52 protein-coding genes, 1 tRNA gene and 2 pseudogenes (1 of these 55 running past the window's edge) are annotated in these 57,671 nt (G+C 42.6%); 25 read left to right on the top strand and 30 right to left on the bottom strand.

Going from position 1 to position 57,671, the window contains the following annotated elements; genetic code table 11:
- The 7 genes and pseudogenes from V7K97_RS23710 to V7K97_RS23740 form a co-directional block, all read right to left on the bottom strand.
- A pseudogene (locus tag V7K97_RS23710) lies at positions 1-413 on the bottom strand (right-handed parallel beta-helix repeat-containing protein); the annotation flags it as partial.
- A 101-nt stretch (positions 414-514) separates the two neighbouring features.
- On the bottom strand, positions 515-1,144 hold the full coding sequence (locus tag V7K97_RS23715) for a precorrin-8X methylmutase (protein WP_334803439.1): 630 nt from the start codon (positions 1,142-1,144) through the stop codon (positions 515-517).
- A 126-nt stretch (positions 1,145-1,270) separates the two neighbouring features.
- Entirely contained in the window at positions 1,271-2,080 is an 810-nt protein-coding gene (locus tag V7K97_RS23720; RefSeq protein ID WP_334803441.1) for a TPM domain-containing protein, read from the bottom strand.
- A 291-nt stretch (positions 2,081-2,371) separates the two neighbouring features.
- Positions 2,372-2,500: a hypothetical protein gene (locus V7K97_RS23725; protein WP_334803442.1), complete on the bottom strand. Its 129-nt coding sequence runs from the start codon at positions 2,498-2,500 to the stop codon at positions 2,372-2,374.
- Positions 2,501-3,148: 648 nt separating this feature from the next.
- A complete protein-coding gene (locus V7K97_RS23730; protein ID WP_334803443.1) occupies positions 3,149-3,688 on the bottom strand; it encodes a DUF948 domain-containing protein in 540 nt (179 codons plus the stop codon).
- Positions 3,689-3,699: 11 nt separating this feature from the next.
- On the bottom strand, positions 3,700-4,050 hold the full coding sequence (locus tag V7K97_RS23735) for a YtxH domain-containing protein (RefSeq protein ID WP_334803445.1): 351 nt from the start codon (positions 4,048-4,050) through the stop codon (positions 3,700-3,702).
- A gap of 93 nt (positions 4,051-4,143) precedes the next feature.
- The gene (locus tag V7K97_RS23740; RefSeq protein ID WP_334803446.1) at positions 4,144-4,479 is read right to left on the bottom strand and encodes a hypothetical protein; all 336 of its coding nucleotides are present in this window, start codon (positions 4,477-4,479) and stop codon (positions 4,144-4,146) included.
- Positions 4,480-5,365: 886 nt separating this feature from the next.
- Here V7K97_RS23740 and V7K97_RS23745 point away from each other — a divergent pair.
- The gene (locus tag V7K97_RS23745) at positions 5,366-6,358 is read left to right on the top strand and encodes a metal ABC transporter solute-binding protein, Zn/Mn family (RefSeq protein ID WP_334803447.1); all 993 of its coding nucleotides are present in this window, start codon (positions 5,366-5,368) and stop codon (positions 6,356-6,358) included.
- A 363-nt stretch (positions 6,359-6,721) separates the two neighbouring features.
- Here V7K97_RS23745 and V7K97_RS23750 read toward each other — a convergent pair whose 3' ends face one another.
- The 4 genes from V7K97_RS23750 to V7K97_RS23765 form a co-directional block, all read right to left on the bottom strand.
- Positions 6,722-7,249 carry a GrpB family protein gene (locus V7K97_RS23750; RefSeq protein WP_334803448.1) on the bottom strand — a complete coding sequence of 176 codons (528 nt, stop codon included), beginning with the start codon at positions 7,247-7,249 and terminating at the stop codon, positions 6,722-6,724.
- A 259-nt stretch (positions 7,250-7,508) separates the two neighbouring features.
- Positions 7,509-8,006 carry a DUF427 domain-containing protein gene (locus tag V7K97_RS23755; protein ID WP_334803449.1) on the bottom strand — a complete coding sequence of 166 codons (498 nt, stop codon included), beginning with the start codon at positions 8,004-8,006 and terminating at the stop codon, positions 7,509-7,511.
- A 206-nt stretch (positions 8,007-8,212) separates the two neighbouring features.
- Entirely contained in the window at positions 8,213-9,796 is a 1,584-nt protein-coding gene (locus tag V7K97_RS23760; RefSeq protein WP_334803450.1) for an HlyD family efflux transporter periplasmic adaptor subunit, read from the bottom strand.
- 89 nt (positions 9,797-9,885) lie between these two features.
- Positions 9,886-12,888: a peptidase domain-containing ABC transporter gene (locus V7K97_RS23765; RefSeq protein ID WP_334803451.1), complete on the bottom strand. Its 3,003-nt coding sequence runs from the start codon at positions 12,886-12,888 to the stop codon at positions 9,886-9,888.
- A gap of 1,970 nt (positions 12,889-14,858) precedes the next feature.
- On the opposite strand from V7K97_RS23765, the gene V7K97_RS23770 reads away from it, so the two are divergent.
- Positions 14,859-15,221, top strand: coding sequence for a sensor histidine kinase (locus V7K97_RS23770; RefSeq protein ID WP_334803452.1), 363 nt, complete (start codon positions 14,859-14,861; stop codon positions 15,219-15,221).
- A 101-nt stretch (positions 15,222-15,322) separates the two neighbouring features.
- Here V7K97_RS23770 and V7K97_RS23775 read toward each other — a convergent pair whose 3' ends face one another.
- Both V7K97_RS23775 and psb34 read right to left on the bottom strand, forming a co-directional pair.
- Entirely contained in the window at positions 15,323-16,138 is an 816-nt protein-coding gene (locus V7K97_RS23775; protein WP_334803453.1) for a COP23 domain-containing protein, read from the bottom strand.
- 304 nt (positions 16,139-16,442) lie between these two features.
- Entirely contained in the window at positions 16,443-16,613 is a 171-nt protein-coding gene (gene psb34 / locus V7K97_RS23780; RefSeq protein ID WP_334803454.1) for a photosystem II assembly protein Psb34, read from the bottom strand.
- Positions 16,614-17,343: 730 nt separating this feature from the next.
- On the opposite strand from psb34, the gene psaI reads away from it, so the two are divergent.
- Positions 17,344-17,490: a photosystem I reaction center subunit VIII gene (gene psaI, locus V7K97_RS23785; protein ID WP_334803455.1), complete on the top strand. Its 147-nt coding sequence runs from the start codon at positions 17,344-17,346 to the stop codon at positions 17,488-17,490.
- A 198-nt stretch (positions 17,491-17,688) separates the two neighbouring features.
- Here psaI and V7K97_RS23790 read toward each other — a convergent pair whose 3' ends face one another.
- The 6 genes from V7K97_RS23790 to V7K97_RS23815 all read right to left on the bottom strand — a co-directional run bounded on the left by V7K97_RS23790 (position 17,689) and on the right by V7K97_RS23815 (position 20,135).
- The gene (locus V7K97_RS23790; RefSeq protein ID WP_012411803.1) at positions 17,689-17,808 is read right to left on the bottom strand and encodes a photosystem II reaction center protein J; all 120 of its coding nucleotides are present in this window, start codon (positions 17,806-17,808) and stop codon (positions 17,689-17,691) included.
- Positions 17,809-17,878: 70 nt separating this feature from the next.
- On the bottom strand, positions 17,879-18,001 hold the full coding sequence (locus tag V7K97_RS23795; protein WP_094332364.1) for a photosystem II reaction center protein L: 123 nt from the start codon (positions 17,999-18,001) through the stop codon (positions 17,879-17,881).
- Between the two features lie 8 nt (positions 18,002-18,009).
- Complete coding sequence (gene psbF / locus V7K97_RS23800) at positions 18,010-18,147, bottom strand: cytochrome b559 subunit beta (protein WP_012411801.1); 138 nt, start codon at positions 18,145-18,147, stop codon at positions 18,010-18,012.
- A 9-nt stretch (positions 18,148-18,156) separates the two neighbouring features.
- Positions 18,157-18,405 (bottom strand): cytochrome b559 subunit alpha, encoded by a 249-nt coding sequence (gene psbE, locus V7K97_RS23805; RefSeq protein WP_292719831.1) that lies wholly within the window; start codon positions 18,403-18,405, stop codon positions 18,157-18,159.
- Between the two features lie 289 nt (positions 18,406-18,694).
- Entirely contained in the window at positions 18,695-19,699 is a 1,005-nt protein-coding gene (locus V7K97_RS23810; RefSeq protein ID WP_334803456.1) for a photosynthesis system II assembly factor Ycf48, read from the bottom strand.
- Positions 19,700-19,799: 100 nt separating this feature from the next.
- Positions 19,800-20,135, bottom strand: coding sequence for a rubredoxin (locus tag V7K97_RS23815; RefSeq protein WP_334803457.1), 336 nt, complete (start codon positions 20,133-20,135; stop codon positions 19,800-19,802).
- Between the two features lie 369 nt (positions 20,136-20,504).
- On the opposite strand from V7K97_RS23815, the gene ndhC reads away from it, so the two are divergent.
- The 3 genes from ndhC to V7K97_RS23830 are packed head-to-tail and all read left to right on the top strand — an operon-like array spanning position 20,505 to position 22,118.
- The gene (gene ndhC, locus V7K97_RS23820) at positions 20,505-20,867 is read left to right on the top strand and encodes a photosynthetic/respiratory NAD(P)H-quinone oxidoreductase subunit C (RefSeq protein WP_334803458.1); all 363 of its coding nucleotides are present in this window, start codon (positions 20,505-20,507) and stop codon (positions 20,865-20,867) included.
- Entirely contained in the window at positions 20,858-21,595 is a 738-nt protein-coding gene (gene ndhK, locus V7K97_RS23825; RefSeq protein WP_334803459.1) for a photosynthetic/respiratory NAD(P)H-quinone oxidoreductase subunit K, read from the top strand. Before ndhC ends, ndhK begins: the two co-directional genes overlap by 10 nt.
- Complete coding sequence (locus V7K97_RS23830; protein WP_292754800.1) at positions 21,588-22,118, top strand: NAD(P)H-quinone oxidoreductase subunit J; 531 nt, start codon at positions 21,588-21,590, stop codon at positions 22,116-22,118. The genes ndhK and V7K97_RS23830 overlap by 8 nt, the downstream gene beginning before the upstream one ends.
- Positions 22,119-22,234: 116 nt before the next feature.
- Here V7K97_RS23830 and V7K97_RS23835 read toward each other — a convergent pair whose 3' ends face one another.
- On the bottom strand, positions 22,235-23,131 hold the full coding sequence (locus V7K97_RS23835; RefSeq protein ID WP_334803460.1) for an Rpn family recombination-promoting nuclease/putative transposase: 897 nt from the start codon (positions 23,129-23,131) through the stop codon (positions 22,235-22,237).
- A 330-nt stretch (positions 23,132-23,461) separates the two neighbouring features.
- Between V7K97_RS23835 and V7K97_RS23840 the strand changes: the two genes are divergently transcribed.
- The 4 genes and pseudogenes from V7K97_RS23840 to V7K97_RS23855 form a co-directional block, all read left to right on the top strand.
- On the top strand, positions 23,462-23,857 hold the full coding sequence (locus tag V7K97_RS23840) for a Pepco domain-containing protein (RefSeq protein WP_334803461.1): 396 nt from the start codon (positions 23,462-23,464) through the stop codon (positions 23,855-23,857).
- Between the two features lies 1 nt (position 23,858).
- Entirely contained in the window at positions 23,859-25,655 is a 1,797-nt protein-coding gene (locus tag V7K97_RS23845) for an SUMF1/EgtB/PvdO family nonheme iron enzyme (protein ID WP_334803462.1), read from the top strand.
- Positions 25,656-25,839: 184 nt separating this feature from the next.
- Entirely contained in the window at positions 25,840-25,962 is a 123-nt protein-coding gene (locus V7K97_RS23850; protein WP_334803521.1) for an SUMF1/EgtB/PvdO family nonheme iron enzyme, read from the top strand.
- A gap of 461 nt (positions 25,963-26,423) precedes the next feature.
- Positions 26,424-26,550 (top strand): annotated as a pseudogene (locus V7K97_RS23855) (NAD(P)H-quinone oxidoreductase subunit J); the annotation flags it as partial.
- Between the two features lie 91 nt (positions 26,551-26,641).
- On the opposite strand, the gene V7K97_RS23860 reads toward V7K97_RS23855, so the two are convergent.
- The 3 genes from V7K97_RS23860 to pdhA form a co-directional block, all read right to left on the bottom strand.
- Positions 26,642-26,713: transfer RNA gene (locus V7K97_RS23860), tRNA-Lys, on the bottom strand.
- A gap of 61 nt (positions 26,714-26,774) precedes the next feature.
- The gene (locus V7K97_RS23865) at positions 26,775-27,644 is read right to left on the bottom strand and encodes an aldose epimerase family protein (RefSeq protein WP_334803463.1); all 870 of its coding nucleotides are present in this window, start codon (positions 27,642-27,644) and stop codon (positions 26,775-26,777) included.
- 95 nt (positions 27,645-27,739) lie between these two features.
- Complete coding sequence (pdhA, locus tag V7K97_RS23870; protein WP_334803464.1) at positions 27,740-28,774, bottom strand: pyruvate dehydrogenase (acetyl-transferring) E1 component subunit alpha; 1,035 nt, start codon at positions 28,772-28,774, stop codon at positions 27,740-27,742.
- Between the two features lie 771 nt (positions 28,775-29,545).
- Between pdhA and V7K97_RS23875 the strand changes: the two genes are divergently transcribed.
- The 4 genes from V7K97_RS23875 to V7K97_RS23890 all read left to right on the top strand — a co-directional run bounded on the left by V7K97_RS23875 (position 29,546) and on the right by V7K97_RS23890 (position 33,295).
- Positions 29,546-31,852: an IMS domain-containing protein gene (locus V7K97_RS23875; protein ID WP_334803465.1), complete on the top strand. Its 2,307-nt coding sequence runs from the start codon at positions 29,546-29,548 to the stop codon at positions 31,850-31,852.
- A 138-nt stretch (positions 31,853-31,990) separates the two neighbouring features.
- Positions 31,991-32,404, top strand: a complete 414-nt coding sequence (locus tag V7K97_RS23880) for a XisH family protein (RefSeq protein ID WP_334803466.1) — start codon at positions 31,991-31,993, stop codon at positions 32,402-32,404.
- Positions 32,405-32,516: 112 nt separating this feature from the next.
- Complete coding sequence (locus V7K97_RS23885) at positions 32,517-32,756, top strand: XisI protein (protein WP_442936837.1); 240 nt, start codon at positions 32,517-32,519, stop codon at positions 32,754-32,756.
- Positions 32,757-33,067: 311 nt separating this feature from the next.
- Positions 33,068-33,295, top strand: a complete 228-nt coding sequence (locus V7K97_RS23890; protein WP_334803467.1) for a hypothetical protein — start codon at positions 33,068-33,070, stop codon at positions 33,293-33,295.
- A 330-nt stretch (positions 33,296-33,625) separates the two neighbouring features.
- Here the strand turns inward: V7K97_RS23890 and V7K97_RS23895 are convergent, their stop codons facing one another.
- The 3 genes from V7K97_RS23895 to V7K97_RS23905 form a co-directional block, all read right to left on the bottom strand.
- Positions 33,626-37,060 carry a leucine-rich repeat domain-containing protein gene (locus tag V7K97_RS23895; RefSeq protein ID WP_334803468.1) on the bottom strand — a complete coding sequence of 1,145 codons (3,435 nt, stop codon included), beginning with the start codon at positions 37,058-37,060 and terminating at the stop codon, positions 33,626-33,628.
- Between the two features lie 315 nt (positions 37,061-37,375).
- Positions 37,376-37,513: a hypothetical protein gene (locus tag V7K97_RS23900; protein WP_334803469.1), complete on the bottom strand. Its 138-nt coding sequence runs from the start codon at positions 37,511-37,513 to the stop codon at positions 37,376-37,378.
- Positions 37,513-37,635, bottom strand: a complete 123-nt coding sequence (locus V7K97_RS23905; RefSeq protein ID WP_334803470.1) for a hypothetical protein — start codon at positions 37,633-37,635, stop codon at positions 37,513-37,515. Before V7K97_RS23905 ends, V7K97_RS23900 begins: the two co-directional genes overlap by 1 nt.
- A gap of 119 nt (positions 37,636-37,754) precedes the next feature.
- On the opposite strand from V7K97_RS23905, the gene V7K97_RS23910 reads away from it, so the two are divergent.
- The 6 genes from V7K97_RS23910 to V7K97_RS23935 all read left to right on the top strand — a co-directional run bounded on the left by V7K97_RS23910 (position 37,755) and on the right by V7K97_RS23935 (position 41,650).
- Entirely contained in the window at positions 37,755-37,934 is a 180-nt protein-coding gene (locus V7K97_RS23910; protein WP_334803471.1) for a hypothetical protein, read from the top strand.
- Between the two features lie 349 nt (positions 37,935-38,283).
- Entirely contained in the window at positions 38,284-38,979 is a 696-nt protein-coding gene (locus tag V7K97_RS23915) for a DUF6920 family protein (protein WP_334803472.1), read from the top strand.
- On the top strand, positions 38,897-39,157 hold the full coding sequence (locus V7K97_RS23920; protein WP_334803473.1) for a DUF6920 family protein: 261 nt from the start codon (positions 38,897-38,899) through the stop codon (positions 39,155-39,157). Before V7K97_RS23915 ends, V7K97_RS23920 begins: the two co-directional genes overlap by 83 nt.
- 206 nt (positions 39,158-39,363) lie before the next feature.
- Entirely contained in the window at positions 39,364-40,095 is a 732-nt protein-coding gene (locus V7K97_RS23925; protein WP_334803474.1) for a ZIP family metal transporter, read from the top strand.
- A 53-nt stretch (positions 40,096-40,148) separates the two neighbouring features.
- Positions 40,149-40,541: a hypothetical protein gene (locus V7K97_RS23930; RefSeq protein ID WP_334803475.1), complete on the top strand. Its 393-nt coding sequence runs from the start codon at positions 40,149-40,151 to the stop codon at positions 40,539-40,541.
- Positions 40,542-41,293: 752 nt separating this feature from the next.
- Entirely contained in the window at positions 41,294-41,650 is a 357-nt protein-coding gene (locus V7K97_RS23935) for a hypothetical protein (protein WP_334803476.1), read from the top strand.
- Positions 41,651-42,146: 496 nt separating this feature from the next.
- On the opposite strand, the gene glgX is transcribed toward V7K97_RS23935, so the two are convergent.
- Positions 42,147-44,216 (bottom strand): glycogen debranching protein GlgX, encoded by a 2,070-nt coding sequence (glgX, locus tag V7K97_RS23940; protein WP_334803477.1) that lies wholly within the window; start codon positions 44,214-44,216, stop codon positions 42,147-42,149.
- A gap of 890 nt (positions 44,217-45,106) precedes the next feature.
- Here glgX and V7K97_RS23945 point away from each other — a divergent pair.
- The 5 genes from V7K97_RS23945 (at position 45,107) to V7K97_RS23965 (ending at position 51,744) form a co-directional block, all read left to right on the top strand.
- Entirely contained in the window at positions 45,107-47,533 is a 2,427-nt protein-coding gene (locus tag V7K97_RS23945; protein ID WP_334803478.1) for a phosphoketolase family protein, read from the top strand.
- 467 nt (positions 47,534-48,000) lie between these two features.
- A complete protein-coding gene (locus tag V7K97_RS23950; RefSeq protein WP_334803479.1) occupies positions 48,001-49,080 on the top strand; it encodes a class I fructose-bisphosphate aldolase in 1,080 nt (359 codons plus the stop codon).
- Positions 49,081-49,401: 321 nt separating this feature from the next.
- Positions 49,402-49,662 carry a hypothetical protein gene (locus tag V7K97_RS23955; protein ID WP_334803480.1) on the top strand — a complete coding sequence of 87 codons (261 nt, stop codon included), beginning with the start codon at positions 49,402-49,404 and terminating at the stop codon, positions 49,660-49,662.
- 22 nt (positions 49,663-49,684) lie between these two features.
- Positions 49,685-50,083 carry a VOC family protein gene (locus V7K97_RS23960; protein WP_334803481.1) on the top strand — a complete coding sequence of 133 codons (399 nt, stop codon included), beginning with the start codon at positions 49,685-49,687 and terminating at the stop codon, positions 50,081-50,083.
- A gap of 680 nt (positions 50,084-50,763) precedes the next feature.
- Positions 50,764-51,744 (top strand): aldo/keto reductase, encoded by a 981-nt coding sequence (locus V7K97_RS23965; protein ID WP_334803482.1) that lies wholly within the window; start codon positions 50,764-50,766, stop codon positions 51,742-51,744.
- Positions 51,745-51,830: 86 nt separating this feature from the next.
- On the opposite strand, the gene V7K97_RS23970 is transcribed toward V7K97_RS23965, so the two are convergent.
- The 3 genes from V7K97_RS23970 to V7K97_RS23980 form a co-directional block, all read right to left on the bottom strand.
- Positions 51,831-52,208, bottom strand: coding sequence for a response regulator transcription factor (locus V7K97_RS23970; RefSeq protein WP_334803483.1), 378 nt, complete (start codon positions 52,206-52,208; stop codon positions 51,831-51,833).
- Positions 52,209-52,338: 130 nt separating this feature from the next.
- Complete coding sequence (locus V7K97_RS23975; RefSeq protein ID WP_334803484.1) at positions 52,339-56,094, bottom strand: PAS domain S-box protein; 3,756 nt, start codon at positions 56,092-56,094, stop codon at positions 52,339-52,341.
- A gap of 13 nt (positions 56,095-56,107) precedes the next feature.
- Positions 56,108-57,671 carry the 3' portion of an ATP-binding protein gene (locus tag V7K97_RS23980; protein ID WP_334803485.1) on the bottom strand. 467 nt of this gene lie beyond the right edge of the window, so only the last 1,564 of its 2,031 coding nucleotides appear in the window; the start codon falls outside the window, past its right edge; it ends in the stop codon at positions 56,108-56,110.

A 57,671-nucleotide genomic window follows, 5' to 3' on the forward strand; every position in this document is an offset into this window, starting at 1 on the left:
ATTTTTGGGGAATTCCCAGGATATGCTTTATACCTAATCCATGCATTTGCAGTTCCAGAACGTTTAATACTTACTACACTCCCAGCTTTGGGTGAATTTGTGTATAATCCGTTCATAATCAATACTGTATCGCCAGGACTGGTAAGGTCTGCTGCCTTTTGAATTGTCCTAAAGGCGGATGAAGTAGAGAGTCCGCTATTATTATCGTTTCCAGTACCACTAACATAGTATGTTTTCCCAGTCACCTTAGCGCTGATTAACTCGCGGCTGGATGGGATTATTTCCTGGTTAGTAGTGGATACCTGACGGGCATTTTCAACTAAAGATACTTTTATCCTTTGTCCCTGAGCTAAAAGACTTAATACTATGGGAATTGCAAGATATGCACTTAAACTGAAACCTGGAATTACCACAAGAAAAGGCTCCTTGATCGCCACTACTTAACAAAAATATCAGGATATTCCGTAATTTTGAATACTCTTTTAGATACAAAATACATATAAAGCCAACTTTCCTAGCTCCCCCCATTTCTATCTTGTCCATAGGCTTGCCAAGCCAAGTCTACCAATCCATCAACGATCGCAGCTGCAACAACTGCATTACCTTTGCGACTGTCAATTGTAATGTGAGGCACTAGAGAGTCTTGTAAGCGCTCCTTAGCTTCATCAACATTTACAAATCCCACTGGGGTAGCAATTATTAAAGCAGGTCTAATTTCCTCAGCTTCAATTAAATCCACCAGTGCCGTCAGTGCTGTTTGCGCTTGACCAACCACAAAAATGCCCTCTGGATAACGCTTTGCTAAGGTTTCTATTCCCCAGGCGGCGCGAGTTTTTTCTTTTTGAGGGCGTGTTAGAGCTTCCATACTACAATACACCGGATTAGCAAAGGTGTTTTGAATGTCGTAAGTAATACCGACTTGTACCATTGGGACATCTACCACAATCGTAGTACGCGCCGCTAGTGCTGCTGCTCCAGCTTGCAAGGCACGCTCAGAAAAACGAATCAAAGACTTATACTCAAAGTCAGCCGTGGCGTAGATTACCCGACGCACAATCTCATATTCTGCGGGTGAAAAAACATGAACGTCAATTTCACTATCAATGATTGCTAAACTTTGAGCATCAGTTACGTGCCATTCCATTTTTGTTGAGCTTCTCAAATATTAGCTTTCAGCTTATCAGCTTCAGAGAGTTAGAAGTTAGGAGTTATAAGTTAATTAAAAACTCCTAACTCCTGTACAGACGCGATTAATCGCGTCTGTACTCACTCATAACTCATTACCAGAAGAAGACCGACTGAAAATAGGAGATAGGTAGGCAACCAAGACACCAATGAGAAACCCAGAGATATTCCGAACTATAGGTACCCAGTCGCTTGTGCGTGTCACCACTGGCCCAATGCCAAAGGCAATAAACAAGATTCCCCACAAAGGGGAAAAAATTAAAGCCCATTGCCAAGCAAAAACTTGTCCTTTCTCGCGGGGTTGAGCGGCAAATCCACAAATCACCCCACCAATAACCGAGCTAATCAAGGTGAGAATCCACTGCTCTCGTGGCAGTCCGGGGACAACATTGCAACCACCCTTGAGTAAACAACCTTTAACTGATTCTAAGGCTTGGAGAATGGCTTGGTCTTCGCCTTGTTCGCGGACAAAGTACAAATTACCGAAGCGGGTTTGCAATTCTATCCAGAAAGTCCGGGGTAAAAGTTCATAAACAGCATCGCCGACACTAAAACTGAGGATGTTACCGCCACGAGAATCGGCAACTAGTAGAATGCTTTTGTCATCCAAACCCCAATATTTTATGACTGCCCGACCTGGGGTGCGGTCATACTGGGTCAATACTCGCAGTTTCCAGCCTGTATCGGCTTCAAACTGCTCTAATTCTTTGACCAGCTTTTCTTCTTGCAGCACAGGCAGAGATTTTGCTAAATCGACAACTGGGGTAAAGATGTCAGGGAGTAGCTCAGGATTGTCATAAGCCAGCGCTGGGGGAGAATGCATAACCCAAATTGACCCAGCCAGGAAAAATACTGCAATAGATAGCAGAATTCGTCGCCAAAAACAAGATTGCATGGACGTTTTTATATAATTATCAACGGTAGAAGTGAACAAGTTGTTTTAAAAGAGTACTGTAAAAATGATAGTTCTTTACACTTGTTTACTTTACTCTAATGTACGGGATCAAAGCAAAGGGTTTTTGGGAGTAGGTAGCAGTCAATGGAGAGCAAAGATAAAGTGTATTTTGTCAATCAGTTAAAATACCCAAACTATTCTTAAGGGACTGACAACAAATAAATTCTCCAATCTTGTGGGGTGGGCAACATGAGCAGCCTTTGGCTATGGGATCTCGTGTCGCCATTGGTGTCAAGTTAACGTGAAAGCCAGCCTAGAACAAGCTTTTAGAGATGATCTCGTTCCCAGTCTCTGACTGGGAATGCCCGTTGTTGGGGCTGCCGCCTCCAGACTGGCGGCAGCAGCCCAATTGATCTGCATTTCCGGCCTCTTGCTGGAAAGGAGATTTGAAAATGGTTTTGGCTTAATTTGACACCAATGGCGAGACGCAATTGGTGTCAAGTTAAGCTCAAACTTCCTATGTCAATAAGCATTTATGCTGAAAAATTCGGTTTTAAAGGGACAAAAAACGAACTTTTCAGGGACTATTAATGCTTTGTTTATTAGCATCACTCCCAGTTCGCGTATAAAAGTCAGAAAAAAGTTCACCTTTATACTTCGTTCCTCACAAAACCTATCGTTGACAAATGGGTTTTAACCTTAATTTGACACCAATGGCGAGACCCCCACCCCACAAGAAGTAGTTGAGTATTTTTTTATTTGTTAGTCCTTAATAAAAATGATCATCGTGGCTGGGTAGAGGAGTAAGACTCAAAATTGACTAAGCCATAGTGGAATTACCCATACAATAAAAGGGGAATGATTAGAGGTGAGAGATGACTAACAAAGAATTATTAATCCAAGAAATAGAAACTTTACCGCAGGAGTTGCTAACAGAAGCACTCGATTTAATACGTTCACTTTAGATAGTGTATATAGTACAAAAATCGCTTTTTTTAAGCTGATGAAATAGCACCTTTTGACACCCGCAACAAGGAAGATAAGCAATGCTCTATGCCCTTTTTTTGATCAATCTTCGTCATCGAAATTGGTTTCCCAGCTAGCAGCGTCGTTGTAACCGTCATTAGCGCGGTATACTTCTGCTTTGATCCGGTAATTTTCTTGCCTCAGCACTTCTCGTTCTCGCAACGTTAGTGGTGGTTTTTCATTGCTTGGCAAGCGATCGCTTGTTCGCCTCGCAGGTTTTTGGCGGGTGAAGTTTCTCCAAGCGGCTTTCACGCCAACAAAAATAGTACGTGTACCTACTTGCAGATTTTGAGCCTGTTTTTTGGCACTATCAAGACTTTGGTCAACTTGTTTGACAACTTGACTAGCACTTTTTACACCTTCACTGACATCATCAGTTAAGTCAGCGATTTCCAAACCAGTGACGCGGATAGCTTCTAGAGTGGGGGGTAACTCCCGTGAGAGGGTATCAAATAGCTTTTCTGCACTGCGAGCCGCGCGTGCTAACTCCTGCAAAGCCGGTATTGCCACCACTAAAACCGCAGTCAAACTTGTGGCAACAAAAAGTAAGGAAAGTCCCAACCAAAACAGGGGTTCAATCACGGTTATATCATTTATGAGCGTTCTAATTGCTGGGGAAGCGAATCTGAGTCTTCAACAGATGTTTGTCGATTCAAGACTTGGTTTTCTTGCTGACTGGCATCTACACCTGCTGCGATCGCTTCTCGTAATCGATCTAAAGTCTCATCCCAGTTTTTTAGTGCGATCGCAGAAAGACGATCTGCTTGGATTTGCACACTCGTTGATAAATCTTCTGCCAACTCTGGGATAGCATTGGCAGATTTTTTCAAAATTTTACGCGTTTCGCGCCCTGTACGTGGAGCCACGAGCAAACCGGTTAAAGCACCGATGGTAGCTCCCAGCATCAACCCGCCAATAAATACTCCAGAACGGTTATTAGACATCTTGTTGTTTCTCTCCTTACACCCATTTTAGGTGGGTTTACTCCCCTTGCAAGACTGAACCGATTTTATCCAGTTAATCTATAGTGACATAACTCATTTTGCAACTGTTCTTTTCCCAGGTGTTAACTCTAGCTTCGGAAAATAACGCTGCCAGATTTGCCGTCCTAGCAAAAGTAGACTGATAATTTGTCGCACTTGTTGGATTTGCATTTGTAGTACTTGATTTCTTTGCCGTAAGTTATAAATATTTTGCTGGCTGAGATAAATATTTTCCGGTGCTTTCTTCAGTGCTGCATAGGTACAACTTTCATAGGCGGTTAATCTATCTGCTATGTATGCTAGCTGTTGCTTGAGTTGCCACACCCGCCAAGCCACATAGAGTAGTATCAGCGAAACGAGGGTGTTAATGAGGATAACTAAAATTACCATTGTTTATCTTCACCGAGACTAGCTTTGAGGAATTGTTCTATATACTTGATTTGGCTCTTATTTAATGATGAACAAACTAGAGGATGAAAATTATGGCATCAAGTACAGCGTGAGTTATGGTAATAAAGAGTAGTTAGATGATGCTCTGAGCGCTATTGAAAGGCTTTACTAGGTGAAAATTAGTGTAACAAAGGTTGATGCCTAAAAAATCGCCAATTTGCCAATTTTGTCACAACCATATATCCACACCTCGCAAAACCACAGCTACAATTGCCTTAGATTCACGACTCGGTTTGCGAAATCAACCCGTATGCTCAACAAGCTCCATCATTACTACATCCCACTCCTTAACCTGGTAATCTTAGTCAATTTGCGACTTTTGAGTATGTAAGCACAATGGCATAGCCCCTTCAACAGACAGTGAGAGAACTACACTACACTCCTTAGACGCTCCCCAGCATCGCCTTTATTATTGTGCTTCTACCTCTACCACTTTTCCAGCCTCTCGCGTGAAGTTAACTGATATTTTGCCTGTAAAAACCTCACTGGTGATTTACCAACCAAAAATTGCTGGGTGTGGACTCAATACGGTTCAATTAACGTTTTAATTTTTTGAAGATCCCTCAACCCCTCTTAAAAAGGCTTGCTGATAATCCTCTTTTACCCCCTTTTTAAGGAGGTCGTCGCAAGCGGGGGGATCTTAACCGAACCGTATTGGGTGTGGACTGGAGAAATGGGAGAGTCTATCAATTCTTCCGTCAACCTTTACCCTTTTCTCAACCAAAGCTTCCCCTTAAACCTTTCCTGCTGAAGGCTTCCCCCTAATATTTCACTAATACTTTACCGATAATGATTATCTTTTTTATACATCCAGTAGGAGATGAGGATGTCAAAAAAATCACCATTGAATAATTTCTTCCCAGCTATTCTTGTTGTCTTAACAATTGGATTTGTTGGGTGTGGAAATCAAGCTGCAAGAACTACATTCACTCAGACTAGCACTCAGGTAAATGAAAATCTTCCCCAAGTCGTAGCGACTACAAGCGTATTATGTGACTTAGCCAGACAGGTTGCCGGAAATACAGTTAACCTCACCTGCTTAATTTCCCCTACTGCCGATCCGCAATTTTATAGACCAAAACCGGAAGATCGTAAAGCTATTGAGCAAGCTAATCTTATTCTCTATACTGGTTACAATTTTGAACCAAATCTGATCAAATTAATTAAAGCGACTAAAAACCCTGCACCAAAAATAGCCGTCGGTCAAGTAGCAGTACCTAAGCCACAAAAATTTCAGGTAGGCGCTAAAAATCTGACTGATCCTCATCTTTGGCACAATACCAAAAATGCTATCAGAATGGTGGAGGTAATTAATAGTAACCTGAGAAAATTACAATCTAGTGATGCTGAGACTTATAGCAACAATACTAAAAGAATCACAAATGAACTCACTCAACTAGATAGCTGGATTAAGTCAAGAATTGCCAGTATTCCTGCCAAAGAACGCAAGTTAGTTACAACCTCGGATGCACTGGGTTATTACGCCAAAGCATACAGTATTTCATTGGTAGGGGGATTGCAAGATATTAGTACTGAGAAACAACTGACAGCAGTAGAAGTCAAAAATTTGGCTACAAATATTAAACGGGCTAAAGTGTCAACAATTTTTACTGAGGAGGCAATTAATCCTAATTTGATTCAATCTGTAGCCACAGAAGCTGGAGTGAAAATTTCTGAGAGGAAGCTGTATGCTGAGGGACTTGGTGAACCAGGAAGCGACGGGGACACTTATCAGAAAATGATGGTTGCCAATACACGCACAATTGTAGAAGGACTAGGAGGAACGTATTTGATGTTTGAAGCGAAAGCTGCTAGATAGCTAGAACATCATTAGATATATGAGTTAAAATGAGCTAGGCACAATTCATGAATTGTGCCTACTAATGATTTTAGTTGCAAAAAAATTGTAGGTTGGGTGGAGGCTTTGCCAAAGCCAACATCCTGATAATCAGTTGGGTTGCGCTCCGCTCCACCCAACCTACGTCTAATGCACTATTTTAGCCTAGACAGTCCACTAGGTGCATTTCAAAAATCAAATACTAGTCCTATATATGAGTTAAAATGACGTAGGCACAATTTATGAATTGTGCCTAGTAATGATTTTAGGCAACGCATAATTAATTTTTAGAGATGTCCGAATTAGTATTTTAAAGGTTAGGAGAGATGGGTAAAAAAGATTGTGTTATTCATATTTATCAGGTGTCCACCATATCAATGCTTTCCTTTGCATCTCTTTGATGAACCCATCTTTCCCATCCATATATCCGATGATATCGTTAGGATACTGCTTCGCTAACTTACGTTTTAATTCACTATATTTATGTGCGTCTTCGGGATTTGCAATCATGTAATCCCGAAATGCTAAGTGTCGTTCTACTTCCGATGATCTGGCCGTGAAGGTGTGGATATGATGCGTTCTTGTGCCTATTTCATTATCTTTACGAAAGAAACGGCGGCCTGGTATGCCAAACTCGCCCATTACTTCATAACCTAACGCTTCCATACCCAAACTACAATCATCTACTTTGGCGATGTTTTTCACTTCAACCAACAAATCAATAATGGGTTTCGCGTAGATATGTGGAATTGCTGTACTGCCAATATGATGAATAGCAACTACATTTTCACCTAGTGTCAGCGCAACACGCTTTGATTCATCGTCAAATTTGCCGCGCCATTTTGGATCAGGCGGTACGACTTCTACTTTCATCAGGATTTAGGAACAACATTCTAGAAGTGGAAGGCGTAGACGCGTCTGACTTTTCACGTTATGTGGAAAAGCTAACGATTGACCTAACCCCCTAACCCCCTTCCCTACAAGGTAAGGGGGAAAATTCAAAGTCTCTCTCCTTTTAGGAGAGAGATTTAGAGAGAGGTTTTCCAGATACCGTGAAAAGTCAGGTAGACGCGTAAGACATCGTTTCACTTACTTTGAATCCAAAATTTAAAATCCAAAATCTAAAATTGACTCACCATCCCCAAGTACCGGGAGTACCTTTGAATGGCCCAACAATATCACTGGTAATCCAACCGCCGTAGAAGTTACCTGGTTGTGGTTGCACCTCTTCACCATTTACATAGCATTTATCCATGACATGAGCGTAAAAAGCTACATATTCCTTCATCGATTCAAAGGCTGGTGTGGGGTTGGGGTAAAACCAAGCAACATTATGGACTTCTTTATCGCCAACTCTGATTGTGTAGTAACCAGCACTTCCCTTCCACTCACAAAAGCTAGATTGCGGAGTTATCTGTAGATATTCCATTTTGATATCCGCAGGGGGGATGTAGTAAGAAGGAGGATGACTAGTTTCTAAAACACGTTTGGCGTTGTGGGTATCTGCAATTATTACTCCGTTAAAGATTATTTGGATATGTTTGCTTGTGTCTTCCAAACGAGGAGGACGTGGGTAATCCCAAACTGATTCTTGTCCAGGAGCGGGTTCTATGCGTTGAGAATGCACCATCGTAAAATCTAGACGTAAGTGGCTCTGAAAGATTTACTTTTAAGCTTTATGATAAAGCGATCGCTCTATCGCATCAAGTCCTAGCTACAAGCAGCGATCAATTAGCGTCGATAGGGGCAATTTATGAATTGCCCCTACTTAAACAATTCATGAATTGCTTATACAACGTTCTGTACCTTACTCAACTGGGAATCGCTATATTGCTTTTAACGTACTTCTTTAAGAGCATCAACTTGCTTGGTAAACAACTCAGTGAATAAACTAATCACACTCCGCTCTTCGCGCACTTTTATATTGGCACTGATAGACATACCTGATTGCAATTTAACGTTTTTACCTTTAATCACTAAGGATTGTCTATCCAATGAGACTTTTGCCGGAAATCTGTAAAACTGATGGGTTTGGTCTGGTGGTAATGCGTCTGAACCTATGTCAATGACTTCTCCCTTGATATCACCAAACTCGCTGTAAGGAAAGGAGTCAATTCTGACATCTACTTTCATGCCTTTTCGCACAAACCCAATATCTTTGTTAGTGATGAAAACTTCACCTATATATTTTTCATTGGGGACAATTTGCAGCAGTTTTGTCGTCGGAGTCGCTACAAATCCAGGGTTTTTTGCTTGTAAATCGAAAACTGTTCCAGCTACAGGTGCGCGGAGTTCTTGATATCTAACGTTTAACTTTGATTGAGCTATTTTACTATTGACATCTGCCAAATGCTGCTCATTATCTAGCAAAACTTTCATGAATTGGCTATCGATTGTGGCAATACGCTGTTTGTTATCAGCGATCTTATCCAAAATATTTTTATCAGAAACAGCCACCGTATTGTTTGCCTCTTGTTGTCCTTTTTCTATATCAAACTTGAGGCGTTTATCTTCCTCACCTAGTTGCGCTACTTCCGCCGTGCGGTTTTGTACTTCTTGTTTCTGGTTGAGATACTGAAGTTGAGAAATACCCCCTTCTTCTGCTAATACCTTCAGCTTCTCTAGAATTCCCTGTTGAATAGCTAAACTTGCTTTACTATCTTCCAGCTTAAATTGATTTTGAGAAAGTTGTTTTTTGGTTTTTTCTACTTCCAACTGCGCTGCTAAAGAGCGAGAATCTAATTCTTTTTTGGCAACTTCTAGAAGTTTTTGCTCATCAATTCCTAGTCCCGACTCTTGACCGGAATTTTTTAATTGAGTTCGGAATAATTCATTTTCTGATACTAATGCTGCCCGACTTTTCAGCAGAAAAGCTGTTTCTGGTGGCAAATTGCCGCGCAAATATAACAGTTCTGCTCCTGTGGCTGTACTTGCACCCATCAATCGGCGATAAATCTGGTTTTCTTTAATTAATGCAACGCTAATTTTATTTAAAGAAGTTAATTCAGCAACAGGGGCGATGGAATCAAAAGTTAGCAACAAATCTCCTGGCTTGACTTCTTCTCCATCTTTAACATTAACCGTTTTCACTACTCCACTAACAGGAGCTTGAATATCTTTGACGGTTCCTTGTGGCTTTAATTGCCCTGTTGCTGGCACTACTTGCTCAATTTTGGCAAAATAAGCCCAACCAATTCCAAAACAGGCTAGCAGAATTAGAGTAACCATGATTGTACGCGACCAAATTGGAGATTGGCGCAAGACAATGGATTGCTCAAAGTCTTGAGTATTTGTGTTATTAAAAGACTCTTGAGCAGCTTTCTGTTGTTTTGTAACTATCGGTGAATCTTGCTTCACTCCGTTTTTATGATTACCGTTTTTATGATTACCGTTGAGGTGATTCCCATTAAGTTGAGTCATAACGATTTCGGATTTTGGATTTTGGATTTTTTGTAGGGTGGGCAATGTTGACGAATGCCGAAAATATTTGCCCCCAGTTAATGACTAAGTTACAAGTTCACATCTTGTTGCTGATACAGGTAAGAATAATGACCTTTAAGAGCCATGAGTTCTTGATGGCTGCCTTGTTCTATAACTCTGCTATTATCCATGACAACAATCATGTCTGCATTACTGACAGTGTTCAATCGGTGGGTAATAAAAAATACTGTCTCACCCTTGAATGCTTTGGCTAAATTGAGACATATTTGCCGCTCTGTGGGATAATCTAATGCACTAGTTGCTTCATCTAGAACTAATAATTTTGGTCGTTGTAAAACTGAACGAGCGATCGCAATTCTTTGTCGTTGTCCACCTGAAAGTGCAGAACCCCTTTCTCCTACCCGGGTGTTGTAACCGTTGGGTAAGCTCATGATAAACTCATGGGCGCAGGCAACCTGAGCCGCTTCGATAATTTCTTCGGTTGTCGCATCAGGATTTGTGAGGGCAATATTTTCCTGAACGTTGCCGTCAAACAATAATGTCTCTTGGGGAACTACGCCTATTTGTCGTCGTAGTGAATAAAGTTCTACTTTGGCAATATCATAACCATCAATCAAAATTCTGCCGGAGTCAATTTCGTAAAGTCTCAGCAGTAACTTCATCATTGTACTTTTACCAGATCCACTTTGTCCGACAATACCGATAAATTTACCTTGAGCAAATTCGAGGTTGACATTAGAAAGTTGCAAAGGACCAGTTGTGCCAAAACGGAAGGAAACATTTTCGTATTTCACTGATCCCTTGATCGTCGGTAAGGGTATATTGTAGCGGTCTGTTTCTCCTTCTTGTGGTGTATCAACAATATCGCCTAAACGCTCTAGAGACAAGGCAGTTTCTTGGAAGCTCTGCCAAAGTTGAGCCAAGCGCAAGATTGGGCTGGTAACATAACCTGATATAATCCTGAAGGCAATTAATTCGCCTAAAGTTAATTCTTGTTTCAGTACTAAATAAGCTCCCACCCACAGAACTAGTAAGCTGCTGAGTTTGTTAAGAAAGTTGCTGGTAGAGTTAGCGAGGGTGGAAGTCACAACTGTTTTAAAACCAGCCGCGACAAACCGGGCATAACGCTCTTGCCAGGAAAAGCGCGATCGCAATTCGATATTTTGCGCTTTTACTGTTTGAATGCCTGACATCACCTCCACTAAATAAGATTGAGTTTCGGCGTTGCGTTCGGCTTTGGCGCGTAACTGTCTGCTAATGGTGGGAGAAGCAATTAAGATGACAATGATAAACACCGGAATTGTGCTTAAGGCTACCAAGGTGAGTGGCCAACTGTAAATCAGCATCACACCGATATAGACCACCGAAAAGAGAGCATCTAACCCCACTGTTAAGGCAGTACCCGTGAGGAATTGGCGGATATTTTCTAGCTCGTTAATCCGAGTGGAAAGTTCACCTACCGGTCGGCGTTCAAAATAGCGTAGTGGTAGACGTAGTAAGTGGTCGATGATTTGCGACCCTAAACCCATATCGATCCGGTTGGTGGTATCGACAAATAAGTAGGTTCGTAAGGTAGTCAGCACTGCTTCAAATATCCCAACTACTAATAGCAAAACCCCCAAAATATGTAGGGTGCCAATACTATTTTGAGTGATAACTTTGTCGATAATTAGCTGGACGACTAGCGGATTTGCCAACGCGGCCAACTGCACGAAAAAGGAAGCAACAAAGACCTCGATCAGGACTCGCCGGTGGCGTGACAAATAGGGTATAAACCACCGTAAACTAAAGCGTTCTTGGGGTGTTTCTCTGGTCGCACTGAGGAGTAATACTCTAACTTGGGGCGGAAAGTTGGTTGGATCAACATCTAATTGTTCAAGCAATTTAGCGGGTTTGCACCGCACAATTCCTTGGGATGGGACACCTACAACTACGGTATTGGCATCTGCTTCATATAAAACGGCAAAACTATCACCATAGCGAATCAATGCCGGTGTCGGAATACGCGTGATTGAAGCGACTGGTAGCTCTACCAACTGCGCCTTCAGTCCGATTGATTCTGCCAGGTAAGCTGTAACTTGAAACGATATAGTACCCTGACGTTTGACTTGCTCAGTTAAGACGCGGCGAACCACTTCTCGACGAAAGGGCATTTCTAGGTGCTTCGCGATCATTTGGAAGCAGGCGAAGGCTGTATTTAGTTCTCCCTTACCACCAAAAAACGGGTATTTGTTTTTTACCGAATTCGTTGAGGTTTGGGGGGTTGTCTGTGGAACTAATTCGTTGGATGCGTAGGGGATATCTATTTCCTCTGCGCTATGTGATTTGGTCTCACTGACTACAAGTTCTATCTGATGATTATCTTCCAAGACCAAATCTGACGGATGTATACCAAGCACCCGTGCGGGGTTTTGGCCTGTAACCTGGATTTTGTCTCTGTCATCCTCTGATTCTAGGCGATCGCCAGGTGATAAATTCGTGACTGTACCACCGCCACTTACAAACCAGGCGCTTTGGCTATCCAGTTGGTTAAATGCAGTTTTTCCTGGAGAGAGGTATTGTACTTTCGCCTGTGGTAGGGCTTTTTCTGCTAGTTCTCTGAGATTTAAAGTAGCGATGGCTTGCTTTTGCCAATAGGAGCCGAGAATCTCGAAAACTTCGATTAAATAACTGCGGTTCTTGCGAGCTTCGGCAAAAGCTGGGTATGAAGCTAGAAAGCTAAAATACGCGGCTGCACTCAAGGTTAAACATACGACTTCGGTGGAAGCGATCGCTGTCTCACAAGCTAAATCGCGTAACAAACCAATTTCGCCGATAATTTCCCCAGGTTGCAGTAATTTTAGGGTGATTGGCATTTGCGTCTGGGGGTCGTATCCCAACAGCCGCACTTGTCCTTCATAAATTATGGTGATGTGGTCTGGGAGACTTTCTTTGCCGATGATTTTTTGACCGATGCGATAGCGCCACGCTTGCAGTTGTTCTGATAAATTAGCGATCGCACCATCTGGTAACTGATCAAACCCTTCTAGGGTGGTGAGAAATTCGGTAAAAGTGTTCTTAATATAAGTCATATCAAACAAGTCGAAGGTAAATGTGAAGAATAAAGTCGAGAATATTTAGGCAGTATCTCTTTTACTAACAGTGGCAGTGTTTTGTTTTACGCGAGCAGCACCAATACTTCTGTGGCATTCAGTGCGCCTAAATTTATCAAAGCACAGATGGCAGTTCGTCTAATTGCATACTTGTATTTACATCACCGGGTTATTACTATCATCCCTTGTACAAAACAAACATAGTCTAATCTAGATAGATCGAATCTAGATCGAAGATCAGTTATCAGTTGGTTAATTGCTACATACTTTATACAAGTTTAAAATTAATATTTAGCATTGCAAGTATGGAAGATGGATACTCATCATCAAACCAAAACACCGAAACGCGGTTGTTAAACTTAGCCTCGTTTATTTTAATTGATCTTCATGAAAATATCACAGATGCTTTCCTAAGTAAATGCCCTAGTTAAGAATTATGTAATAAAAAAAACTTTAAATTTCTGAATGATTTTTTACAAATTCTTTAATATAGGGATTGACAATATCACTTATAGCGAAAGATAGTCAGCTTTCTTCGTTAAAGATTATCCATACCCGATTATGAAAGAATTCTCCATAACTTTTTTGATAGCTTAATTTAATAAAAATTAACTAGAATAGGACTTACGCAAAACTGCACGCTGTAGGGGCAATTCATGAATTGCCCCTACCTAAAAATCAGGGTTATAGCTATTGTTTGCGTAATTCCTGTGGAAAAGTCAAGGCGAAGATTTTTGTCACCCTAGAGAAATCAACTACTAAATTTATGAAGGAAAGCCAATAACTGCCTTCAGTAAATTTACTAGTTTAATTAATGTGACGTTCATTTAATTCCGAATTATAATATTACCTCACCCCGCAACCGTGATCAGGTTGTTTAATTTCACTAACTAATTACTCGTGGTTTATATAGTAATTTTACTTGAATATTGCTCAGTATACTGATAAGAAAAGCTTTGTATGTCAAGCTTTTAGGCAGCTTAGTTGTTCAAAAATCAAATTAGGAGTCCTAATATTATGCACCATTCACACTAAAATTAACTTGCACAATTACATCGTTGTCATCTTTATCACCACCAAATCTACCAAATAAGCGATCGCTTCGCTAGCTAATCCCCCAATCAGCACCTCATTCGCACAGTATTAGCGAGTCATATCTGTGACACACTAATGATGTGCTTACCGGAAGAGATCCGACCATTGAAGTCTCCCAGCATACCAATCATCAGCTTCCCTTACCATTGCGGTCTTCCGCGCCATCAAAGCTTGGGGGTGTGGGGTGGCTGGCGAGGACATGAATTGTCTCCCGATTCACTTGAATGGGTTTTTTCTTTGCGCTTACCCTGCGGTTAGGCGTTACATATCTATGCATTAGGCAAAAACTTTTACGCGATCGCCCTGAAGTTTTCCTAAAAGTCCATCGCTTGAATCTGCGTTAAACAAATGCAAAGCCAGTATCGGTCGCCAAATTCGTCTTTAGCTTTAACCCTTAAAAAATTAAATATGGTTTTCAAACATTTACTGAATCTTCATTTTCTACAATCTTTGCTGGGGCGATCGCTTTGCGCCATCGCATTTTTAGTGACATACCTACACTGTACTGTACTCAGTACAGTGTAGGCTTCTCAGCGACTCTTCATTAAAGACATTAGACATCTCCGAAAAAGATTTAGATACCACAAATTTGCACCCAGACCTAACCCCCCTTCCCTCGTAGGGAAGGGGGGTTTTAAAGCCTCTCGACCTTTCGGGGAGAGGTTTGGAGAGGGGTCTTTTTTCTTTTCTGGAGATGTCTATTAACTGAAGCTCACTTTTGAATCCACGTCATGCCCTGCCGCAGATTTGAACAAGTACAAAAAAGTATGTTCTTGCCTTAACCGCTAGAATTTTACCCATTCACGGAGACGATACAAAAATATCTATTCTTGAATGGAACCCCATATTCTAGATTGTCTAGGTTCAGTGTACAGCCAGCATTTTCGGGCAATGCCAGTACTTACCTAATAATACAGAATGCTGTAGATGCAATGCCAAATGGTGGCACATTGTCCATCAATGCTAGAACTGTAGAAGGAGATGAGAAACTTGGGGTCGAAGTTCAAGTTTGTGATACTGGAGTAGGTATTAGACCAGAAAAATCCGACGATATTTTCCAGCTTGGGTTTACTACTAAAAGCGATCGAGGAAATACAGGTTTGGGACTGTGGTTGACCAAACGCCAAGTTGAGAGTTTGGGAGGAGTATTAAAATACGAGAGTTCACTTGGTCAGGGTTCACAGTTTACAGTTACATTGATAGCGTATATTTCTTAGGTTTTACAGACGCTGCAAAATCGCCTCTAGTAGACAGACACAATTTAGTTTGAGTCCGATTTGGTATTAACAGCGTCTTAACCCTAAAAAATAACCACCATTTAGCGGAAATTACCAGGATTTAGACGAGCATCGTTAGGTTGAGACTGACGACGAATTGCCACTCCACTCCGCAAATTATTTCCAGTACCGCCATCTTGACGATCAAGGAAAGGTTTTAGATTAATCCCACTTCTAGATGAACTAACCCGATTATTGCCACTGCCTAGAAGTGTACGTCCTAAATTATATAAGTCATTGCCTCCACTACTGCGATCGCTATAAGTGTTAACGGCTATAGTCTGTTGTCCACTATCAGCAGTAGTCAAGTTCTGAAAAATGCTATTGCGGATAACATAAGGATCTTTGCCGCGCGGTACTGTTAACACAATTCTACAGGTCGAGTTAGCTTCAGTTGTGACGCAGACAATGTTTTCGTTATTTTCTACAGCTGTCTGGAGTTCTTGTAAACCATCTGGGCGATACTGTTCCAAGCGACTGGCGATCGCTGTACAACGTTTTTGTGAGTCCCAACCACCACCCAAAGCCGCAGGCGCCGCCCAAGGAAAGAATTGTCCTGGTTGACTTTGTGGCTGATACATGACGGTGTACTGTCCATTATAAGTTTGACAGCTAAACCGAGTTGTACCGTCAGCGGAGGTTGAAGGTGGTATGCCGCCTGTCGATGTGTCTATTGGAACTGGCGCTGAGGTGCCACCTGTTGGTATTGGTGCTGATGTACCACCTGATGGGATTGTTGGTACTACTACACTGCCATCGCCAGTAGAATCAGATTGCGCCATTGCTGCGGAATTACCCAGACACAAAGATAAACCAAGACTGCCCAAAGATATCAGTCGCAGCAGTTTTGATGACATAAATCATCCTCCAGTAGAAATAAGTAGGGAATTGATAGTTTAAGTGACGAATAATTCTGGTTTTTGATTCATCAAAAAGGCTATTTTTTTCCTCTCTTGCTTTTTTCTCTTCGAGTGGCTTTTTCACCCGTGCTTGAATTTCTGAATTCGTGACCTTCGTTCCTCAACCAACAACAGTCTCACCACTCGATATAATATGCCCTTTGGGATGGGTAAAACACAAAAAACCCCGGCGAAACTAACCGAGGTAAGAGAGAAAAGTCTGAATGACGATGAGATACAGCAATATTGAAGTCTAAAAATCTTAGCTAACGCTAAAACCAACCAAAACTAAAGTAGTGACAATTAAAGTCGCAAAAAGACTCTGTAAAACGTATTTACGTTGTTGCCAAATTGCTGGGTACTCAGCGTAGTAGATTTTGGGTTCAGCTGCGTAGTTGTTGAGAATGCCGTCTTCGTTAGTGGTGGTATACATAGTTTTTTTTCTTGTTTGTTAACTTATGTAACTAAATCTAACAATTTTGTTACAAATCGTCAATATGAGTTGACAAAAAAATACTGATAGTGTGCATAAAGCTAACTTATCAACTATCTGACTTCTCACGGAATCTGGAAAACCTTGCTTCCATTCCTCTCCCCTAAAATAAATACCTTGCAAAAGTTCCCTAACACCCCACCCCCAACCCCTAAGAGCTTGCGGGGAGGGGAGACTTTGACGTAAGTCAAAGGCGGGGTGGGGTTCTTTTTTTGATTTATGCAAGAAGTCTAATAGATACCTTGCAAAAGTTCCCTAAAAGCCCGCCCCCTAAGAGGTTGTTTGAAAAGTCGTTGGCTGTAACTTTTGGCACTGATTGATCTCCCCTAACCCCCCTTTTTAAGGGGGAAGAATCAAAGTCCCCCAATTTATCGGGGAGCCACTGCGCTCTTGGGGAGCCAGTCCAGTCTTGGGGTTTCCCCAAGTGGAGGATCTGGCGTGTCTCCCCAAGTAGAGCAAGTGGCGTGGATTTAGGGGGATCTAGAACTTTTTGCTACCAATAAGAGGACTTTTCAAACATCCTCTATACGAGAACAGCGAGATATCCCCATATCCTGTTCCTTATGTCCCAATATGGGCTGTGTTAAAAATATGAAAGAATTTCAAAAATCTGGCAGAATTTGCAGTAAGCTCATTTTGAATTGTAGTGTGATTAATAGGAACCATTACTATGGCAGCTTCTTTTTTGCCTTCTGTCTTGGCTAGTACTTCGTACTTGTCTTCTATCTTCGTTCCCATAATTGGTTGGGTTTTGCCAGCTGTGACCTTCGCTTTTCTATTTTTATACATTGAAAGCGACGATATCAGTGATATTTAACTGATACTGATGTAGTCATTAGTCATTTGCAAAAGACAAATGACATAGACGCACCAGCGGGTTCCCGCAGGGTAGGACAAATGGCTATTGACCAAAATTAATACCGCCTATCTCTATGAGATAGGCGGTTTTTTTTAACGTTGATTTCTCAACAAATGCTAGAAAATTCTCACTTATAGTGTTCGGTTCAAACGAATATTAAATCGAAGAACCGAGTCCGGCGTAGGCACCATAAAAGAAAATGCCCAAGACTGTAATTATACCTAAACCTGCGATCGTAGCGACGACCCACAGGGGAATTCTCCCACTTCCAGACACAGCTTTTATCCTCCCTTAACAACAAATCAACACAGGTTCAATAAACAAAGATTAACAACAGTGCTTCTAGTTAGTTAAAGAAGTAACTAGAAAACAGAATCCCCAGAACGAAAACTAGTAGTAGTCCCAGGTATAAGGAAGTCCGGTTTAGTTCAACCGGCTGATTATTGGGATTGGGCGATCTTTCTGCCATAATTGCTCCTAACGGTGAATAAATTGCATTGCGGCGATCGCGCCTAAAAAGAATACAGTTGGTACACCTAGGGTGTGAACTGCCAGCCATCTAACGGTAAAAATTGGATAGGTAACTGGTTGATTGATGTTATTGCCGCTAGTCATGATCTCAAACTACTTTCCAATAAATTGTTCAACTTGTTTTTTAGCTTCAAAACGGTTCTTCACAATGGGCACTTCTTGCCGTGTTGGTGTGAAATACTCATTGGGGCGGGGTGTGCCAAAGGCATCATAAGCCAGCCCGGTGCTGACAAATAGCCAACCAGCAATAAACAATGCCGGGATGGTGATGCTGTGAATTACCCAGTAACGAACGCTGGTAATGATGTCCGAAAACGGACGTTCTCCAGTGGTACCTGACATTTAGATCCCTACCTTCACAAAGAATGTTATAGAGTTTATTATCCTACAAAGTTAAGAAAGAGTTACAAGTTGCAAAGTTCTTCTCAGAAATAGGTACTGGGGATTGGGCATTGGGCATTGGGCACTTGTACTGAGCGTACCCCTCCGGGGATCTTGCTACGCGTAGCGTCTCCAAGAGTTGCCGTTGGCGCAGCCTCTCGCAGAGAAGTATTGGGCATTGTTTATTAATTCATCTCCCTCATCTCCCTCATCTCCCTCATCTCCCCTACTCCCCACTCCCCACTCCCCACTAAGCGGCTTCAGGGTTTGGTAAATATTTGAGCAAAACGCCGCGATCGCCAATTATAAATCCCCGTTCTGGCTCTAAGAACACAATCTTATACAAATTGGCAGCAACTTCTTCCACTGCACGGTCTTTTTCCCAGGTTTTGCCACCGTCGCCACTCCGTAGCAAATTACCGCTACCGCCACCTATCCAAATTTCATTGGGTGTGCGATATGCCAAATCCAGTAAACCCCAACTAGTTGATAACTCTGGATATTGTGCCTTTTGCCACTCGTCAGGTTTAGTTTCATCACTAAACTGAATTTGACCTCCTCTAGCTAGCAACCACAATTGCCCATTGTTAGCAAAGCCCATGTTTTCTACCCGCCGAGAACTATTGCGGTTATGGGGTACCCAAGCATCTTGTCCTGGTTCCCAAGTCGAGTAGAAACTACCCTTGGCTGAAACCGCAACATATTTACCATCAGCAGAACGTTCCAAGTTACGCACCACACCCACTGCTGATTCAACCTGCGCCTTCCAGTTTTTGCCGCCATCTGTAGTCTTATATATGGCTCCGACATCAGTAGCCATCTCAGCTGTACTGTCTGCCACTGCCTTAATTGCGATCGGGCTACCTGGTAGCTTTTCGCTCAGGGGAATACGCGACCACGAAGCACCTTCATCGGTCGTGTGCAGCAACAGTCCAGGCTCTCCGGCAATCCAACCTTCTTTCCCGGCAAAACTTACTGAGTCAAAGCGATACTTTGGATCATCCAGTTGCAGTGTAATTGGTTTCCAGGTATTACCACCGTCATTGGTTTCCAATAAGGTGGCATTGCTACCTACCAAGTAGCCATGCTCAGAGTTATTAGTAAAAGCAATATCCAAGAGATTCGAGTCTGTTGGCACAGAAATGACTTTCCAAGGGTTATAGCTAACAGACGGGATTTTGCTACAACCTATACACATAACGACTACTATCAACAAGGCAGCTATTCGTTGCCAACTTTTCACAAATGAATGCATCAGTATTTCTTATTTGTTTCTAAATTTTTGTAGGAGTCGTCGATCAGGATGCTGGGCAATCCTGAGTTTTCATTTTGAATTTTGAATTGCTTAACAGGTGCTACTGTAAGCCGTATAGACTGATAAAAAACAAGAAGCCAAGAGCCAAAGCGCCAAAAATTAGGATATTCTTTTGAGTTGGCGTTAGGTTGTTGACACCCAAACCATAACCGAGATTTTCTTTGAAGCCGGATGCAGTACCCGCCGGTCCAATATTGGCAAAAGCGGTTTTCTTAGCACTACAAACTGGACAGCGCCAAGTTATGGGCAGTTCTGCAAAGAGTGTCCCGGAAGGAATATCATGGGTGTCGTCTCCCTTCTCAGGTTCGTAAACATAACCGCAGGCGCGACACTCGTAGCGGTCTAACACTGGAGTCTCAACAGCTGGTTCGCTCATGGCTAGGGCCTCGCAGAGGAGAAATCTTAAATATACGTTAAAAATTATGACATAATTGTTAGACTTTTCTATCACTACCAAAAACGAATCAAATACCTGAAGTGCGTCTGTTTCGCAGATTTCAGAAAAACCAAACAGATATAATGTAAAAGAAAGTAACGCAGTTGAGGGATTGGGGACTGGGGATTGGGGACTGGGGATTAAAAATAAAGAATTTGGTATTAAGGATAAGGGATTGGAGATTCAGAAGGATTACCCAGTACCCAGTACCCAGTACCCAGTACCCAGTCCCTAGTCCCTAGTCCCTAGTCCCCACTCCCCACTCCCCACTCCCCACTTCAATTACACCTTAAGCGGTAGATACTCATTGTGTTTGTCCTCAACGGTTACGAGTACCTTCTAGGCTTCTTCATCATCTGTAGCCTAGTGCCTGCCTTAGCGCTCTCAGCATCCAAGCTCCTACGACCCAGTAGTTACAGCCCAGAACGGCGCACGACTTATGAATCTGGCATGGAACCCATCGGGGGAGCCTGGATTCAGTTCAACATCCGCTACTACATGTTTGCTCTGGTCTTCGTCGTCTTTGATGTGGAGACTGTTTTCTTGTATCCTTGGGCGGTAGCTTTCCACCGTTTGGGGCTATTGGCATTTATTGAAGCGCTAGTCTTTATTGCAATTCTCGTAGTCGCTTTAGTTTACGCATGGCGTAAAGGAGCTTTGGAATGGTCTTGAATTCTAACTTAACAACTCAGGACAAAGAGCGAATCATCAACCCCATTGAGCGTACTAATGTCACTCAAGACCTTTCAGAAAACGTCATTTTGACGACGGTTGATGATCTCTACGACTGGGCGCGGCTTTCTAGTCTGTGGCCGTTGCTGTTTGGTACTGCTTGCTGTTTTATTGAGTTTGCAGCTTTAATTGGCTCCCGATTTGATTTTGACCGTTTTGGACTAATTCCCCGTTCTAGCCCCCGCCAAGCCGATTTAATTATTACGGCAGGGACTATTACGATGAAGATGGCTCCGCAACTGGTGCGTCTTTATGAACAAATGCCAGAGCCGAAGTATGTAATTGCGATGGGTGCTTGCACAATTACTGGCGGGATGTTCAGCGTTGATTCCCCTACAGCAGTGCGCGGAGTTGATAAACTGATTCCTGTGGATGTATATTTGCCTGGTTGTCCTCCCCGGCCAGAAGCAATTATCGACGCAATTATTAAGCTGCGGAAGAAAATCTCCAATGAATCGATGCAAGAGCGGTACAAAATTAAGCAAACCCACCGCTACTACAGCACGACTCATAATTTGAAGCCAGTGGAGGAAATCTTAACTGGTAAGTATTTGCAGTCAGAAACTCGCTATGCACCACCGAAGGAATTGGCGGAAGCGATTGGTATGCCAATACCACCTGCATTGCTGAAAGAATTGGCGCAAAAGGAGGAACAAACCCGTGGCTGAAGAAGAATCTAAACCAGTACCAGCAGCGAAAGAAGAGTCATTGGTACAAGCGGGTAAAGTTTCCCAGTGGTTAACGGAAAATGGCTTTGACCATGAGTTTTTGGCACCAGATAAGAATGGTGTAGAGATAATTAAGGTGGCGGCAGATTTTTTGCTTCCCACCGCTACAGCCCTTTATGCTTATGGGTTTAATTATCTCCAATTTCAAGGTGGTGTTGACCTTGGGCCAGGACAGGAATTTGTAAGTGTGTATCACTTGATTAAAGTGGGTGATAATAGCGATCGCCCCGAAGAAGTTCGAGTTAAAGTGTTCTTACCACGGGAAAATCCTGTAGTGCCTTCTGTGTACTGGATTTGGAAAACCGCAGATTGGCAAGAGCGCGAGTCTTACGATATGTATGGCATTATCTATGAAGGACACCCAAATCTCAAGCGAATTTTGATGCCGGAAGATTGGGTAGGTTGGCCTTTGCGGAAGGATTATATCTCGCCTGATTTCTACGAGTTGCAAGACGCTTATTAGATAGTGCTGAATCGAGAAGCGATGAATAGAGACGCGATGAATCGCGTCTGTACAATATAGTTTCGATAGTGATTAACCCCTTTCCGGTGGCGGAGAGGGGTTATATTTTTGGTATTTCATGTCAAGTTGGTTGACAAAACTTGCTGTAATTCATTGACTGTATTTACAGTTTTAATTGCCTGTTGAATTGCTTTTAATTTCTGCAAATCCGTAATTTGAGAGATTATCGGCATCAATTCTAAACCTTGATTGCCAAACTTAATTTCTAATGCTAATTCAATTCCTGAATATAACTCTTCCTTTCTTCCTCGTTCTTCTCCGCGTGCTTCTCCGCGTGCTTCTCCTCGTTCTTCTCCTTTGCTAAAAATTTCTTGATACCAAGGCGACTGTTCTAAGAGTGCCATATCCCACCTCATAATTTGCTGAACTATTGCACTATCTAATACAAAGGTAGCAAAAAATCCTAATACTGTTTCTAGTTGATTCAATTGTTCATCTGCACGTAATATTCGCAATGCATCCCGAATCGTAGACTCGTTATCACCTCCTTTGAGGATGGGTACAAATGGAAGTAGTGATGGTAATGGTTGTGCAAAGGCAATGTTTACATCAACTTCCCACAGGTTAATGACACGGTAATCTTGAATAGCACGTAAACCAGCAATATTTAATTCATAACTTGTCGGTATTTCAGCATCACTTGCTTTGAGGATATTAATTAGTACTGGATACGTTGGCAAATTATATTTTTCTTCTGCAAGTGCTGCATAAGCACGCATCCTGCGCGGCATTTCTGGTTGATAGCGGAGTTGTAATTCGTTAAGAACGAGAAATTTTCTGTGCTGGGGACTTTCGACACGAATTAAAACATCACTTTCTCGACTTATCCACTGAAATTCTGAGTTGAGAATTTCGCCAGCAACAATATCAGGAATTTGTGTTACCCATTTTACCCAGTTATCAGGTGCAAGGCTGATTAAGCGTTTGGTGCTGACATCGGCGGGTTTGATCATGGGGTTGTAAACGCACTTAAAGTCATCAAATAATTGTACTTTAGACTAGATTACAGATATTCAAATTTTTGATTGGACTACTTAGAGAAAGCGATCGCACCTAATCTGACATAATTTGAGTGCGATGTCTACGACGGGCTTTGCCTACGCAATTCCTGAGTAGAGAAAACTAATTGTCCTGTTCTTAACGCAGAGGGGCGCGGAGGGAAGGGCAGAGGTTCGCAAAGGAGATGTCTAAGATGCTCAGTAAGATTTCTTAGTAATCGGAATCGCTCTATCTACCGTTGTATCTATAATGTGGGAAGATTTAATGTAAATATTTAAAGTAATATGTCAGAAACACCCCAAGATGACGGCATTTGGATTATTACCGATGAAATCCCTAAAATATCCATTCCTGATGGTGCTAAAGGCGGGAGTACTAATACACGCGGTTGGGGAGAGGAAACTAACAGGGAAAGTATTGGTAGCAAAGGGGTAGGAGATGCCGTTAAAGTTAGCGCTCAAACATTAGAGCAAAATATGACTCACTTTCTCAAAGTAGTAGAAAGTTTATTTAGTCAGGCTGAACAGCAAGCAAAAGTCAACTCCAAGATGCAGCTAGATGAAATTGAGCTATCGGTAGAAATTAGTGCAGATGGGGAAGTTAAATTAATTGGTAATGGTGCCAAAGCTGGGAGTAAAGGAGCGATTAAGCTGAAGTTTAAGCGCCAAGAACCAGGGTAAGATGGCAAAAAATTGGGCGATCGCGATCGGAATTAACCAGTATGATTATCTGCAACCGCTAAACTATGCCAAGCGGGATGCACAGTTAATGCAAGAGTTTCTGGGCAATGAAGCCGGATTTGAGCAGATTTTCTTCTTCTCTGATGACTCTCCTTCTGTTGGCGGAAAATCAACTCGCCCAAATCGCGCAAATTTGCGTCAAGTCTTCCTGGAATTATTCAACAAACCCTTCATGGAAGCAGGGGATAACTTTTGGTTCTTCTTCAGTGGTCATGGGATAAGACACGCCGACCGTGATTATCTCATACCGTTGGATGGTAATCCAGCAGACATTGAAGAAACGGCAATTCCGATTAACTTCGTTGCTGAACGCCTGCGTCGCTGCGGTGCTGATAATGTTGTCTTAATTCTGGATGCTTGTCGTAGTCTAGGTACTCGTGCTGGCGAAGGCATTGGGCGACAAACGGCAGAAGAAGCACGTCAACAAGGAGTTATCAGTATATTTTCCTGTAGCCCACAGGAGTATTCTTATGAAATTGAGGCTTTACAACAAGGTGCTTTTACTACTGCACTACTAGAAGGGTTAGGAATTCAAGGTCAGTGTGCTACAGTTGAGCGGTTAAATCAGTATCTCAAGTCTCGCGTGCCGGAAATTGTTAGTAAGCATAAAAATGCGAGACAAACCCCTTATGTGATTGCTGAACCTGTAAATAAATCCCATTTAATACTTGTGCCACGATACGCAACTCTAGCAGATATCGCCACGTTGAAAATTGATGCTTACCAAGCAGAAGTAAACAGGAATTTAGATTTAGCAGAGCAATTATGGATTCGGGTATTAGCTGCGGCTTCAGGGCGAGATATGGATGCAATCAGAGCAATTCAAAGAATTGAAAGGTTGCGGTGGGAACGTCAAGAACCATCTTCACCACAACCTCATCCTAGTATTGAAAATTCCACTAAGGGAATATTTACAGTTGAAAAAAATCTCTTAAAAACTTTTCAATTTGAAGTGGTTACGGTAAATGCAAAAGGAAATATCACCAACCGCAATAACTGTGAAGCGAAATATTTTGTAGAAGATTTAGGGAATGGTGTCACCTTGGAAATGGTGGAGATACAAGGAGGAACCTTTATGATGGGTTCACCGGAAGAAGAAGCAGAGAGATATGAATATGAAAGTCCACTGCATCAAGTAACAGTTCCTAAGTTCTTCATGGGGAAATATGCAGTTACCCAGGCACAGTATCAAGCAATTATGGGTAGTAATCCTTCCAAATTTAAAGGTGAGAAACGACCTGTAGAAAAAGTTAGTTGGGATGAGGCGGTAGAGTTTTGTAAAAAGTTGAGTCAGAAAACAGAACACACCTACAGGCTACCTACTGAAGCCGAATGGGAATATGCTTGTCGTGCGGGAACAACTACACCGTTTTATTTTGGTGAAACGATTACTACAGATTTAGTTAACTACAACGGTAACTCTCCTTATGGCTCTGCACCAAAGGGCGAATATCGTGAGCAAACAACAGATATAGGAAAATTTCCGCCTAACTGTTTCGGTTTATACGATATGCATGGTAATATATTCGAGTGGTGTTTAGATGTATATAATAGTAATTACCAGGATGCGCCAAAAGATAGTAGTGCGTGGCTAAGTGGTCTAAATAATGAGATAAAGCTGCTGCGTGGCGGTAGTTGGTTCATTGATGCCAGGTATTGCCGTTCTGTAATTCGCAATAGTCACGCGCGCGTAATTCGTCACAGCAGTATTGGTTTTCGCGTGGTGACTGTGGCGTGACGATTCCTTGCCCTTTTGCCCTATGCGCTTCTTTTTCTTTTCCCTTCTTCCCTCTTTGCCACAGGCGGATCAAAAAAATTTTTCAAAACGCGGTGTTTTGATATAAAAACTATTATACACTACATTTAATTAAATTTCTCACTTAGTTTGAGGGTTTGAGCATGGGGCAGATCGATTTTAGCTGCTGCGTGGCGGTAGTTGGATCGACAATGCCAGGAATTGCCGTTCTGCCTTTCGCAATAGGAACGCGCGCGCGAATCGTAACAACAATGTTGGTTTTCGCGTGGTGGCGGTGGCTGTGGCGTGAGTATAGCGGTTTCCATTCAGATGCGGTACAACATTACATCACAAGGTGTAGGGGCACGGCAGTGCCGTGCCCCTACGGGTGTACCTCACGTAAACGAGAACCGCTATACTCCTCAAAGTCAGAGTTGATAAGTGGGAATTTATCGAGCGTACATCAGGGAGTCCAGACCTGAACCAGCGAGGAAGGCGACAACCTCCGAATATAAAACCGAGTCGGATAGCTTGGTAGGTTGCAAAACCGAACAGTTGTTCGACTCAATTAATTATTTGATTAAGATAAGACGCGATAAATCGCCGTCTCTACCAAGGATTGATTATTGTAGAGACGGCGATTTATCGCGTCTTTGTGACCTAGAATTTTTATGAAAAAACCTTAACCGAACCGTATTGGGAAGTTCCTTAGCCTCGATTCGTAGGTTGGGTTGAGGAACGAAACCCAACATTACCTATCACAAATTTCCAGGTGGTGTTGACCTTGAACCAGGACAGGAATTGGTGAGTGTATATTACTTGAATAAAGTGGGTGATAATAGCGATCGATCGCCCCGAAGAAGTTCGAGCTAAGGTGTTCTTACCACGATTTCCACCCCAGAAGACTGGGGGAGCAGGTTAGTAAATGTTATAAAACCCGCCTGAACCTTTATCCTCAAAGACTTAGCAAGTATTTTTTTCCTTAAATATGGGTCGCCCGGGATTCGAACCCGGAACTAATCGGTTAAAAGCCGAGTACTCTACCGTTGAGTTAGCGACCCTTTCGCTGCATTTCGCAACTTTGCAATCATAGCATAAACATCTGTAGATTTGTAAAGGTATTTAGAAAAAATTAGCAGTCAACCTGAAAAATGCTGTGTGGCTAGCTCCTGGCGCTAACACGGTCAGGTTATCACCAGTATTGAGAGAGTTACGGGTGGCACTCCACGGTTCTAGACAGTAAAATTCTTTGCCTTTGACCGTCCAAAATACCAGCCAGGTAGAGAAATCATCATAATCCAAGGTGAGTTTTAATTTCCGACTGTGATCTATGGCAGTGGCCGATTGACTAGTTAGCTGTCCAAAGGCAAAATCAATTTCATCACGGCTAAAGTCAAAATTGCCGTCAAAAGAGTGAATTTCTTTAGTTTGATTGTCTTGATACTGCTTAGAAGGAATTTCAACCTTTAGCCGAGTTTTATCACCACACAAAAAGTAGGGATGGAAACCAGCCGAAAAGGGCATTGGTGTGGATGACAAGTTTTTATACTCCTGACGCACTTCTAGGGTATTACCTTGAAGTTCGTAGGTGAAAGCCAGTTGAAAATCAAAAGGATAAACAGCCTTAGTTTGCTCATTGCTATTAAGAACAACAGTGAGACTAGCCTTATCTTCCGTTTTTTGTTCTGTTGCTGACCACGGTAATTCACGGGCAAAACCGTGTTGTTTGAGAGTATATTTTTGCCCGTTATGAGTGTAAGTATTATCTGGTAGATTGCCACAAATAGGAAACAAAATTGGATTCCCACCTCTGACACTCAACTCAGGATGAGTAAAGCGTTCAGTATCCAGGTAGAAAATTTCTTGCCCTTGAATGCGCCAACGGGTGATGATCCCACCGCGTTCGGGTACCACTTCCAATTGAGAAGCAGTGGTTTCATCTGAAAGGATGTAGGTTTTGTATTGTTGCTGTTGAACTGCAATGGTAAACACAAATTTTAGTCCTGGGTATAGGAATAGTTAGGAGTTAGGAGTTGTGAGTTAGGAGTTATGAATTGTTAACTCCTAACTCCTAACTCCTAACTTTGTTACTCGTCTTCTGCAAAAACGAAACGATATAATTCGCTGGGGTCTGGTTCGGGGCTGCTTTCGGCGAACTTAACTGCCTCGTCGATTACATCCTGAATTTTACGGTCAATGGCTTTGATTTCTCCCTCATCCGCCAGATTTTGCTCCAGCAAATAAGCTGCCAACTTCTTAATTGGGTCACGGGCGAACCAAAATTCTTTCTCAGCTTTGCTTCGCATTTCATCTGGGTCAGCCAAAGAGTGACCCCGGAAGCGGTAGGTAAGTGCCTCAATTAATGTCGGTCCTTCACCTGCACGGGCACGGGCTACAGCTTCTTGAGCCACGGCTCGCACTGCTAGTACATCCATACCATCTACTTCCACGCCCACCATGTTAAATACACTGGCTTTTTTATAAATTTCTGGCTGGGAAGTCGCTCGCTCGTGAGACATACCAATAGCCCACTTATTATTTTCGACCACAAACAAAATTGGCAGTTTCCATAAAGCTGCCATATTTAGTGTCTCAAAAAACTGACCGTTATTAGCTGCACCATCGCCAAAAAAGCAAGCTGTCACTTGGTCAGCATTTTTATCTCCCAGCACTTCGCGGCGGTATTTGCTTTGAAAAGCCGCTCCAGCTGCTACAGGAATTCCCTCAGCCACAAAAGCGTAGCCACCCAGCATACGATGTTCGGCAGAAAAAATATGCATGGAACCACCGCGCCCTTTGCTGCAACCTGTGGCTTTGCCAAATAATTCTGCCATTACCTCTCTTGCTGGTACACCCGCACTCAGAGCATGAACGTGGTCGCGGTAAGTACTACAAACGTAATCTTCACCCGGTCGCATTGACTGGACAACACCACTACAAACGGCTTCTTGACCGTTGTACAAATGGACAAAACCAAACATCTTGCCCCTGTAGTACATTTCAGCGCACTTGTCTTCAAACAAGCGCCCTAATACCATGTCCTCATACAACCGTAACCCTTCTTCTTTAGTAATATGCGTAGTAGCAGGATTAAATGTGGGTAAAGTACGCTCTTGAACCATTATTTTTGAGTATCCCTGTTGTACAACTTAAGCTTACGGTCTTAAATAAGTTGGTCTAATAACACCTCAGCTTTTAACAGGCTAGCGTTTGTAAGACTCAACAATCAAACTTTATTTATGCACCAAAAAAGGGTCTTAGGGAATAGCTGAATTTTTAATTTTTGATTTTTAACTTTTCAGCCCATGCCCGATGAGGATTTGACTCTAACGGCAATATCTGCCGCTTTCGGTTTTTCTCTCTCACTATTCCCCTTCATAGAGTAGCAATCAACATAGACTGCTTTCTGCATATCCATTAACAATTTCAAAAAAAGGAAGCAAAAGTCTTTATACCCAAATAGGTAATTGTAATTAAAGGTTAATTATGATATGATTTTTTTCTCGTGTTATCAGGGTCTAAATCCCCAATAGTGGTATTTTTGTTACCGCCTACTGGGAAAGTCCCAAAAAATCAATCATCAATAGATTCTTTCAACCACAACATTTATGCCGTGATTAAAAGCGGTAGTTGTGGTTTGTGGTATCGAAGGCTGATAATTAGTGGTGTTAAACAAAAATACTAAGAATTAAGACAAACAATTGAGGCTTTCTAGGCGAAAGCAAAAGATTAGTACTAAAATGTGACTCAAAATTTGGGGAAGGTATAAAACAAGTTGTTGCAATATACACTTGTAGAGTAAATTCCACACGTTATTATTAACATGGCACGGTTTTACAGACCTGGAACGCTCTAGGTGAATTATGTTGATCACGGTGCAGGGGAAGTAGGCTGTGCGAATTCCGCTAGATTACTACCGAATTTTAGGACTACCGTTGGCGGCAAGTGAAGAACAATTGCGTCAGGCATACAGCGATCGCATTGTACAATTGCCACGACGTGAGTATTCTCAGGCTGCAATTTCTTCTCGTAAACAACTCATAGAAGAAGCTTACGTGGTTTTATCAGATCCAAAACAACGCAGTACCTACGATCAGCTTTATCTTGCCCACGCCTATGACCCTGATAACCTTGCTGCTGCCGCAGTAGCACAGGAAAATCCTACAGAAAGCACCAAAAGGGTTATTAACACCCAAAGTCTGGGTATCGAAATTACCCAAGACGAATTAATTGGCGCTTTATTAATTTTGCAAGAGTTGGGGGAATACGAACTTGTACTGAAACTAGGTCGTCCGTACCTGGTAAATAAAAATGGTGCTACAAGTGCAAGAAAAAGCAATAATTTAGTAGGCGAAGAAATACCCGAAAGTGCTGAACATCCAAATGTTGTTCTCACTGTTGCCCTGGCTTGTCTAGAATTAGGTCGTGAACAGTGGCAGCAAGGTCACTATGAAAATGCCGCCATATCCCTAGAAACCGGCCAAGAATTGCTAGTACGTGAAGGGTTATTTGCCAGCGTTCAGGCGGAAATTCAGGCGGATCTTTACAAATTACGACCATATCGCATTTTGGAATTGCTGGCATTACCTCAAGAAAAGACTGCTGAACGAAGCCAAGGCTTGGAGTTATTGCAAAACCTCTTAGAAGATCGTGGCGGCATTGATGGCACGAGCAATGATGACTCTGGTTTAAATATAGATGACTTTCTGCGATTTATCCAGCAGTTACGCACCCACTTAACAGTCGCAGAACAGCACAAATTATTTGAAGCCCAAAGCAAACGTTCTTCTGCTGTTGCCACTTACTTAGCTGTTTATGCCTTGATAGCGCGGGGATTTGCTCAACGCCAACCTGCTTTAATTCGTCAAGCAAGGCAAATGCTCATGCGTCTGGGCAAGCGCCAAGATGTACATTTAGAACAGTCGCTATGTGCATTACTCTTAGGGCAAACTGAAGAAGCAACTCGTGTTTTAGAACTTAGTCAAGAGTACGAAGCTTTAGCTTTTATTCGGGAAAAATCTCAAGACTCTCCAGATTTGTTACCGGGGCTGTGTCTATATGCCGAGCAGTGGTTGCAACACGAAGTGTTTCCACATTTTCGAGATTTAGCAAACCAGCAAGCTTTCCTAAAAGATTACTTTGCCAACCAACAGGTACAAGCTTATTTAGAAGCACTGCCAACGGATGCAGAAACAACTAATGAATGGGCTGTAATTAACCCCCAATATTTTCCCCAGCACCAGACAAATAATGCCCCTTTCCCCAACAATTCAACAAGGAATTCCGGGAAATTTAATCACAGCAGAATACCTGATTTAGATTTACCAGAAACACCAACCAAAGAAACATCCGAATATTCAAACTTCTCACCACCTCTATGGAATTCATCTGGGAGTGTAAAATCAGAGATTCCTGCTGCTGAACGGATGAGCAGAGGCACTAATCAGCATTTGAATGGTTCAAGTAAGACTGCTGCACCAGAGCATAATCAAAAGCGTCGGCGGAGAAAAACGACTCCATCTGCTATCCGAGAGCGTGTGCCAGATAATCGTACTCATGCTCGTCGTCCCCGGCGGCGGCGAACTTTTGCTAACACCATAGAAGGGAAAACACGACTGGTATGGAGAGTGTTTATTTCTTTGGTGAGTATATTAGTTTTCTGGGTATTAGCCACAACAACTTTTGGATGGTTAAAAAATCTGTTTTTTCCGACGTCATCTGTGCGTGGTTCACAGTTGTTTATACAAATAAATGAACCACCAATATCTATTCCTGATCCAAATAGTAAACCAGAATCACCAGATGGGCCTTTAACAGATGCAACAGCTAAGGAAGTCATTGGGACTTGGTTATCTACCAAAGCCGAAGCTTTAGGGCCGAATCATGAGATTAATAATTTAGATAATATTTTAACTGGTTCAGCTTTATCTCAATGGCGGCTGATTGCTCAACAGGATAGATCAGACAACCGCTACCGTAAGTACGACCATAGCATGAAGGTGGAATCTGTAGAGAAAGTTGATTTATTTCCAGATCGTGCCACAGTGGTAGCTACGGTGAAGGAAGCGACGGAGTTATATGAAAATGGTCAGTTTAAAAAGTCTTCTAGTGATAATTTACGAGTTCGGTATGACTTGATTAGAGAACGAGCTAAATGGCGTATTCAGAGTGCATCTGTTGTGAATCAGATAATCAGATAAGTTGGAATTTTTAGATGATGTCTACTATTAAAAACCCACCAAGTCGAGCAATCCAATTGACCACTTGAGCGAGAGTGGGTGGTGTAGTATAAGGATCAAGTTGATGATGAATAGTGGTATAAAGGACTTGCCAATAATATGGCAAAAGATTTGTATCACGAGCAAGTTAAATGCGCTCTTGAAAAAGACGGATGGCAAATAACTCACGATCCATACGAATTGCGTATAGGTGGAGTTGAAATGTATCTAGTCATTGGGGCGGAACAGATTATTGGTGCCGAAAGGGGAAATGATAAAATTGCGGTTGAGGTGAAAAGTTTTATTAGTCCCTCAAGGATTTCTGATTTTCATTTAGCGCATGGACAGTTTTTAGATTATCGCTATGCTTTAGAAGATGAAGATCCAGAGCGAATTTTATATTTAGCAGTACCTCGTTTTGTTTATCAAACCTTTTTGAACTTAGCTTTTATTAATAGTGTGGTACAACGCAGTCGAATTAAGCTTTTAGTTTATGACTTAGAAAAGGAGACGATTGAGCAATGGATAAAGTAGCTCTTTACAGGCAATATATTCAACAACTAATCCAAGCAAAAGCCGATCGCTCGATGAAATCGGCAAAAAATGTTGAGGCTCAACCTATTTTTGATAGGGAGCGCGTTGGGCTTTGCCCCGCCGCAGGCATCGCTATCAGTTGGTGTATGTGGGTTGGAAGCAGAATGATATCAGGGATTATGGATGTTTGCTACATTTGGATATTAAAAATGGCAAGATTTGGATTCAATATGATGGTACGGAAGATGGTATCGCCTATGAGTTATTAAAATTAGGTGTACCCCATGAAGATATAGTTTTGGGTTTTCAACCTGTTAGGGTGCGCTCTGATACTGAGTTTGCTGTAGGTTAGGTTTAAATATTGATTGATGAATAGCGATCGCTAGTTCAATTTTCATCAAGTCAAAGGCGGGTATGATTTCAACCTATGCGATCGCGTCATTCACAACTAATTTTACAGCATACAGAAGGTTTTGAGTCTGCCAAATAAATTTTAGCTAAAATGTTCTAGTAACGTTATTTATTATAGCAGTTATCGTTTACGTGAGGTACACCCGTAGGGGCACGGCATTGCCGTGCCCCTACACCTCGTGATGTAACGTTGTACTGCATCTGAATGGGAACCGCTATAGCGATCGCTCAAGTTCCTCAATGCAACCCATTATGTTACAAACAATTCAAGGAACATACAGGAACGGCAAAATCGAATTAGCTGAAGTCCCACAAAACATTACTGAAAGCCAAGTTTTTGTAACTTTTTTAAGTTCTAAATCAGTCAGTTTAGATAGTCAACTTATGTCTTTTGGTATGTTTTCAGGTTCTCAGCAATCCACTGAGTCTGATTTCAAAGATGCTGAGTTTCATGGCGATGCTGACGAGGCTCTGAGTTAGACATGAATCTATCAAAATAAAAAGTACTGCAAAGTTAGTAACAATTATTTGGTAATTATTTTGCTTTGCGATCGCTAGTTCAATGGGAGCATCTTAATGAGTGTAAAAACACGCTTGCCCTGGCGAATGGAATTCGCGGCTATACAGACAAAACCCACCGACCTGGGTTTCAAATTCTTTGAGTCCGCGTAGGCGAACTTGGTTTGTGTAGCCGCGATTTCTAATCGCCAGGTATATTTGCACTCATTGAGATACTCCCAGTTCAATTTTCATCAAGTCAAAGGTGGGTATCATTTCCAGCCATGCGATCGCCCCTAGAGTTAGAAAAGTCTATTTAACAGGGGGAAGCTTTAGTTCTATGCCTAATTTGCTTCCTATTTCCATAACATCCTTTGTAAAGCCTGTCATGCTTGCAATCGGGGCAGCGACTACAGTAGCAGCAGTTAGTAAAGCTACTAGACGCTTTTTGAGTTCGGGTAAATTGCGTTCTTTTCCTGGCTTTTGAATTTCTACTTCTACATCACCAATATCCCTAATAATCTTGTCGTGTGTTTCTGGTGGAAATTGGGCAGCAGTTTGGCGTAAGTTGCCGATCAGTTGCATTAGTTCTGCTACGCTTGCGCCGCTTGTTTGGTTGAAGTTAGAGGCTTGTTGACTGGCGTTGTCTTTGACTTGGTTGGCAAGGTTGGCGATGTTTGCGCCTTGAAGGTTGTTTGTGAATTGAGGATTTTCTGACATAGCATTTGCCTCGGCTTTATTATTATTATTAATTTTAATTTCTCTGCTGACAGCTAGTTTAGCAATATCTCGCATATCTTCATAAGCAGTCCTATCATCTAAATCATTATCTGCTTTTTGTGATTTTCGACGCGATTCTACTGATTCATACCCATCTAAAAGTTGACGTAAATCGAGTTTTAATTTTAGTTTGCCGATGGTTATTATGCTTTCACCCATTGATTCGAGTCCGAGGAGTTCTTGGTAGTCGAGGGGTGGATGATTGGGATGGCCGGGAACGGGAACCCATTCGGTGATTTCGAGATTGGGGAGACTTTTGTGGATTTTTTGGAAGACATCGCGGAGGATGCCGAGAAATAAGCGGCGGGTTTCTTGGCGTTTGCTAATGGTGATGAAGATTTTTTTGTCTTCGGGATCGGCTTTGATCCGAGCGATGTTGTAGATTTCGTTGTTTTCTTGATATTGCAGCATTACGCCACTGCGCCAATAGATTTGGTTATGGATTTTTTCGTGGGTGTTGACGATGAAGCGGGAAATGATGCTTTCGGGGAGAACTTTGTAATGGTATTGAAATTCCAGGGTTTCGCCTTGGAGTTCTGTTTTGTCTGGTTGGTCTTTTTGGAGAAGTCCCGCAATTAGGAATTGTGGTGGGTAACAAGCTAATTCAAAGCCAAGCTCAAATTCTTTCATCAGTTCAATCAGATAGCCATGACGCTTGGTAGGGTAGCGCTCTGGATTGAGGATGCGGATGAGATCGGCGGGGGTGAAAATGCCTTTGGTTTTAGTTTTGAGGTTTTCATCGCTTAGGAGGGTGTAAATGCCTTCTGTAACCCAGTTGGGTTTGAGGACGTTGATATCTTTGAGGATGGGATGATCGCGGAAGTTGAGAACTAAGCCAAGTCGATGCAGCAAGTCGATCAGTTGGTCATGGTTTTGTTCTTCAGGGATTTTGTTGTCGTAGCAGATGCCGATGTAGCGGTTGTAGGTGATGAAGTCTTCAGTCATGGCTTCGAGTTGTTGTTTAACCTCGAACCATGAGAGGGGTAAAAGGTCGTAGACTTCTTTCAGATTGCCGATTTGCTTCAAAATGGCGGTGCGAAGTTCATCAATGCCGATGTTGTCTTGGCAGGAGGTTTCGATAATGGCTTGGATGTTGGGATATTTTTCGCGTAATGCCTTGCGGTTGATGTCGAGGGGTTGTTCGTCTTTTTTGTTGCCAACGATAATCACAGGGGACTGTCCGCCGAAGCTTTCGATTAGTTTCAGCCAATATTCGATGCGGTTTTCTTCTTCGCTGGTGCGACAATTACAGACTAGGAGATAGAGGCTGCGCTTAGTCAGAAAAAACTGATGGGTAGCATGATAAATTTCCTGCCCGCCAAAGTCCCAAACATTGAGGCGGATGTCTTTACTATTGACCTGCACGTTCCAAGTTTCTACATTGAGTCCGTCGGTTTGGGGTTGATTTTTATCATATTTATCGCGGATTAGTCGCTCGATGAGCGATGTTTTGCCGACGCTACCTTGTCCGATGAGCAATAGTTTGGCTTCGTGTAATGGTCGAGTTTTACTTGTGCTAATTTGCCTCAAGTAATTCAAAATCTTTTTTACATTTCTTGAATTAAGAATTTCTAATGGAATATTGGTAATTAAATAGTTATCAAGGACAAGCTGCGTCAGATTGGTTAATTTAGCAATCGCCTCTGGAATCTGCGTAATTCGGTTGTAACTGAGGTGAAGCTCTGTCAGATTGGTTAATTTAGTGATCGCCTCTGGAATCTGGGTTATTTGGTTGTGACTGAGGATAAGCTGCGTCAGATTGGTTAATTTAGCGATCGCCTCTGGAATCTGGGTTATTTGGTTGTAACTGAGGTGAAGCTGCGTCAGATTGGTTAATTTAGCGATCGCCTCTGGAATCTGGGTTATTTGGTTGTAACTGAGGTGAAGCTGCGTCAGATTGGTTAATTTAGCGATCGCCTCTGGAATCTGGGTTATTTGGTTGTAACTGAGGTCAAGCTCTGTCAGATTGGTTAATTTAGCGATCGCCTCTGGAATCTGAGTTATTTGGTTGTAACTGAGGTCAAGCTCTGTCAGATTGATTAATTTAGCGATCGCCTCTGGAATCTGGGTTATTTTGTTGTCACTGAGGATAAGCTGCGTCAGATTGGTTAATTTAGCGATTGCCTCTGGAATCTGGGTTATTTGGTTGCGACTGAGGATAAGCTGCGTCAGATTGGTTAATTTAGCGATCGCCTCTGGAATCTGGGTTATTTGGTTGCGACTGAGGATAAGCTGCGTCAGATTGGTTAATTTAGCGATCGCCTCTGGAATCTGGGTTATTTTGTTGGATCTGAGGTCAAGCTGCGTCAGATTGGTTAATTTAGCGATCGCCTCTGGAATCTGGGTTATTTTGTTGGATCTGAGGTCAAGCTCTGTCAGATTGGTCAATTTAGCGATCGCCTCTGAAATCTGGGTTATTTGGTTGTAACTGAGGTCAAGCTCTGTCAGATTGGTTAATTTAGCGATCGCCTCTGGAATCTGGGTTATTCGGTTGTAACTGAGGTCAAGCTGCGTCAGATTGGTTAATTTAGCGATCGCCTCTGGAATCTGGGTTATTTGGTTGGATCTGAGGTCAAGCTGCGTCAGATTGGTTAATTTAGCGATCGCATCAGGTATTTCAGTTAGCTCTACTCGAATTAAGATAAGTTCCTCTAAATGTAGTATTTGCGTTACCACATCGGGAATGCTCTCTAAAGGATTGCCACTAATATCCAACTTACGCAAATTAGGCAAACCCAATAGTTCCAGAGGAAGCGTTTTTAAATTGTTGCCTGAAACCTTTTCGAGAAGGCGGTTTCCTACTGGTTCATGACCTTTAACCTTCTTTCCCAAAATCAAAGACTCAAGCTGCTGCAACTTACCAATTTCCACAGGTAACTCAGTCAACTCTTGCCCCGACAAGTCTAACTCTCGCCAACCCTCAGCCACGGCGCGATCTATCAGTTGCAATAACTCTTCCTGCGTCATAATTCCAAGGAGAAGGGTAAAAGGAAAGAAGATTGATGAAGATTATCTTAACTGATTAGGGAAAATGCTAGATCATCATTTTTTGGCGATCTGTCAGTTTGCTGTTTGGGATATTGCGGATTTAGGCGATTGCTGTTCGGATAAGGTTTTTTGGTGATACGCCCTAGATCACAAAGACGCGATTTATCGCCGTCTCTTGCCTTCACCGAACCGTATTGGATCGCTGTTTGGAATATTCTGGATTTAGGCGATCGTTGTTCAATACTGTTCGGATAAGGTTTTTTGGTGATACGCCCTAGATCACAAAGACGCGATTTATCGCGTCTCTTGCTTAACCGAACCGTATTGGATCGCTATTTGGGATATTTGTAGATTTAGGCGTAGGCGTAGCCCGTCGTAGACATCGCGCTCAGATGATGGGAAAAGGCGATCGCAAAACATAATAGCCATCATTACCAATCAGCTTGAATTGCTTCCTGTAAATTAGCCGCCTCATCATCACTCAAAATACCAGCAAATTTCGCTAGAGGATGATGACTACGCGTTGTTTGAACCCGATGTAAAAAATCTAACATTACTTTGACTAACTCATCTGGAAGCTCTGCAATTTCTTAGATAAGCTGCTCGCGGCTAGTCATACATTTGCCCTCTTTAGCAAAGTTTATCGTCAATATTATAACGAATCAGGCTCAAAATGAATTACACAGGTTTAGCGATCGTTTCTGGCTATCTCTGTTATTATACCTACGATCAATTTTTGGCATTCTTTACAAAATTTACTGTTACGTTTTATATCGTATTCAATCAATTCATTCAGGAAATAGAACAACCATCCGTCACACTAAAACCAATATGGAAAATGAAACCAAATTGACGCTGATTAAAATTATTCACACGTTGATATGGGTATTCTTCAACTTTGTGATTTTCTATATGCTTTATGCCGCGATGCCTAGGTTGGCAAGCTACGCAAATAAACTCGATTCCTGGCTCTGGATTGGTTATGGATTGGTATTTCTAGAAGGGCTAACCTTACTAACGTTTAAATTACACTGCCCATTAAATCTGCTTGCCCGAAAATATTCAAATTCCCAAAAGGACAATTTTGATATTTATCTTCCAAGTTGGTTAGCCAAATATACTAAGTCGATTTATACATCTATTTTTGCAATCATTTTTATCATCACAATCTATCAAATTCTGAATTAAAAATACTGGCGGCAATGATGACTAAACAGATGTCTCTCAATACGCTATGGAATTCGGCGATATCTAAGGATCGTGTATTCCACTCAGATAAACTCTCTCACCTACCAGAAGCAGCAAGACAATATCTCAAACACGCGATCGCTCCTGGAACTGCGATCGCATCTGCGGTTCGATTGCAGATGCACGGCGAAATCAAATTGAAGAATTGGATTCCATTCAAAGCAGAGCAGGTCATTTGCTGGGAGCATGGACTGATTTGGAGTGCTACGGCATGGATGAATGGTTTACCAATTGTGGGATCGGATCGAATTATAGACGGTATAGGTGCAATGCAATGGAAACTTTTAGGAATTTTCCCGGTGATGATAGCTTCGGGTTCCGATATTACACGGTCTGCTGTTGGTCGTCTTCAGTCTGAGTCAGTGTGCTTGCCATCTGCGTTGTGTGGTGATGGTGTGTCATGGACAACAATGGATTCATCACATTTACATTCCAGTTTTGTAGTGCAAGGTGAGAGAGCCGAACTAGATTTTAGGGATTTCCAAGAAATAAATTATGCAAATAAACGAACCACAGAGGCGCAGAGAACACAGAGAGAGGAGAAATACAGAGGTTTTTGCGTCAGTTTTGGAATATTTTTTTCTTTGGAAGTCCCTTACCATCGATCAAACGGGTCGGCTCAAGACTTTCAAGCTGCCGCGCTGGAATAACCTTGATGGCTCTGAGTTTCATTATATGGACTTCGGTGGAATTATGGAGGAAGAACGCACATTCTCTAGCTACACTATTCCGACTCGTCTACGAATTGGATGGTACTTTGGCACTGAGCGGTTTGAGTCAGAGGGCGAATTTTTCCGAGCCACAATTGATGATGCAATCTATCGGTAGATTTATATCTTGCACCGGGCGACTGGAAGTCGCGGCTACACAGGCAAAACCCGCCTACGCGGGTTTCAAATCCTTAATTTTGAGTTAGTCCGCGTAGGCGGACTTGGTTTGTATAGCCGCGATTTCTAATCGCCAGGGCTAGGTGCAATCTATCGGTAGAACGATTAAACATCAAAAAATCTGTTATGACTAGCGGAGCCTGATTTATGCAGGAATTTCTATTTGCTCTAACACTATCAGCTTTGCCCGTTGTCAGTAACTTCATGGGAGCAATGATTGCTGAAGCCTTACCATCATCAAAACAAACATTAGGACTTGCACTGCACGCTGCTGCTGGCGTGTTGTTGGCGATCGCATCTACCGAACTGATACCGAGAGTTGCGATCGCTAAACCTGTTTGGGCAGCTATTTTAGCATTGTTTTTAGGTGGAGCTTTTTTTGTCTGGATTAATCAGCTTCTCAACTTAAGCAAAAATCGACTGCGTGGCGTTGATCGTAATAGTGTTGGTTGGGTGATCTTTCTGAGCATTGCTATCGACTTATTTGGTGATGGCTTAATGATTGGCACTAGTTTAACGATCGCGCCTCATCTAGGGGTAGTGCTGGCATCGGGAAGAGTTGTGGCTCACATTCCCGAAGGATTTGTCACCAACGCAGAGTTTAAGAGTCAAAATATGCCGCGAACACAGCGATTTTGGTTACTTGCGGCATTTCTGATTCCTGTTTGGCTGGGCGCGACACTGGGCTATTGGGGATTGCGCGGACAATCTGATCTGCCCAAGTTAATTGTACTGGCATTTACAACAGGTACTTTGATGGTGGCGATCGTTGAAGAAATTCTTCCTGAAGCCCATCAAACTCAAGATACAAACTTATCTACCTTGACTTTTATCGGGAGTTTCGCACTTTCAATGCTGTTCTCAGCTTATCTTGAATAACTCACCAACTCTGTATTGTTCACAAAACTCTAGTTTCTCTGAACGTAAACAATATGTCTACTGATAAACTTATCAAATTTTATATTTTGGATAAAAAGAATTTAAATCTGGTTCCTTCAAGTAAAGCCAAGTTGATTATTGTCAACGCGACTGTGATAAAACCAGATTTGATCAAACCGAAAGGAGCCATTATGCTTGATGAAGCATTGTTTTTTATCCCCTTCTGCTCGATGATATTTTTGGCAATTTTAATTTGGAAATTGCTAGATATTTGGAAAGTTGCAATAGCAAAAATTACAACGCTCAACTGCTTCCATCAACTTCCCTGTCGGAGCTGTCGCTTCTTTACAAATAACCATTATTTATACTGCACAGTACACCCTTCTATTGTCCTCACAGAACAAGCACTTGATTGCTCTGATTACTGTTCATTAAGTGAGGATTGAGAATGAAAAATTGTGATAAATCCGGGCTTACCAAGCCCCTTCGGGGCGGGAACTCTTAAGAGGGAACAGGGAACAGAAAAAAGAATTAGCCCCGAATATAGGGTTTAGAGCAAGTAAATTTATTTATGAAAAGAGATAAAGATTTTTTGTTACAAGATGGCGTAAGCCACGATGTTTCAATGCGTCATTATTCAAATCCCCTAATTTTAATTATGGGGATTCCCTGTTAAGAGTTCCCTCTTCCCTCTTAATACCCACCGCAAAATAACCCGGAATTGAGAGTTCAGTGATGCCAACTGCAATAGACTTCAAAGACTACTATACCATTTGTTAGTTAATTCTCAAAGAAAGTTATATTGCAAAAATAATCTGGACTAGGTTTTTTATGCATCGTTAACGCTCTTTTATTACTCTCGTCAGATTAAATTTGAAACCCTATTTTGACGTTAGTCCGCGCAGGCGGTGAGGGGGTCGCAGTCTTCTCTACGAGACGCACTCACGTTCGTCTGAAATGTCTTTAATTTTGAATTTTGAATTGTTAATCTCTCTCCAGAGTCATAGAAGAGCGTTAATCAACTTATACAATTCAACCATCCATCAAACTCTTGCAAATACTTGATTTCAAACGTCTGGTTGTTACACTTGTCACAAGAAGAGCAATTAGAAATATTTGGAAATATTTTTGAGAACAGACTGCTCAGTTAACCAAATGAATCTAGGCTCGAAAGTAAACATCTTATCAAACAATACTAATGTCGCATACGTTGATTAATTTAACATTGCCAATAGTCATTCAAGAAATTGAAAATGTCTTAGATGAGTACCCTGAATATCCTTATCAATTAGCTTTTTCGATTTATGAATTGCGCCAAAAGTTAATTGCCCATATTCTAAGTCATGTCCCTAACCGCTATGTAGTCGAAGGGGTACAGGAATTATCCAGCACCCCCAAAGGCCGCTACTCTTTACCTGTGCAAGAGCAGATCCAAATAGAAACAGTTGTTCACGGTAGTATTCTGCATATCCTGCGCGAAAACGCTGATTGGCTAAGTCGCCAGATCCTAACTCTGTCTCTTGTTGGGTCAGTTCTGCTCCCTAGTCTGATTTAATAACTTCATGCTATTGGGCAACAGTATATATTTTGCGCTAGGGTCAATATTGGCTTTGATGTTAGCGCCAAGTATATACTGAACTCTGCCGTTTACTATGAGTAAAACATCCTACTAGATAAAATGTTTCAGAATAATTTTTCTCTGCCTAAATTATGCCATTAAATAAAGGTTAAGAATTAAATATCTTAGTAAAACTTGTACAATTTATACACCAATCAAACGCTCGGTTAAACATGATTTCTAACATGAGAGTGTCATACTAATCTTTATCAACAAATTGACAAAGTTTAGTGAAATATATGCTTAATAAAGCTTTATTAACGAGTCCTCGCAAATTGAGTATATCTACAACAATCATTCAATCGATGATGAGTAAGCATTTTTGCCCTAACTGTTCAGACGTTTTACTCCGTCATGTGCGTTTGGGAAAACTTTACTGGCGCTGTAGTTACTGCTATCAGGAAATGCCCATTTTCTAAACGGGGGTGGTACGCTAACGTGCTATCAGCACGACAACTGATCGCCCCCCAGCAAGATATTCTTGAGATGTAATTAAGGGCGCAGTTTTCAAATCGGAGAAATCTTGAGGAGATGGCAAAGCAGTATCTACAATTCGGTGCCAGCCCTCTCCACTACTCAAAAGTGGTAGTTCAAATGTCAACGGCTGCCAATAAGCATTGAGGATAATATATAGATGCTCATTAAATTTTGGGTGACGCAGGGTGAATGCCAGACTGCGAGAATCATTCCCCCAATCAGGCTGCTCTAGTTTCGTGCCATGCCAGACGATGTTTGGCCGATGAGAGCCATCGGTAAGACTGAGAACTTTTTCTTGCCGAAAGATTCTTAAGGATTGGATAAACTGAATTAGTCCTCGGACAAATCGCAATAAATCCTTGTGTTTTTCGATACTGCTCCAGTCAAACCAACTCAGTTCATTATCTTGGCAGTAACCATTGTTATTCCCCTTTTGCGATCGCCTAATTTCATCTCCCATGAGCAACATCGGCGTTCCTTGGGAACATAAAAGGATGGTGAAGAAGTTTTTGATTTGTCGCAAGCGCAGTATTTCGATTTCTGCATCGTCCGTAACCCCCTCTAAGCCACAATTCCAACTATTGTTATCGTTTGTGCCGTCACTGTTATTTTCCCCATTGGCTTCGTTGTACTTGTAGTTGTAAGAAACTAAATCATTTAAGGTGAAACCATCGTGACAGGTAATAAAGTTAATACTATGATTAGGTTCGTAGTCTGGTCGTGAGTAGATATCTGGGCTACCCATAACGCGAGCAGCTAATCGGCTGACTATACCGCGATCGCTTTTCACAAAACAGCGCACATCGTCACGGTAGGGGCCATTCCATTCTGCAAAGCGATCGCTCCCTTCGACAAACTTTCCTACCTGATATAGTCCAGAGGCATCCCAGGCTTCCGCAATTACCTTTGTTCCTGCCAAAACTGGATCTGTTTCTATCGCCCAGAGAACAGGCGAATCGGCAAAGGGCTGACCTAATTTGCTCCGAGATAGGACAGATGCTAAATCAAAACGGAAACCGTCTACATGCATTTCCGCCACCCAGTAATACAAACTATCTAAAATCATCCGCGTAACCATCGGATGATTCGCTTTCAAAGTATTACCGCAACCACTGTAATTACTGTATTCAGCTTGGTTAGGTTCCAGAAGGTAGTAAGCTTGGTTGTCTAATCCCTTAAATGACAATGTTGGCCCATCGTGATTACCTTCAGCCGTGTGATTAAAAACAACATCTAAAATTACCTCAATCCCGGCGCGGTGAAGGGCTTTGACCAAATCACGAAATTCATTTATGGGATCTAAGCGATCGCTACGGGAACTATAATGGCTGTGGGGTGCAAAGAAGCTGATCGTACTGTAGCCCCAGTAGTTCTTGTGACTAGGACGTGCATCATTTGGATCAAACTGATGAATTGGTAGCAATTCAACTGCGGTTATTCCTAATTCCTGCAAATAAGGAATTTTCTCAATCAGTCCTGCATACTTACCGCGTTTTTCGGGAGACACACCAGAAGATGGATGACGAGTAAAACCATCTATGTGCAGTTCATAAATGACTGTTGTTGCATAAGGAATCCGTAGGGGAAGATCCCCCTCCCAGTCGTAGGTTCTGGGATCATCTGCTACTACAGCCCGTAGTGCTTGGGCGCAATTATCCTTACCAAAACAGCTAGCAGCTTCACGACTATAATTATCCCAACCTACTACCGCTCGCGCATAGGGATCAAGTAATACCTTACTACTATCAAACCTTAGTCCTTGATCTGGTGCATAAAGTCCATCCGCCCGATAAGCATAAACCTGCCCAGCAGCAATATCTGATACCAAGATATGCCAATAGTAGAAGGTTTTGTTATGCTTTTTGTGTAGCTTAATTACACGGCTGGGTTGGGGTGAATTTGGCTCATCAAAGAGCAATAATTCCAGTCCAGTGCAGCTTTTAGAGAATACCGAAAAATTGACACCATTAGGGGTAAATGTAGCGCCAATTGGAAAAGGTTGACCTGGCAAAATACTAGGAAGCATTTTGGTAAGAATAGATACAGAAAATCATAAGTAGGTTAATAAATTGGTTAACGTTCAACTAAGTTTATACCATTCCTTATAATTTAAATCAAAATATTTATAGCCATCTATTTTTTAGATATAACACTAATTTCAGAGCGCAATTTATTTAAATTTTAAAATGTATTTTATCTACCTTTAGTTGGATGTTTAAGTTAGAAGATATATCACAATATAACTAGTTATACTGAATGTACTGCACATTCCACCCTTTTAATCAGGATACAAGGGAATTTTAAACAAGATAGTGAGTGGGCAACAATAAATCGTAATGTAAAATTAATTAAATTAGCTTGTAGTAAGGGCTGAAGCCCTTACTACAAACCTTTAATTATTTACACCCACTTACTTAGTGAATAGTGAAGTGCAGGCAATACAATTGGATTACCTAAAAATCGAGATTTTTGTAATGGGGAAAGATCGATTTTTTGACTCAATTATTTCATATAGGACTTATATTTTATTTCTGAAATACACGTAGTTAACGATTTAGGTGCGTTAGGCTACGCCATAACACACCCTACAGATACTTAGATTTTTTCAGAGATCAAATCGGATTCCTATAGTCTTGTTAATTGCTAACCTTATGCAAACTGTATTGGAAGTAGCTGGTTGTGTAAGTGAACCGCAAGTAAAACCGTAGTTATCGATTGATATCCGCTTAACGATTTTGAGATTGATCAATGTAGTACCCAATGGTAGATGCACTGTACTACATCACTTCTTTGATATTCATATCTAGTCTTAAAACATCGGGTTTTAAAACTACGTAGATGTTGAGCAGTTTGTCATCAGACATCGTGTGTTCAAAGATTCTTTAACTAAAAATAGATTAGTAGGATTCAAAATCTATGACTATTTCTCCTTCTAAACCCAAGTCTTCAGATTTAAAACAAGACAAATCTGCCACACTTAGTACTGAAGAACTGCGTCAGATAAATGCTTACTGGCGTGCATGCAACTATTTAGCTCTAGGAATGATATACTTGCAGGACAATCCACTGCTAAAAGAACCCCTGAAGCCAGAACACATCAAGAATCGCCTGTTAGGACACTGGGGTACAAGTCCCGGTTTGAGCTTTATCTACGTCCATCTCAACCGTTTAATCAAGAAATATGATTTGGACGTGATTTACATCGCAGGCCCTGGTCATGGCGCTCCGGGCATCCTTGGGCCGACATACTTAGAAGGAACCTATTCTGAGGTTTATCCTGATAAGAGCCAAGACGAGGAAGGGATGCTGAAGTTTTTCAAACAGTTCTCCTTTCCTGGTGGAATTGGTAGCCATTGCACACCTGAAACTCCTGGCTCGATTCACGAAGGCGGCGAGTTAGGTTACAGCCTCTCCCACGCTTACGGTGCTGCTTTCGATAACCCGGATTTGATTGTGACAGCAGTTGTTGGTGACGGGGAAGCAGAAACTGGGCCTCTAGCAACAGCTTGGCATTCCAATAAATTTATCAACCCCATTCGGGATGGTGCAGTTTTACCAATCTTGCATTTGAATGGCTACAAGATTGCTAACCCCACCATCCTAGCCCGCATCAGCCATGAGGAACTAGAGGACTTATTTAAGGGCTACGGTTACACACCTTACTTTGTGGAAGGGTATGAGCCAGCGCAAGTGCATCAACTGATGGCAGCAACTCTGGAAACAGTTATTTTGGAAATCAAGAAAATCCAAACCGAAGCCAGGACTTCGGGTGTTGCCAAACGCCCTCGTTGGCCGATGATTGTCCTGCGAACCCCTAAAGGATGGACTGCGCCGGCAGAAATAGACGGTCATAAATTAGAGGGATTTTGGCGATCGCACCAAGTACCAATTACAGATGTAGCTACTAATCCTGCCCATCTGAAGATTCTAGAACACTGGATGAAAAGTTACCAGCCAGAGGAATTATTTAATGAGCATGGCAGTCTAATTCCCGAACTCAAAAAGCTGGCTCCCATTGGTAATCGCCGCATCAGTGCCAATCCCGTTGCTAATGGTGGAATTCTGCGTAAAGAATTGCGTATGCCCGACTTCCGTAACAATGCAGTTGAGGTAATCAAACCCGGCGCAGTTGAGGTGGAAAACACTAAGCCTCTAGGGAACTTCCTCCGAGATATCATGCGTAATAACATGAATAATTTCCGCGTATTTGGGCCAGATGAAACCGCCTCCAATCGACTCAGTGCTATCTACGAAGTCAGCGAGAAAGTCTGGTTGGCAGATATGCTCCCTGAAGATGCAGATGGCAGTGAGCTATCTACCGACGGGCGAGTGATGGAAATGCTCAGTGAACATAACCTGTTCGGCTGGCTGGAAGGCTATCTCTTATCTGGGCGGCATGGTTTCTTCCATAGTTATGAAGCTTTTGCTCACGTTGTTGACTCTATGTTTAACCAGCACGCTAAATGGCTAGAAATCAGCAAAAATGAAGTTGCTTGGCGATCGCCGGTTTCTTCTGAGAATATCTTACTATCCTCTACTGTTTGGCGACAAGACAACAACGGTTTTAGCCACCAAGATCCAGGATTCATAGATTTGGTTACTAATAAGAGTGCTGAAGTTACCCGGATTTATCTACCTCCCGACGCTAACTGTCTACTTTCTGTAGCCGATCATTGCCTACGTAGCACCAACTACGTCAACGTCATCGTTGCAGATAAGCAAAAACACCTCCAGTTTCTCAGCATAGAAGAAGCGATCGCACATTGCACCAAAGGCATCGGTATTTGGGACTGGGCAAGCAATGACCATCATGGGCAAGAACCCGATCTTCCTGATGTCGTCATGGCATCTTGCGGAGATGTTGTGACTATGGAAGCTTTGGCTGCAACTGCCATCTTAAGAAATGAGTTCCCCGATCTCAAGGTGCGGTTTATTAATGTTGTTGACTTGTACAAATTGCAACCAGATACAGAACATCCACATGGACTCTCAGACTGGGATTTCGATAGTCTTTTTACCACAGATAAGCCTGTAATTTTCAACTTCCACGGCTATCCTTGGCTGATTCACAAACTTGCTTACCGTCGCACTAATCATGAAAATATTCATGTGCGCGGCTACAAGGAAAAGGGCAGCATTAACACACCACTTGAGTTAGCCATCAACAACCAAGTTGATCGGTTCAATCTAGTGATTGACGTGATTGATCGGGTTCCGAAGTTGGGTTCTGCTGCCGTCTATGTTAGAGAGCGGATGAAGAACGAAATTATTAACAACCGGAATTATGCTCACAAGCACGGTATTGATCAGCCAGAAATCGTCAACTGGAAATGGCCTTACTAAAATAATTCGTAATTCGTAGCACTAAGGTTTGTAGTTGCGCTTTAGCGCACTGGTCTTAGAGGTTGTTTGAAAAGTCATCTTGTCGGTATCAAAACGTTCTAGATCCCCCTAAATCCACGCCACGTGCTTCTCCCAGGGGGAGACGCTACGCGAACAAGTCGGGTCACCGCAAGGGCGCAGTGGCTCCCCTTAAAAAGGGGGACTTTAACTCCGGTTCCCCCCTTTTTAAGTGGGGTTAGGGGGGATCTAAAAGTGCCTAAAGTCACAGCGAAACACTTTTCAAACAACCTCTTATATATCGTTACGAACTTATGCAATCGTGTACTAAGGTGCGGTTTAAGAAACTTATGTGTACACCGTAGCACCCAAGCGAAAAGAGAGGAACAAGGTAATTACGAATTACGAATTATTGTCGATCGCATCTGCAAATAAAAAATCAACCCTTTAGAGCTAAAAGGTTTTAAATAATGAGTTCACTAAAACTTATCGCTACTGCTAAAGCGATGGTTGCTCCTGGTAAAGGTATCTTGGCTATAGATGAGAGCAACAATACTTGTAACAACCGCTTTGAGAAGTTGGGAATCGCGCCAACTGAGGAAAATCGCCGCACTTACCGGGAGTTGCTTTTAACTACTCCTGGTTTGGGTAACTATATCAATGGCGCTATTTTATATGATGAAACAATCCGCCAAACTACAAAAGATGGAACGCCTTTTGTGAAGGTGATGAACGATGCGGGGATTATTGTCGGCATTAAGGTTGATACTGGTGTGAAAGGTTTACCAAATCACCCTGGTGAAAAAATTACACAAGGTCTAGATGATTTGAGTAATCGCATTGCCGAATATGTCAAAATGGGGGCGCGTTTTGCTAAATGGCGGGCTGTCATCACTATTGGCAAGGAAATTCCTAGTCGTGATTGTATTGAGGCCAACGCCCAGGCTTTAGCTCGCTATGCACTGCTTTGTCAACAAGGTGGACTTGTTCCTATTGTCGAACCTGAAGTTTTGATGGATGGCAACCATACTCTTAAACGTTGCTATGTTGTAACTGAGGAAATCTTAGGAACTGTCTTTGATCAACTCCACTTGCAAGGGGTAGTTTTGGAGCAAATTATTCTCAAGCCTAATATGGTAATTTCCGGCAAAGATTGTCCCCAGCAAGCCAGTGTCCCCGAAGTCGCAGAAGCTACGGTGAAATGCCTGTTGAATGTGGTTCCTACTGCCGTTCAGGGCGTAGCATTTTTATCGGGTGGTCAAAGCAATGAATTAGCAACTGCCCATCTTAATGAGATGCATGTCCGGTTTGGCTCAAAATTGCCTTGGCCATTGACATTTTCTTTTGGTCGTGCTGTGCAGCAACCAGCACTAGAACTGTGGAAAGTACAAGATGCCAATGTGAAAGCGGCACAAACTGCTTTGCTGCATCGGGCAAAGTGTAACGGTGCTGCAAGCCTTGGCATGTACACTCAGGAGATGGAAAGGAGTGCAGAGCTAGCATTAGCTGGCTATAGAGCTTTACAGTCACAATTGTCTAGTCAGGACTAAGGAGACGTAGCAATGCTAAGTCTCTTTAGGGACTTCCAAGAAATAAATTACTCAAATAAACGAACCACAGAGACAATAGAGTTGCCAGTGCGCCCTTGCGGTTAAGAGACTTGTACCCCTCCGGGGATCTTGCTACGCGTAGCGTCTCCCCCTGGGAGAAGCAACTGGCGCAACACAGAGAAATGAGGAGAAGAGAGTTTTTTGGGTATTTTTTATTTGGAAGTCCCTTACAAGGGTTCTCGATAACGCATATTTAAATTCGGTCGATGTCTAAGTGCTGAGTAAATTAAGCGAATTTTGGATTTTGAACAGAAATGTTTCGTGCAGTCCCTACCTAAAAATTTAGAAGAATTTTCATATCTTTGGGATGGCTCGGACTCTGATTGGGCACTATTAAAATTCAATGCTTCACCTTCAGAAAAAGAACCAAGATATTTAATTGTAAACACAAAAGATAAACGGGTTTTGCTAGTTTCTGATGATATTCTATATCATGATATCAAAGAAACTATGCGTGAAAAAGGAGTTCGGATTGTCTCAGGTTTAGAATATGTAGATAAAAATCAATTATCCGTGGATTAAAAGAAAAATATCCGTAGATAAAATGAAATATATAAACACAATATCCCTCTCATTCATTGTTATTCGTACCATGAATCTTGAGAGGACATTATCATTCTATTCTGCTCTTGGTATGGAATTTATAGAGGAACAACATGGTTCGTCTAACTTAGTTCATCATGCATGTAACTTGGGAAACATTGTACTAGAGATATATCCATACCAAGGAACTTTAGTGAATCTAGAAAATAAACAAATATTTGGTGCAGAATCAATGCTTGGATTTAATGTGACATCTCTCGAAAAGACATTATGTAAGTTAGAAGAGTTGGGGATAAAATCTAAAATATCGTCAAAAGTTAAAAATAGTGAACGGCGTGCTAGTGTTACTGATCCTGATGGTAGAGTCATTCTTTTAACTGAGATATCAAGCGTTGACTAACAATGCAAGAACACAATACTTAATCTTTACTCTCCACTACGAAAGTTGACCACCAAATTTATAATTTATTGTGAGTACTTTTATCAGGAAATACTTCTAAGTGTAGATGACTGGGTGATAGGGAAAGGGATAATGGTGACATACTCCTACACTGATGCAAGCATACAGTGTAGGCTTCTCAGTGACTCCCGGTATCCCGTCGGACATTAACTGAGCTTTATTTTGAGTCCACGAGATGCCCCTCCGCAGACTTTTAACAAGTACTAAAAAGTATGTTCTACCTTAGTACCGCTAGAATTTTACCCATTCACGGAGACGACACAAAAATGTCTATTCTTGAATGGAACCCCATATTGTAGATTGTCTAGGTTCAGTGTACGACCAGCATTTTCGGCTTTGTCTGTACTTTTTTATAATACCATTGATTGTGGTATTTGTCTGAAGAAATATAATGAATATGGGTCATGGCAGAACAATAGTAATTAATGTTTTTTGGCGTAGCCAAAACAATTAATTACTATCTCTCTCCACTCCCGCACATTCATGAGCCAGCGCTGTAGACGGGTTTCCCGTCGCAGGCGTCTGGCATCTCACACTCACTTTTAGGAGTGTGAGGCAACTGAAGTTTTAGCTAAAAGACCTGATTTTTTCTGACCAATTACTGACTAGGAGATTATTTGATGAAAACCAGAAAACTAGGGAAACTTGGGTTAGAAGTTTCAACTATCGGACTTGGTTGTATGGGAATGTCTGAGTTCTATAGTGGGCGTGATGAAATTGAGGCGATCGCTACAATTCATCGAGCATTGGAACTTGGAGTTAATTTTCTTGATACTGCTGATATGTATGGGCCTTTTACTAATGAGCAACTAGTAGGCAGAGCTATTAAAGATCGCCGAGATCAAGTAGTGTTAGCAACCAAATTTGGCAATGTCCGTACTGAAGATGGTGGTTGGAAAGGGATTAGTGGTAAACCCGAATATGTCCATGAAGCTTGCGACGCCTCACTAAAACGTCTGGGAGTAGAAGTAATTGACCTCTATTATCAACATCGGGTAGATTCAACCGTACCCATTGAAGATACTGTAGGAGCAATGGCAGAGTTAGTAAAGCTGGGAAAAGTCCGTTATTTAGGGCTTTCAGAGGCTGCTCCTGCTACGATTCGGCGGGCTGTGGCAGTTCACCCCATTGCAGCACTCCAAACAGAATACTCTCTTTGGAGTCGAGAGCCAGAGGATGAAATTTTACCTACTGTGCGGGAATTAGGAATTGGGTTTGTTGCCTATAGCCCATTAGGAAGAGGGTTTTTATCAGGTGCGATCGCCAGCCCTGATGATCTGGCACCTGATGACTATCGCCGAAATGCTCCTCGCTTTCAAGGTGAGAATTTTTATAAGAACCTACAATTAGTCGAGCAAGTAAAGGCGATCGCCACCGAAAAAGGAGTAACTTCAAGTCAACTTGCACTAGCATGGCTATTCGCTCAAGGAGAAGATATTGTGCCAATTCCTGGTACAAAACGCCGTACCTACTTGGAGGAGAATATTGCAGCTACCGAAATTACCCTGACTGAACAAGAGTTGAATCGACTGGAAGCAGTTGCACCAAAAGGTGTAGCAGCAGGTGAGCGCTATCCTGATATGAGTACTGTGAACCGTTGATCCATTAACGAAGCTTAAGCTTAACCAGATTTGTGCCGATTGTTTCAAGTGCTGCCAAAGCAAGTGAAAAGCATTCAGCACTTTCCTCAAAAACCCAACACCTGCATTGATTTTTCAAGTACTTCTTTGGGGCGGAATGGTTTCGTGAGATATAAATCTGCACCAACCTCAATTCCTTTTTGTTTATCAAATTCCTGTCCTTTAGCTGTTAATATCACAATGTAGATCTCGGTCATTTGCAGGTCGTGTTTAACAATGTGGCAGACTTGCAGACCGTTCATTTTAGGCATCATCACATCAAGAAAAACTAGATTTGGTTTTTCAGCTTTAATAGTTTCCAGAGCTTCTTCTCCATTTCTAGCAGTTAGAAGTTCAACACCCTCGTCTTCTAATGCTTCTAGGGCTTGTTCCATCAAAATCAAGATATTGGGTTCATCGTCAACAATGAGAATTTTCTGGGTCATAAGGATTGGGGATTGGGCATTGGGGATTGGGCATTGGGCAAGTGGGCATTGGGCAAGTGGGGATTGGGGATTGGGAAGAATTTACTCCCTCATCTCCCTCCCCATTCCCTATTCCCTATTCCCCAAATTACTATTCAGATAGCATAATAAAGAATACATTTTCCAACTCCTTCTCGAACCTTAAGGTTTTCACCAAATCGCCTTCTTGAGAAAAGATAGAATCGATGATGATCATGTCAGGTTTGGCTGAAAGGGCTTTATTGATGCATTCTTGGGGATTGGAGGCTTCAATTACGTTGTATCCCTGAGCTTGTAATACATCCGATAGGGTTTTTAAGGCTGATGCATTTTTATCTACAACCAATACCTTTTTACTAGAAGTGCCCTGGTAAAGCAGTGAGCCTATTTCGTTGAGGAGTTTTTCTGTGTTAATGGGCTTGGTGAGATAGCGATCAATGCCAATATGGTAGCCTCGTTCTTTGTTTTCAATAATTGACAGAATAATGATCGGAATGTCTGCGGTCTGGGGATCATTTTTGAGGACGGCTGCCACGTCAAAGCCGTTGATTTGGGGCATCATCACGTCCAAGAGAATCAGATCGGGACGGGCTGTTTTAATTTGATGAATTGCATCCACCCCATCCCTTCCTTCCCGAACGTTGTAGCCTTCGTTTTCCAGTTGTTGACGAAGCAGTTCCCGAATGTTAGCGTCGTCATCCACAACTAAAATGGTTTTACGGTTTTCGTTCAGCACAGTTTTTGTGGTGATGACGTGTTCTTTGAGTTGTTTGACTAGCGTATCCAGATTCAGATTAGCAGTGGTTTTTTGATCGCTGGCGTAGGTAGGAATGATGAACGAGAATACGCTGCCGTTACCTGCTTCACTCTCAACCCAGATTCTACCGCCGTGATGATCGACGATTTGTTTACAGATGGGCAATCCTAAACCAGTGCCTTTGGGTTTGTCGGTGAGGGTATCACCAACTTGGCGGAATTTCTCGAATACTTTCGGCTGGTCTTCAGGTGCAATACCAATGCCTGTGTCGATGACGCTGATGCAAACACCTTCGTTTTCTTGTTTGACGCGGCAGGTGACACAACCAAATTCGGTAAACTTAACGGCATTGGAAATCAGGTTGATTAAAACTTGCAGCAGACGGTTGCGATCGCCTAATATCTGAGGCAGTCCAGGTTCAATCTCGCTGACCAACTGCAAGCCATTGGTTTGAAACAACGAGGCTGTGGAATTGGTTGCCCAATCGAGTAATTCGCTAGGATCAATGGGCTGCATCTGCCATTCCACCTTACCTGCTTCCATCTTGGCGATGTCCAGAACATCGTTAATCAAAGATGTCAGCCGTTCTGCTTCCGACACAATAATATTGAGATTGTCACTCACCCGCTTGATGGTTTTCTGAAGCTTACGGTCTTCAGCAGGAAGTATTGGGAACACATCGGTTTCTAGCTTTTCTTTAATGATCGACGCAAAACCCAGAACGGAAGTCAGAGGCGTTCGCAGTTCATGGGAAACGGTGGAGATGAAGTCAGTCTTCATCTTGTCAATCTCCTTTTCTGCCGTCACATCCCGAATCAGCAGCGCCGAACCGAAGCAGATAGCGGGTTCTCGATCTGTTGTCTTTTTGAAAATGGCAGTTGCCACTGCCTGACCAATGCGTTCCTTCGTCAGTTCAACTTCGGCAGAGAACACCTCTCCGGGATGAGACTGAGTTTGTGCAACTAGTTCTGCTAAACCAGATACCGACAGTTCTCGGTAGTGACCGTTGAGGTCAGTAGCTGTCAATTCATACATGGCTAAAAAGGCAGGATTGAAGTGGGTAATTTGTCCTGCGGTGTCTGCCACCAACAAACCATCTGCTAAGTTATCTAGAATGGCATTTAATCCCTGTGTTTCTGCTAAGGTATTTTGCAGAGCAGCCGTCCGCTCTAAAACTCTGGTTTCTAGTTCTTGATTCAGTTGCCGCAGAGCGACTTCTGCTTGTTTACGAGCAGTAATATCGGTATTAATTTCCAGTGTGGCGCAGCGTTGACCGGATGCATCCAGTTGCATTGTCCAGCGACTCTGGACAATAATATATCTACCGTCGCGGGTGAGGTGTTGCAGTTCCCCTTCCCAAGTGCCCTGCTGTAAACACTCTGTCTGGATTTCCTTTAGGGGTTTTGGAAAGATTGTGTGTAGCAGATTGTGAGTGATGTCTTGGTTTTTCACTTCTTCACACTTCCAGCCGTAGAGCCGTTCTGCCCCCTGACTCCAGTAAGTGATTTTGTCGGCGGAGTCACGGACAATGACGGCATCACTGGAATGATTTAACATATTCATCAACCGTTGATTTTCCGCTTCTGCTAGCTTGCGATCGTGAATATCAGTGCAGGTGCCAATCCACTCGCGGATGCTACCGTCTGCTTGCACGACGGGGGCACCACAGATAGCAAAGTGGCGATAGCTGCCATCCTTGCCACGCAGCCGGTATTCGGTTTGAAAGAGGCTTTGATTCATCGCCAGAGCATTACTCCAGGCAAGGGCTGTGCGATCACGATCGTCAGGATGAATGGCATCAATCCAGCCCAAGCCCTCAACTTCGGCTTCACTCTGACCCGTGTACACCATCCAGATGAGCATTTCACTGCTCACGGCCAGTCCATCAGGGGTAGCCACCCAGACAAGTTGTGAGGTGGCAGTCACCAGAGAGCGAAACCGTTCTTCGCTCTGTTGCAGAGTTTGTTCTGCTACCTTGCGATCGTGAATATCGGTGCAGGTGCCAATCCACTCGCGGATACTACCGTCTGCTTGCATGACGGGGGCACCGCAGACAGAAAAGTGGCGGTAGCTGCCATCCTTGCCACGCAGCCGGTATTCGTTTTGATAGAGGCTCTGGCTGACCACGGCTGCATTCCAGGCTTGGGCTGTGCGATCGCGATCGTCGGGATGAATGGTGTCAATCCAGCCCCAGCCCTCAACTTCGGCTGCACTCTTACCCGTGTACGCCATCCAGGTGAGCATTTCACTGCTCACCGCCAGTCCTTCTGCTGTGCATACCCAGACAATTTGTGAGATCGTAGTCACCAGAGAGCGAAACCGTTCTTCCCTCTGTTGCAGAGTTTGTTCTGCTACCTTGCGATCGTGAATATCGGTGCAGGTGCCAACCCACTCGCGGATGCTGCCGTCTTCTGCTAGGACGGGGGCACCACAAACAAAGAAGTGGCGGTAGCTGCCGTCTTTGCTACGAATCCGGTATTCAACTTCATAGAGGCTGAGGTTTGTCACGGCTGTACCCCAGACAAGGGTGGTGCGATCGCGATCGTCAGGATGAACGGCATTAATCCAGCCCCCATTTTCCGTTTCAGCTAGAGTTTGACCTGTATAGGCTACCCAACTTACCATTTCAAAACAAATTCCTTCTGGTGTGCTTACCCAAACAATTTGTGCAGTAGCTGTTACCAGAGAGCGGTATCGGGCTTCACTCTGTTTCAGAATTTGTTCAGTATGTTGGCGTTCTTGCTGGGCGTGTCGAAGGTCGCTGATGTCCTCCACACTACACCAAATTAGTTGCTCTCCATCTTTCTCAATCATCAGTCCAGAGATTCTAACTGGAACCAAATGCCCGTCTTTGTGGATTATCTCTTTCTCATAAGGGCCGTAGCGACCAGTTTTTTCTAGGTTCTCTAGGCTAGATCGGTCAACGGTGGCATAGTTTTCAGGGGTAATCTGGCGATCGCACAGATTCAGAGTTTCTGGAACAGTGCGCCCCAAAATGGCAGCATAGGCAGAATTAATGTTAATTAGCGTCCCATCTATTCGGCATAGTACTAGCCCAATAGGACATTGTTCAAATAGCTGACTGTTATATTCATCAAATTGCTTAAACATAGTTAAGGTTTCTTTAGTGACGTATTTGGGTAGGGTTAGAACAACAGAACCAAGACAACAAAGTGGCGTAAAGCTTTAAGGAAATTGGGTGGCGTTGGAACATCTGGTAAATTTGATCGGCTGATGCAGCCTCCACATCTGGATTGTGCTGTGAGAGTCGCTGGATCAGTTGAGTATGGCGGATTAGCAAATCCGTCGGTTTGAGCATTGGAGGTGTTGATGGAATGAAGCCGTCAGTATTTGTTGTCGGAGTTGGCGAGGCAGAGGTGTAATTCTGTTCTTCAGTAGCATCCACCAATGCACAATTGAATGGAATCTGAATCCAGAATTCTGTCCCTTCACCCGGTTTAGAACGACACTTGAGCATTCCCCCATGTTTGTCTACAACAATTTTGTAGCTGATTGCCATACCTAACCCGGTTCCCTTACCAATATCTTTCGTGGTGAAGAACGGATCGTAAATGCGGCGAATTACCTCTTCCTTCATGCCTGGGCCATTGTCGGCAATACGAATCACAACCCACTCTTTGTCCAGGGCTTGAGTGCGAATGGTAATGCTTGGGATTGTCATTTCTCCTTGATCATTTGTTCTTTCTGATTCCTTTGATGCCAATGACGTAGACGCTTCTCTACGAGACGCTACGCGAACGCCTTGCCGCAGGGTATGACTAATGACTAATGACTCTTCCAACGCATCAATAGCATTTGCCAGGATGTTCATAAATACCTGATTCAACTGTCCGGGGTAGCATTCAATCAGGGGAAGTTTTGTATAGTCTTTAATGATTTCAATTGCTGGACGACGAACATCTGCTTTCAGGCGATGGTGAAGAATCATTAGCGTTCCGTCGATGCCATCGTGGATGTTGACGGCTTTCATCTCGGCTTCGTCATGGCGGGAGAAGTTTTTTAGGGATTGGACAATTTCGACGATGCGACTTGTACCCAGTTTCATGGAATCTAGCAGTTTGGGAAGATCCTGCATAATAAATTCCAGGTCGATATTGTCTAACTCTGATTCCAGTTCTGGAGGAGCAACAGGTAGAAATTTCTGATACTTTGCCAACAGGTATAGCAAATCGTGGGCGTATTCGGCAACATACCTTAAATTGCCGCAAATAAAGTTAACGGGGTTATTGATTTCGTGGGCAACTCCGGCAATGAGTTGTCCTAAACTAGACATTTTTTCGCTTTGGATTAACTGAGTTTGGGCTAATTGCAACTCATGGAGAGCTTGCTGAAGCCTCTGTGTCTGGGCTTTTGCTTGGAGTGCTGCTTGAGTACTTTGTTCATAAAGCACAGCTTTATCAATGGCGATCGCTGTTTGGGAGGCAAAGATACTCACAAGTTTTAGGTGTTCAGCCTTGTATGAGTCGGTTTTGGGCGCTCCAATGGCGATCGCTCCCAGTACCCGCCCCTTGGCTCGCAATGGTACACAAATCATTGCACTCACGTTTTTTTGCCCATCCAATCGAGGATCGGCTTGCACATCGTTGACGAGTTCTGCCCGGTTGGATTGCACAATGTTGCCAATAATTCCCTTCCCCGGTTCCGGCTGACTGTGGTCAAAAAACACT

Source organism: Nostoc sp. (genome assembly GCF_036917815.1).
Taxonomy (GTDB): Bacteria; Cyanobacteriota; Cyanobacteriia; order Cyanobacteriales; family Nostocaceae; genus Nostoc.

What these genes read in the sequence shown, in the direction of transcription:
- V7K97_RS23715 (WP_334803439.1), bottom strand. Translation starts at nt 1,144, where the DNA reads ATGGAATGGCACGTAACTGATGCTCAAAGTTTAGCAATCATTGATAGT.
- V7K97_RS23720 (WP_334803441.1), bottom strand. Translation starts at nt 2,080, where the DNA reads ATGCAATCTTGTTTTTGGCGACGAATTCTGCTATCTATTGCAGTATTT.
- V7K97_RS23725 (WP_334803442.1), bottom strand. Translation starts at nt 2,500, where the DNA reads ATGCAGATCAATTGGGCTGCTGCCGCCAGTCTGGAGGCGGCAGCCCCA.
- V7K97_RS23735 (WP_334803445.1), bottom strand. Translation starts at nt 4,050, where the DNA reads ATGTCTAATAACCGTTCTGGAGTATTTATTGGCGGGTTGATGCTGGGA.
- V7K97_RS23740 (WP_334803446.1), bottom strand. Translation starts at nt 4,479, where the DNA reads ATGGTAATTTTAGTTATCCTCATTAACACCCTCGTTTCGCTGATACTA.
- V7K97_RS23745 (WP_334803447.1), top strand. Translation starts at nt 5,366, where the DNA reads ATGTCAAAAAAATCACCATTGAATAATTTCTTCCCAGCTATTCTTGTT.
- V7K97_RS23750 (WP_334803448.1), bottom strand. Translation starts at nt 7,249, where the DNA reads ATGAAAGTAGAAGTCGTACCGCCTGATCCAAAATGGCGCGGCAAATTT.
- V7K97_RS23755 (WP_334803449.1), bottom strand. Translation starts at nt 8,006, where the DNA reads ATGGTGCATTCTCAACGCATAGAACCCGCTCCTGGACAAGAATCAGTT.
- V7K97_RS23760 (WP_334803450.1), bottom strand. Translation starts at nt 9,796, where the DNA reads ATGACTCAACTTAATGGGAATCACCTCAACGGTAATCATAAAAACGGT.
- V7K97_RS23765 (WP_334803451.1), bottom strand. Translation starts at nt 12,888, where the DNA reads ATGACTTATATTAAGAACACTTTTACCGAATTTCTCACCACCCTAGAA.
- V7K97_RS23775 (WP_334803453.1), bottom strand. Translation starts at nt 16,138, where the DNA reads ATGTCATCAAAACTGCTGCGACTGATATCTTTGGGCAGTCTTGGTTTA.
- psb34 (WP_334803454.1), bottom strand. Translation starts at nt 16,613, where the DNA reads ATGTATACCACCACTAACGAAGACGGCATTCTCAACAACTACGCAGCT.
- psaI (WP_334803455.1), top strand. Translation starts at nt 17,344, where the DNA reads ATGGCAGCTTCTTTTTTGCCTTCTGTCTTGGCTAGTACTTCGTACTTG.
- V7K97_RS23795 (WP_094332364.1), bottom strand. Translation starts at nt 18,001, where the DNA reads ATGGCAGAAAGATCGCCCAATCCCAATAATCAGCCGGTTGAACTAAAC.
- psbF (WP_012411801.1), bottom strand. Translation starts at nt 18,147, where the DNA reads ATGACTAGCGGCAATAACATCAATCAACCAGTTACCTATCCAATTTTT.
- psbE (WP_292719831.1), bottom strand. Translation starts at nt 18,405, where the DNA reads ATGTCAGGTACCACTGGAGAACGTCCGTTTTCGGACATCATTACCAGC.
- V7K97_RS23810 (WP_334803456.1), bottom strand. Translation starts at nt 19,699, where the DNA reads ATGCATTCATTTGTGAAAAGTTGGCAACGAATAGCTGCCTTGTTGATA.
- V7K97_RS23815 (WP_334803457.1), bottom strand. Translation starts at nt 20,135, where the DNA reads ATGAGCGAACCAGCTGTTGAGACTCCAGTGTTAGACCGCTACGAGTGT.
- ndhK (WP_334803459.1), top strand. Translation starts at nt 20,858, where the DNA reads ATGGTCTTGAATTCTAACTTAACAACTCAGGACAAAGAGCGAATCATC.
- V7K97_RS23835 (WP_334803460.1), bottom strand. Translation starts at nt 23,131, where the DNA reads ATGATCAAACCCGCCGATGTCAGCACCAAACGCTTAATCAGCCTTGCA.
- V7K97_RS23840 (WP_334803461.1), top strand. Translation starts at nt 23,462, where the DNA reads ATGTCAGAAACACCCCAAGATGACGGCATTTGGATTATTACCGATGAA.
- V7K97_RS23845 (WP_334803462.1), top strand. Translation starts at nt 23,859, where the DNA reads ATGGCAAAAAATTGGGCGATCGCGATCGGAATTAACCAGTATGATTAT.
- pdhA (WP_334803464.1), bottom strand. Translation starts at nt 28,774, where the DNA reads ATGGTTCAAGAGCGTACTTTACCCACATTTAATCCTGCTACTACGCAT.
- V7K97_RS23880 (WP_334803466.1), top strand. Translation starts at nt 31,991, where the DNA reads ATGGCAAAAGATTTGTATCACGAGCAAGTTAAATGCGCTCTTGAAAAA.
- V7K97_RS23890 (WP_334803467.1), top strand. Translation starts at nt 33,068, where the DNA reads ATGTTACAAACAATTCAAGGAACATACAGGAACGGCAAAATCGAATTA.
- V7K97_RS23895 (WP_334803468.1), bottom strand. Translation starts at nt 37,060, where the DNA reads ATGACGCAGGAAGAGTTATTGCAACTGATAGATCGCGCCGTGGCTGAG.
- V7K97_RS23900 (WP_334803469.1), bottom strand. Translation starts at nt 37,513, where the DNA reads ATGATGGCTATTATGTTTTGCGATCGCCTTTTCCCATCATCTGAGCGC.
- V7K97_RS23905 (WP_334803470.1), bottom strand. Translation starts at nt 37,635, where the DNA reads ATGTTAGATTTTTTACATCGGGTTCAAACAACGCGTAGTCATCATCCT.
- V7K97_RS23910 (WP_334803471.1), top strand. Translation starts at nt 37,755, where the DNA reads ATGAATTACACAGGTTTAGCGATCGTTTCTGGCTATCTCTGTTATTAT.
- V7K97_RS23915 (WP_334803472.1), top strand. Translation starts at nt 38,284, where the DNA reads ATGATGACTAAACAGATGTCTCTCAATACGCTATGGAATTCGGCGATA.
- V7K97_RS23925 (WP_334803474.1), top strand. Translation starts at nt 39,364, where the DNA reads ATGCAGGAATTTCTATTTGCTCTAACACTATCAGCTTTGCCCGTTGTC.
- V7K97_RS23930 (WP_334803475.1), top strand. Translation starts at nt 40,149, where the DNA reads ATGTCTACTGATAAACTTATCAAATTTTATATTTTGGATAAAAAGAAT.
- V7K97_RS23935 (WP_334803476.1), top strand. Translation starts at nt 41,294, where the DNA reads ATGTCGCATACGTTGATTAATTTAACATTGCCAATAGTCATTCAAGAA.
- glgX (WP_334803477.1), bottom strand. Translation starts at nt 44,216, where the DNA reads ATGCTTCCTAGTATTTTGCCAGGTCAACCTTTTCCAATTGGCGCTACA.
- V7K97_RS23945 (WP_334803478.1), top strand. Translation starts at nt 45,107, where the DNA reads ATGACTATTTCTCCTTCTAAACCCAAGTCTTCAGATTTAAAACAAGAC.
- V7K97_RS23950 (WP_334803479.1), top strand. Translation starts at nt 48,001, where the DNA reads ATGAGTTCACTAAAACTTATCGCTACTGCTAAAGCGATGGTTGCTCCT.
- V7K97_RS23960 (WP_334803481.1), top strand. Translation starts at nt 49,685, where the DNA reads ATGAAATATATAAACACAATATCCCTCTCATTCATTGTTATTCGTACC.
- V7K97_RS23965 (WP_334803482.1), top strand. Translation starts at nt 50,764, where the DNA reads ATGAAAACCAGAAAACTAGGGAAACTTGGGTTAGAAGTTTCAACTATC.
- V7K97_RS23970 (WP_334803483.1), bottom strand. Translation starts at nt 52,208, where the DNA reads ATGACCCAGAAAATTCTCATTGTTGACGATGAACCCAATATCTTGATT.
- V7K97_RS23975 (WP_334803484.1), bottom strand. Translation starts at nt 56,094, where the DNA reads ATGTTTAAGCAATTTGATGAATATAACAGTCAGCTATTTGAACAATGT.